A 57,515-nucleotide genomic window follows, 5' to 3' on the forward strand; every position below is an offset into this window, starting at 1 on the left:
CACACCGCACTCGACGGCCAGCCACCGATCAGCCGTGTCAACAACGCTGCAGGTCAATACACCTAGGCCTTGCGCGCCCGGGTCGTCGTCTTCTTGGCCGCCGTCTTCTTGGCCGGAGCCGCCTTCTTCGCTGCGACCGCCTTCTTGGCCGGAGCCTTCTTCGCCGCGGCCCGCACCGGAGACGCCCCCGCGTCGGAGACCCGGTCCGCGCCCAGGATGTCCCGCAGGAACTTGCCGGTGTGGCTCGCCCCCACCGAGGCCACCGCCTCCGGCGTGCCCTCGGCCACCACCAGACCGCCGCCGTAGCCGCCCTCCGGGCCCATGTCGATGACCCAGTCCGCGGTCTTGATGACGTCGAGGTTGTGCTCGATGACGATCACCGAGTTCCCCTTGTCCACCAGCCCGGACAGCACCTTGATCAGCTTCGAGATGTCCTCGAAGTGCAGACCCGTCGTCGGCTCGTCCAGCACGTAGACCGTCCGGCCCGTGGAACGCTTCTGGAGCTCGGAGGCCAGCTTCACGCGCTGCGCCTCACCGCCCGACAGGGTCGGCGCCGACTGGCCGAGGCGGACGTAGCCCAGCCCGACCTCGTTGAGCGTCTTGAGGTGACGCGCGATGGTCGGCACCGCCTCGAAGAAGCCCAGCGCCTCCTCGATCGGCATGTTCAGGACTTCCGCGATGGACTTGCCCTTGTAGTGGACCTCCAGCGTCTCCCGGTTGTACCGGTCGCCGTGGCAGACCTCGCAGGGGACGTAGACGTCCGGGAGGAAGTTCATCTCGATCTTGATCGTGCCGTCGCCGGCGCAGTTCTCGCACCGGCCGCCCTTCACGTTGAAGGAGAAGCGGCCCGGCAGGTAGCCGCGCACCTTCGCCTCCATGGTCTCCGCGAAGAGCTTGCGCACGTGGTCGAAGACACCCGTGTACGTCGCCGGGTTGGACCGCGGGGTCCGGCCGATCGGCGACTGGTCGACGTGCACGACCTTGTCGACGAGCTCGTCGCCCTCCACCCGGGTGTGCCGTCCGGGCACCGAGCGGGCGCCGTTCAGCTCGCGGGCCAGGTGCGTGTAGAGGATGTCGTTGACCAGCGTCGACTTGCCCGAGCCCGACACGCCGGTCACGGCCGTCAGGACGCCCAGCGGGAAGGACACGTCGATGTCCTGCAGGTTGTTCTCCTTGGCGCCGTGGACGGTCAGCCTGCGCTCGCCGTTCACGGGTCGGCGTACGTCCGGGATCTCGATGGACTTCTTGCCCGAGAGGTACTGCCCGGTCATCGACTCGGTGTTCTTCAGCAGGTCCTTGAGCGAACCGCTGTGCACCACCTTGCCGCCGTGCTCGCCCGCGCCCGGACCGATGTCCACGACCCAGTCGGCCACCTTGATGGTGTCCTCGTCGTGCTCGACCACGATGAGCGTGTTGCCCATGTCCCGCAGCCGCACCAGGGTCTCGATCAGCCGGTGGTTGTCCCGCTGGTGGAGACCGATGGAGGGCTCGTCCAGCACGTAGAGCACGCCGACCAGGCCGGAGCCGATCTGGGTGGCGAGCCGGATGCGCTGGGCCTCGCCGCCCGACAGGGTGCCGGCGGCCCGGTTGAGCGAGAGGTAGTCGAGACCGACGTCCACGAGGAAGCGGAGCCGCTCGTTGACCTCCTTCAGGACCCGCTCGGCGATCTTCTTGTCGCGGGCGTCGAGGCGCATCCGCCCCAGGAAGTCCGCGCACTCGCTGATCGACATGGCGGCGACCTCGGCGATGGACTTCTCCATCACCGTCACGGCGAGCACGATCGGCTTGAGGCGGGTGCCCTCGCAGGTCGGGCACGGCACCTCGCGCATGTAGCCCTCGAAGCGCTCACGGCTGGCGTCGCTCTCCGACTCCGCGTGCCGCCGCTTGACGAACGGCACGGCGCCCTCGAAGGCCGTGGTGTACGCGCGCTCCCGCCCGTACCGGTTGCGGTAGCGGACCTCGATCTGCGTCTTGTGCCCGTACAGCAGGGCCTTCTTCGCGCGCACCGGCAGCCCGGCCCACGCGATGTCGGTCCGGAAGCCGAGCTCCTCGGCGAGCGCGCCGATCAACCGCTGGAAGTAGTCCTTGGTGTGGCCGAGCGACCACGGCGAGACCGCGCCCTCGTCCAGGGACTTGTCCTCGTCCGGAACGATCAGCTCCGGGTCCACCTCCATGCGCGTGCCGATACCGGTGCACTCGGGGCAGGCGCCGAAGGGCGAGTTGAAGGAGAAGGAGCGCGGCTCCAGCTCCTCGAAGGACAGGTCGTCGTACGGGCAGTAGAGGTGCTCGGAGTACATCCGCTCACGCTCGGGGTCGTCCTCGGCGAGGTCGACGAAGTCCAGGATCACCATGCCGCCGGACAGGCCGAGGGCGGTCTCCACGGAGTCCGTGAGCCGGCGCTTGGCGCTCTCCTTGACGGTGAGGCGGTCGATGACCACCTCGATGGTGTGCTTCTCCTGCTTCTTCAGCGTGGGCGGCTCGGAGAGCTGGATGGTCTCCCCGTCCACCCGCGCCCGGCTGTAGCCCTTGGTCTGGAGGTCGGAGAAGAGGTCGACGAACTCGCCCTTGCGCTCGCGCACCAGCGGCGAGAGCACCTGGAAGCGGCTGCCCTCGGGGAGCGCGAGCACCTTGTCGACGATCGCCTGCGGGGACTGGCGCGAGATGGGCCGGCGGCACTCGGGGCAGTGCGGCTTGCCGATCCGGGCGAAGAGCAGGCGCAGGTAGTCGTAGACCTCGGTGATGGTGCCCACGGTGGAGCGGGGGTTGCGCGAGGTCGACTTCTGGTCGATCGAGACGGCCGGGGAGAGGCCCTCGATGAAGTCGACGTCGGGCTTGTCCATCTGCCCGAGGAACTGGCGGGCGTACGACGAGAGCGACTCGACGTAGCGGCGCTGACCCTCGGCGAAGATCGTGTCGAAGGCCAGGGAGGACTTGCCCGACCCGGAGAGTCCGGTGAAGACGATGAGTGAGTCGCGGGGCAGGTCGAGCGAGACGTTCTTCAGGTTGTGCTCGCGAGCGCCACGAACGATGAGACGGTCGGTCACGCCGGTCCGCACCTTTCTTGAGAGAGCGGGGGCACGGGCCCCCGTCCCAGGGTATGGGGGGCGCCTCTGCGATGGACTTGGTCCTTGGACTTCCGAGCGTATAGCACGCACATTCGATTTACGGCACTCCGCAGACCGCTTCACCCAATCGTGTGGCCGTGCGTGGTGAGCCACTAGGCTCGCCGTCATGACTGATCATGTGCACGACCTGCGATCTGTACGTGAAGCCACGGACCGGCTGCTGACCGCAGTCGCGAAACTGGACAACGCAGCCCTCGCCGAGGAGTCACACCTCCCGGGCTGGACCCGCGGCCACATCCTGGCCCACCTCGCCCGCAACGCGGACGCCCTCGTCAACGTCTTCGAGGGGCGCCCGATGTACGAGAGTGCCGCCGCCCGCGACACGGACATCGAGCGCGACGCCGGCCGGCCCTTGGAAGAACACCTGACGGACCTCCGTGATTCCGCGGCCCGCTTCATGGCCACCACCGAGCCCGACCAGGACTGGTCCCGCACGGTCGAGCTGCGCAACGGCATCACCGACCTCGCCGCCAACGTGCCCTTCCGCCGCTGGGTCGAGGCCGACCTGCACCACGTCGACCTGAACATCGGCTACGAGCTCTCCGACCTCCCGGAGGAGTTCACCGACCGCGAGATCGCCTTCCTCGCCGACCGCTGGTCCGGGCGCCCCGAGGTGCCGCCGGTGGCACTGGTCGCGAGCGACGGGCGGAGCTGGCGCACCGGTTCCGCCGGGGATCCCGCCGTGACCGTCTCCGGCACCGCCGCGGGGCTGCTGGCCTGGCTGGCCGGCCGCGGGGACAAGGGAGCCTCCCTGACCACCTCGGGCGGCCCCCTCCCCGAGCTCCCTCCGCTCTAGGATCAAGACATGACGTACACCGGAGAGGTCAAGGTCGGCGGTCCGGCCGACGTGCACGAACTCGCGGACCTGATGATTTCCAAGGTCGCGGTGGGCCCGATGAACAACAACGCCTACCTGCTGCGCTGCCGCGCCACCGACGAGCAGCTGCTCATCGACGCGGCCGCCGAGGCCGACACCCTGCTCAGCCTGATCGGCGACGACGGCATCGCGTCCGTGGTCACCACCCACCGGCACGGCGACCACTGGGGCGCACTCGCCGAGGTGGTCGAGGCGACCGGCGCGCGCACCCTCGCGGGCGCGCTCGACGCGGAGGGCATCCCCGTCGGCACGGACGTCCAGGTCCGCGACGGGGACACGATCACGGTCGGGCGGGTCTCACTGACCGCCCGCCACCTGGTCGGACACACCCCCGGCTCGATCGCGCTGGTCTACGACGACCCGCACGGCCACCCGCACGTGTTCACCGGCGACTGCCTCTTCCCGGGCGGCGTCGGCAACACCCACGACGACCCGAAGGCCTTCGCCAGCCTGATCGACGACGTCCAGCACAAGCTCTTCGAGCAGCTGCCGGACGAGACCTGGGTCTACCCGGGGCACGGCAACGACACCACCCTCGGCGCCGAGCGTCCGCACCTGGCCGAATGGCGCGAGCGCGGCTGGTAGGCACCGCAACGCGTCAACTTCCGGGCGCGACGCACTCCTTCCGGTCGGCTCCGGCCGAACTGCCGCCCCGAGGGGCGGGAAAGGGGTATGTGGTGCGGCATGCCACAGGACCCTTCCCCGCCCCTCGCCTCCCCCGCCCCCGAGGCCTGTCCCACCCCCTCCCCGACGCCCCGGCCCCCTGAGGGCGACGGCCGCACCGGGCCCGGGATGCTGCGGCTGGCCACGGCCTCGCTCGCCGGGACCGCGATCGAGTTCTACGACTTCTTCGTGTACGGCACGGCCGCCGCCCTCGTGCTCGGCCCGCTCTTCTTCCCCCCCTTCTCCCCGCTCGCCGGAACCCTCGCCGCGTTCGGCACCTTCGGCGTCGGCTTCCTCGCCCGCCCGCTCGGTTCGGCGGTCTTCGGCCACATCGGCGACCGCTACGGCCGGCGCCCGGTGCTGCTCGCCTCCCTGCTGCTCACCGGTCTCGCCACGGTGGCCGTGGGCTGCGTGCCCTCGTACGGCTCGATCGGCATGGCCGCGCCGGTCCTCCTGCTCCTGCTGCGCTTCCTGCAGGGCCTCGGGCTCGGCGGCGAGTGGGGCGGCGCCGTGCTGCTGACCGCCGAGCACGCACCCGAGCGGCGGCGCGGACTGTGGTCGAGTTTCCCGCAGATGGGCCCGGCGGTCGGCTTCCTGCTCGCCAACGGCCTGATGCTCGGGCTGTCCGCCTCGCTGACCGATGCCCAGTTCTCCTCCTGGGGGTGGCGGGTCCCCTTCTGGGCGGCCGGGGTGCTGGCCCTGGCCGGGCTGTGGCTGCGCCACTCGGTGGAGGAGACCCCGCAGTTCCGGGCGCTCGCCGCGTCGGACCGGCGGGCCGAGGCCCCGCTGGCCGAGGTGTTCCGGGGCCACTGGAGGCTGCTCCTGCTGACCGGCGGGGCGCTCGCCGTGGGGTACGCCGTCTTCTACGCGGTCACCACCTGGTCCCTCGCGTACGCCACCGAGCACCTCGCGGTGAACCGCACGACGATGCTGGCCTGCATCATGGTCGCGGTCGCGATCAAGGGCCTGGTGACCCCGCTGATCGCGATGCTCGGTGACCGCTACGGACGGCGGCCGCTGTGCCTGGCCGGGTGCGCGCTCTGCGCCGTGTGGATGTTCCCGCTGGTGGCGCTGTTGCGGACGGCCGATCCGCTGCTGATGACGGTCGGCTTCACCGGCGCGCTGCTGGGCATGGTGACGATGTTCTCGGTGGTGGCCGCGTACCTGCCGGAGCTGTACGCGCCGCGCATCCGCTGCACGGGCGCGGCCGTCGGCTACAACCTGGGCGGTGTGCTGGGCGGGGCGCTGACCCCGATCGTGGCGACGGCGCTGGCGGACGGCTCGGGTCCGCCGTGGGGCGTCGGGCTGTACCTGACCGGGATCGCCCTGGTCAGCCTGGTCTGTTTCGCGTTGCTGCCGGAGACCGGTCCGGCGGCAGTCCGCAAGCGGACGGCCGCGGGCCGGGGCACGGAAACGGGGGCGGCCGAAGTGGCCGCCCCCGGGTAGCTCCGCGGATCCGTCAGACGTCGGCGCTCTCGGTGCGGGCGGCGGCCTCGGCCGCCTCCTGCTTCTTCGAGGCGATCAGGCTGGTGATCGTGGTGATGACCAGGACACCGCAGATGACGCCCAGGGAGACCGGGATCGAGATGACCGGGACGTGCACCCCGGACTCGTGCAGGGCGTGCAGCACGAGCTTGATGCCGATGAAACCGAGGATGATCGACAGGCCGTAGCTGAGGTGGACCAGCTTCTTCAGCAGGCCGCCGATGAGGAAGTACAGCTGGCGCAGACCCATCAGCGCGAAGGCGTTGGCCGTGAAGACGATGTACGGGTCCTGGGTCAGGCCGAAGATCGCGGGGATGGAGTCCAGGGCGAACAGGACGTCGGTGGTACCGATGGCCAGCATGACGATCATCAGCGGGGTCAGCACGCGCTTGCCGTTGCTGACGATGAAGAGCTTGGTGCCGTGGTACCGGTCGGCGACGCCGAACTTCTTCTCGACGGACTTCAGGAGGCGGTTCTCCTCGAAGTCGTCCTCGTCCTCGTCCTTGCGGGCCTCCTGGATCAGCTTCCACGCGGTGTAGATCAGGAAGGCGCCGAAGATGTAGAAGACCCAGGAGAAGCTGGCGATGATCGCGGCGCCTGCGGCGATGAAGACCGCGCGCAGGACCAGGGCGATCAGTACGCCGATGAGCAGCACGCGCTGCTGGAGGTGGGAGGGCACCGCGAACTTCGCCATGATCAGGACGAAGACGAAGAGGTTGTCGACGCTCAGGGACTTCTCGGTGATGAAGCCCGCGAAGAACTCCTGGGAGGCCTGGGGGGTGCCGAAGAACCACAGGCCGAGCCCGAAGAGGGCGGCGAGGACGATCCAGACGACCGTCCAGGTGCCGGCTTCCTTGATCGAAACGTCGTGCGGTTTGCGGCCGATGAAGAAGTCGGCGGCGATGAGGAGGGACAGACCGAGAATGGTCGCGCCCCACAGGGCCCAGGAAACTTCCATGGTGAACATGCCTCCGGCGGATGGCTCAGCACTTCGTCAGCGTCATCGCTGCCGGAGGTCTCTTCCACCCGGACGACCTGGAGGCCGTGGGCCGACGCCCCGGGACCATTGCGCTCATGAAACCGCAGGTGGTCCGTATTGACGGGTACGCCGTAGCAGGAAAGCAGGAATACTCCCCTCCGCACTCACGAGCATACCCATCAAGGGCCGAAAAGGTAAAGGGAATGCCAAAGGATGGTCACGGGCGGGTAGTGCGTCGGGCCTCCACCACCCGGTCCAGCGCCTGGTCGAGGACCCGGCTGCCCTGCGGGGGCAGGTCCGGTTCGAAGGTCCACGCGTGGTGCACCCAAGGGTCGGCGAGATGGTTGTCCGGCACCGGCGACAGCCGCATCAGGGAGCGCCACAGCGGGTCGAGCAGCGGCCCGTAGGCCGAGGCCTCGTCGCGGTCGGCGATCATCAGCAGATGCACGCCGACCGCCGCACCCTCGTCGGCGAGGTAGCGCAGCTGCGTGACGGCGCGGTCGTCGAAGCCGTGCGGAAAGTCGTGCACGATCAGCAGCTGGTCGGCCGTGTCCACGTCCGGCGGCAGGTCCTCGGGGGCGCCGGCCCGCAGCGCCATCTGCACGAGGTCCACCCGCCGGGTCAGCCGCGCCAGGGTCTGGGTGACCCCGGTGGCCCCGGCGGCGGGCGGTGCCGCCAGCACCCCGGCGCGGACCAGCGGCTCCAGGGAGGCGGACCCGGCTCCGGCCGCGTCGATGACGTGCACGGAGAACCGGTCGGCGGGGTGGACCGCGAGCAGCCGGACCGCGAGGGCCACGGCCATGTCCATGGCGGCCCGGCGCAGTCGGTCGGTGTCCATGGTCATCGCGGCCTCGGAGCCGGTGCGGCCGTTGTCGATCCAGAGTCCGCGCTCCAGCGGGACCCGGGTCAGCATGGGGATGCGCAGGTCGGGCCGCTCGGGCAGGTGCAGGTCGCCCAGGCGCAGGGCCAGCGGGCTCTCCTCGGGCGTGCGGTGACCGTGCCAGACGGGGTTGTCCCAGCGGGCGTACGCGGCCGGCAGCGCGGGCTCGACGACCTCCGACTCGGCGATCAGCTGGGTGAGGTCCCGGTCGAGGACGGCCTGGGCCTGGGCGACGAGCTCCTCGCGGCGGGCCCGGGCGGTGTCGCGGGCGGCGTTCCCCGAGCCGCCCAGCCGGTGGCGCGGGTCGGACAGGGCCTCGTCGAGTTCGCGGTCCATCCGGGAGTCGGCGAACTCGACGGCGCTGCGGTAGGCGGCGACCGTCCGGGCCAGGTCCTCGAACATGCCCCAGACCTGGTTGTAGAGCCGCTCCTCCATGGACCAGCCGCTGGCGTCCCCCGCGACGGGCCGCGGGGCCTGGCCCGGTTCCTGCGGCGCGGCGGCCCGCGGCGCGGGCTCGGGCGGCTCGGTGCTGGTGCGGCGGCGCCGCGGGTGGGCGTAGCTGATGGTGGGCGGGGAGGCCGGGGTGTCGCCACCGGGCGCGGGCCCGGACGTACCGGCGTACGGGTGCCCGACGACCGGGTCCGGCGGCTCGGGGGCGGGCGCGGGTGCCTGGGCCGGGGTCTGCGGGGCGCGCAGGTCGCCGACGAGGGTCGGCATGGTCGCCAGGGTGATGTCGGCCTCGGCGGTGCGGGCGGCCGTGCGCAGCGCGGCGGCGGCCAGCTCCGCGGCATGCGGTGCGGGCAGTCCGCCGTCGGTGAGCAGGGCGCCGAGGCCCTCGGCGTAGCCCTGGCCCACGGCGCGGACCTTCCAGGCGCCCTGGCGCCGGTACAGCTCCAGGGCGACCACGGCCGTCTCGGCGTCGAGCCCGGTCAGGGTGTACCCGGCGAGTTCGGCGCCGTCCGGGTCGGCCACGGCCACGTAGGAGGCCGGTACCGCGCCGAAGCGCACCGGACCGCCGGGCGGCAGGACGAGCAGGACGCCGAGCCGGTGTACGTCCGCGGCGACCTCGTCGAGGTCGACGGCGAAGGTGTGCCGTTCGGCGAGCTCACCCGGCGACCGCACTCCGGGCTGGGACCTGGCGCCCGGGTGGGCCAGTATCCCGTCGCCGGAGAACCGGCCCTGTTCGTCGGCGAGCGAGGCCAGGGCCAGCACGGGCGTGCCCGCCGAAACCCTGATCTCCACCCGGCTCTGGGACACGGGGTGGTTCTGCCCCCGGACCAGTTCGGCCGTCATCGTGCAGCCCTCCCCCGTGCCTTCTTCTCTTCTCCGGTACTACAGGTGCGGCAGGATCGCCGGCATGAGGTCCTGGAAGGTCCGGCCGTTGGCCGGGTTCCCGAGGGCCGTCATCTGCCAGCCGGCACCCGCGCGGGACACCTTGGCCATGATCTGCGCGGTGTACTGACCGCCGCCGTCGAGGGTGTAGCGGGCCAGCTCCTGGCCGTTGGTCTCGTCGACGATGCGGCAGAACGCGTTCTGCACTTCCTGGAACGTCTGGCCGGTGAAGGAGTTCACCGTGAAGACGATCTGGTCGATGTGCACCGGCACGCGCTGGAGGTCGACGAGGATCGCCTCGTCGTCCCCGCCCTGGCCGACGCCGCCGACGAGGTTGTCACCGGTGTGGCGCACCGAGCCGTCGTCGCTCTGCAGGTGGCGGAAGAACACCACGTCCACGGGCTGCTTGTCGGCGAAGAGCACCGCCGAGGCGTCGAGGTCGATCTCCCGGGTGCGCGAGCCGAACAGCCCGCGGCGCTTCGCCGCCTGCCAGCCGAGGCCCATGCGGACCGCGGTCAGCGTGCCTCCGTCCGCCTTCTGCAGACTGATGGCCTGACCCTTGGTCATGTTGACCGTCACGTACTGTCCCCTCTCCCTGGCCCGCCCCATGACGAGCGTGCAGCGTGTACCTGCGGCTGAGACCCAACCCTACTGACAGGCTTCCGGTCAGGCGAGGCCCGCTTCCTTCATCTGCCGCAACTCCTTCTTCAGCTCGCTCACCTCGTCCCGGATCCGGGCCGCGACCTCGAACTGGAGCTCGGCGGCAGCCCCGCGCATGCGCTCGGTCATCTGCTCGATGAGCGCGGCCAGTTCGGCTGCGGGCCGGTCGGTCAGCACGTCGGCACCCTTGCCCCCGGCCGTCCCCTTCGAACCCTTTCCGCCCGTCTTGGCCGCGGCCGCCCGGCCGCCGAGCGCCGGCACCGGGGCCTTGGCGCCCTTGCCCTCCTTCTCCTGCCGGTACCCGGTGCCGAGGAGCTCCTCGGTGTCGAGTTCCTCGCGGGCGATGGTGGCCACGATGTCGTTGATCTTCTTGCGCAGCGGCTGCGGGTCGATGCCGTTCGCCGTGTTGTAGGCGATCTGCTTCTCGCGGCGCCGGTTCGTCTCGTCGATGGCCTTCTCCATCGCCGGGGTCATCTTGTCCGCGTACATGTGGACCTGGCCCGACACATTGCGCGCCGCGCGGCCGATGGTCTGGATCAGGGAGGTCCCGGAGCGCAGGAACCCCTCCTTGTCGGCGTCGAGGATGGCCACCAGGGACACCTCGGGCAGGTCGAGACCCTCACGGAGCAGGTTGATGCCGACCAGGACGTCGTACTCGCCGGCCCGCAGCTCGCGCAGCAGCTCGATGCGGCGCAGGGTGTCCACGTCGCTGTGCAGGTAGCGGACCTGGATGCCGAGCTCCAGGAAGTAGTCCGTGAGGTCCTCGGACATCTTCTTGGTGAGGGTGGTGACGAGGATCCGCTCGTCCTTCTCCACGCGCTGCCGGATCTCGTGCACCAGGTCGTCGATCTGCCCCTCGGTGGGCTTGACCACGACCTCGGGGTCGATGAGGCCGGTGGGGCGGATGATCTGCTCGACGAAGCCGTCGCCGCGCGAGAGCTCGTACTTTCCGGGAGTCGCCGACAGGTACACGGTCTGCCCGATGCGCTCCTGGAACTCCTCCCACTTCAGCGGCCGGTTATCGAGGGCGGACGGCAGCCGGAAGCCGTGGTCGACGAGGGTCCGCTTGCGAGAGGCGTCCCCCTCGTACATGGCGCCGATCTGCGGCACGGTGACGTGCGACTCGTCGATGACCAGGAGGAAGTCCTCCGGGAAGTAGTCGATGAGCGTGTTGGGCGCGGAGCCGCGCTCGCGGTCGTCCATGTGCAGCGAGTAGTTCTCGATGCCGGAGCAGGACCCGATCTGGCGCATCATCTCCAGGTCGTAGGTGGTGCGCATGCGCAGCCGCTGCGCCTCCAGCATCTTGCCCTGCTTCTCCAGCTCTGCGAGGCGCTCGGTCAGCTCCGCCTCGATGCCGCGGACCGCCTTCTCCATGCGCTCGGGCCCGGCGACGTAGTGGCTGGCGGGGAAGACGTAGAGCTCGCGGTCCTCGCTGATGACCTCGCCGGTCAGCGGGTGCAGGGTGGACAGGGCCTCGATCTCGTCGCCGAACATTTCGATGCGGACGGCCAGTTCCTCGTAGACCGGGAAGATCTCGATGGTGTCCCCGCGCACCCGGAAGGTGCCGCGGGTGAAGGCGACGTCGTTGCGCGTGTACTGGATGTCGACGAAGCGGCGCAGCAGCTGGTCCCGGTCGATCTCCTCCCCCACCTTGAGGGCGACCATCCGGTCGACGTACTCCTGTGGGGTACCGAGGCCGTAGATGCAGGACACGGACGCGACGACGATGACGTCCCGCCGGGTGAGCAGGGAGTTGGTCGCGGAGTGCCGCAGCCGCTCCACCTCCTCGTTGATCGAGGAGTCCTTCTCGATGTACGTGTCCGACTGCGGTACGTAGGCCTCGGGCTGGTAGTAGTCGTAGTACGAGACGAAGTACTCGACGGCGTTGTTCGGCAGGAGCTCACGGAACTCGTTCGCCAGCTGGGCCGCGAGCGTCTTGTTCGGCGCCATGACCAAGGTGGGGCGCTGGAGCTTCTCGATCATCCAGGCCGTGGTCGCCGACTTGCCGGTGCCGGTCGCACCCAGCAGGACGACATCCTTCTCACCTGCACGGATGCGCTTCTCCAGCTCGGCGATGGCCGCCGGCTGGTCGCCGCTGGGCTGGTAGGGGCTGACGACCTCGAAAGGCGCCACCGTGCGTTCGATCTTCGATACGGGCCGCATGGGTCAACCGTACGACCCCCCACTGACACTCACGTAGCGCCGCGGGTCGGCGGCACGCTCCGGGCGGCGCCGCCGACGCCGCCGGCCGCCCGGGCCGCGTCATTCGTTCTGGTCCGTTTGTCGTAGTTCGGTGGCGGCTCGGTGATCTTCAACCCCATGATCGCGGTGAAGTGCATCGCCACAACGTCTGCCGCTCCGCACCCGTCTGACGCAGGAACAGGGCTCACGACCCGAGGAGAACGCACATGTACGTCCGACCCGCCGCCGCGGCCGCGGCCGCATTCCTGGGCTTCACTCTCACCCTGCTGGGCGGGACGGCCTCGTACGCCGCCACCGGCCCCGGATCCGGCGCGACCACCGGCACCGGCACCGGGACCGTCCGGGCGGCCCTGGGAGGCCCGGTCGTGTACGCCCACCGGGGAGCCTCCGCGTACGCCCCTGAGAACACCCTCGACGCGATCGACCTGGCCATGCAGATGGGCTTCCCGTGGGTGGAGAACGACGTGCAGCGCACCAAGGACGGGGTGCTGGTGGTGATCCACGACGACACCCTGGCCCGGACCACCGACGTCGAGCAGCGGTTCCCGGGCCGGGCGCCCTGGAAGGTCAAGGACTTCACGTGGGCCGAGATCTCCCGGCTGGACGCGGGCAGCTGGTTCGGTGACGAGTACGCGGGCGCGTCCGTGCCGAGCCTGCGGCAGTACCTCGACCGGGTGCAGCGCAACCAGCAGCGGCTGCTGCTGGAGATCAAGAAGCCGGAGCTGTACCCGGGGATCGAGGAGCAGACCCTGAAGGTGCTGGACGAGGCCGGCTGGCTCGACGAGCGGCACGTCACGAAGCGCCTGGTGGTGCAGAGCTTCAGCGCCGACAGCGTGCGCATCGTCCACGGGCTGCGCCCCGACCTGGTGACCGCCTTCCTCGGCACCCCCACCGTCGCGGACCTGCCCCGGTACGCGGAGTTCACCGACCGGATCAACCCGTGGCACACCACGATCTCGGCCGACTGGGTCGCGGCGGTGCACGCCCTGCTCGGTGCCCACGGCAAGGCCATGGAGGTGGACACCTGGATCGTGGACGACGCGGCGACCGCCCGGAAGGTGCAGGCCATGGGGGTGGACGGGATCATCACCAACGCCCCCGACGTGGTCCAGGAGGCGGTCGGCGGGTTCTGACGCCGGGCCGGAGCGCATCGACGGCGTTGCAGGCAGTCGCCGGCGCCGACCGCGTTGTCGGTGGCCGGCCGTACCGTGGACCTGTGGACAGCACCGAGCGGCCCCGCGGGCCGCACCTCGAATGGACCGTCGTCGCCGGCGACGGTGTCCTCGGCGGGCCCCTGCTCCTGGCCGCGACCCCCGAGGGTCTGGTCCGGGTCGAGTTCCATGCCGAGCCGGACCGGGTCGACAAGATGATCGGCCCGCTCGTCTCCCGGCTCGGCGCCGACGCCCGGCGTCCCTCACCGGGCGAGGAGGAGCTGCTGGCCGAGCCGATACGCCAGCTCACCGCGTACTTCGCCGGTTCGCTGCGGCGCTTCGAGCTGCCGCTGGACTGGCGCCTCAGCTCCGGCTTCAACCGGCAGGTGCTCCAGGAGCTGGACCGCTCCGTGGCCTACGGATCGGTCGTCGGCTACGGGGAGCTGGCCGCCCGCGTGGGACAGCCCGGCGCCGCCCAGGCCGTGGGCAACGCCATGGGGTCGAACCCGCTGCCGCTGGTGGTGGCCTGCCACCGGGTCGTGGAGAACGACGGGGGCATCGGGGGATTCGGCGGCGGGGTGGAGACCAAGCGCCAGCTGCTGGCGCTGGAGGGGGTGCTTCCGCAGCCGCTGTTCTGAGCGGGGCCCTGACCTGCGGATCCGGCGTGCGGGGCGACCCGCGCTGCGGCCCGGTTCCGGCACGGTTCCGCCGGGCGGTAAGGGCTGGCACACTGCGGCGGTGACTACTCCCGCCGCCGCACCCGGCCTCCCCGCCTCCTCCGCGCCCCGTGTCGCGCACCCGCGATACCGGTGTATGCCGTGACCGCCTCGCCCGGCACCGACCGGCCCGTGCGGCCGCTGGGCCCGCCCGAGCTGGCCCGCCTGCAGCGGCGCACCTCGCGGGTCCTCATGGCCGGCCAGGTGCTCGGCGGCCTCGGCGTGCCCATCAGCATCGCCCTGGCCCCCGTACTGGCCACCGAGGTCAGCGGCACCGAGGCACTGTCCGGCGTCGCCTCCACCGCCGCGGTGATCGGCACCGCCGTGGTCTCACTGCCGCTCGCCGCCCTGATGAACGCGCGCGGCCGCCGCCCCGGTCTGGTCCTGGCCTACGCGATCGGCGCCGCCGGAGCCGGCCTGGTCGTCCTCGCCGCCACCATCGGGAACTTCCCCCTGCTGCTGCTCGGCATGGCCGCCTTCGGCGCCGCCTCCTCGGCCAACCTGCAGGCCCGGTTCGCCGCCGCAGACCTGGCCGCCCCGGACCATCGCGCCCGGGCCATCTCGGTCGTGGTGTGGGCGTCGACCATCGGCGCGGTGCTCGGCCCCAACCTGTCCGCGCCGGCCAGCCGCAGTTTCGCCGGCACCGCGATACCCGAGACGGCCGGCCCGTTCGTCTGGGCCGCCGTCGTCTTCCTGCTCACCGGCACCCTGATCGGCGTGCTCCTGCGCCCCGACCCGCTGCTGACGGCCCGTGCGCTGGCCGCCCCCGAGGAGCAGACCCGCGAAGGGCGCTCGCTGCGGGCGGGACTCGCCGCGGTGAAGGCCTCCCCGCGGGCCCGGCTCGCCCTCCTCACCGTCGCCGTGTCCCACACCACCATGGTCTCGATCATGGTGATGACGCCGATGGACCTGAGCCACCACGGCGCCGGCCTGGAGCTCATCGGGCTGGTGATCAGCGGTCACATCGCCGGCATGTTCGCCTTCTCGCCCGTGATGGGCTGGCTCGCCGACCGGCTCGGCCGGCTCTCCGTGATCGGACTGGCCGCCGGCCTGCTGTCCGTCGCCGCACTGCTCGCCGGAACGGCCGGCCCCAGCCACGGCCGGAGCGCGCTCGGCCTCTTCCTGCTCGGCCTCGGCTGGTCCGCCGGAATGGTGTCCGGGTCGGCCCTGCTGACGGACTCGGTGCCGCAGCCCGCCCGGGCCGCCGTACAGGGGCTGAGCGACCTCACCATGAACACGGCCGCGGGCCTGGGCGGAGCGGCCGCGGGGCTGATCATGTCCCAGGCGGGCTACGGCTGGCTGAACGCCGTCGGCGCCGCCCTGCTGCTGCCGATGGCGGCGCTCGCGCTGTTCACGGCCCGCCGCCACCCGGTGCCCGCCCGAGGCGCCGCCAAGGGGGCCGTCAGTAGCTGATGTGGTAGGCCTTGCGCAGCGTCTCGTGCACGGTCCAGGTCGTCCGGTCGCCCTCCCTGAGCACACAGGCGGAACCGGGGCCGACCTCCAGGGTCGCGCCGCCCTCGACCTCGACGGTGGCGCGGCCGCTGACCACCACGAAGAGCTCGTTGGCCTCGACGTCGGTGACCACGCCGGGGGTGATCTGCCAGATCCCGCGCACCTGCTTGCCGTCGGCCGACTCCCACAGCACCTTGCCCGTCACGGCGGGGTCCCCGGAGACGATCTGCTCGGGGTCGAGGTCATCGGCCTCCAGCTCGACGTCCGCGACGGAGACGGAGAAGGAAGCGGGGGCTGCGGCGGAGTGATCGCTGGTGCTCATGGCGCGCCAGCCTAGTGCGGCCCACCGCGCGGAGCGGTGACCACAGCGTCCAGGAACGGCCCGCCGGACGAGTCATCCTGTCCAGCTCCCGGCCGGCCACCCGACTGTCCGCCCGTCACGGCGCGGCCGGCCGCCTGGCGGCGAGCAGCGGCTGGTGGAAGCCGGTGTCCGCGGGTGCCCGCCAGAGCGCTTCGGCGAACCCCGCCCGCCGGGCGTACCCGGCCGTCTCCTCCTCCGGAAGCGCCCAGTACGTGGCGCTCGACGTCCGCGTGGTCCAGGTGGAGCCGGTGGGCAGCAGCTGGAAGAGCTCCACGTCGTACCGCTCCCCGTCGGCGTGCCAGTGCCACAGCTGGAAGGTCACCGTCCGCCCTTCGGGACCCGTGTGGACGTGCGGGGGCTCGCTCTGCGGGCGGGCGCGGCGCAGTTCCGCGTACGGGCGCGTGGAGACCAGCAGCAGCCCGCCGGGGCGCAGCACGCGCAGGGTTTCGGCCAGAGCCGTGGCCACGTCGTCGCCGGTCAGCAGGTGCGGCAGCGCGTTGTCGGCGCAGACCACGGCGTCGAAGGAGGCGTCCGTGAAGGGCAGGGCGCGCATGTCTGCGACGGCGAGGGGCAGGGCGAGGCCGCGCCGCGCCGCCTCGCGGGCGGCGCGGGTGACCGAGGCGGGGCTGAGGTCGGTCCCGGTGACCCGGTGGCCCAGCGCGGCGAGGCCCAGGGACTGGGTTCCGATGCCGCAGGCGTTGTCGAGCACCCTGTGCGGTCCCGGGCCCAGTGCGGCGGTGAGCAGGGCGTCGAGGGCGCGGCCCTGGCGGGCGGTGCTCGCGTCCCAGTCCGCGTAGATGAGGTCGTAGCGGTCGGCCAGCTCGTCTAGAAGCCGCGCGTGTCCATGGGGGCACGCTACTCGGACAGGTTGGGACGGGTGTGGCGGGAGAGCGTTTGGGGGCGTCAATCCCGTGCCATGGATGGGGACATGTCACAGCACAGAGCAGATGCGCCCCTGCCCGGTGGACCGGTCCTGTCGGCGGAGGTACGCGAGGCACTCGCCCGGGGCAAGCCCGTGGTGGCCCTGGAGTCGACGATCATCGCGCACGGTCTGCCCCGCCCCCGCAACCTGGCGGTGGGCCTCGAACTGGAGGCCCTGGTCCGCGCGGAGGGGGCGGTTCCGGCGACGGTCGCGGTCCTCGACGGGGTGCCGTACGCGGGTCTGGACAAGGAGCAGCTGGAGCGGATCGCGGCCGGCGACGGCGTGCGCAAGCTCGGTCACCGGGACCTGGCCCCCGCCCTGGCGGCGGGAGCCACGGGGGCGACGACGGTGTCCGCGACCGCCTTCCTCGCCGCCCGGGCGGGCCTTCGGGTCTTCGCCACGGGCGGACTGGGCGGAGTGCACCGGGAGTGGGCCCGGACGCAGGACGAGTCGGCGGACCTGTCGCTGCTGGCGCGGACGCGGATCACCGTGGTGTGCGCCGGGGTGAAGTCGATCCTGGACGTGCCGGGCACGCTGCAGCGGCTGGAGACGCTGGGGGTGGGGGTGCTCGGCTACGGGACGGACCGCTTCCCCGGGTTCTACCTGGCCGACTCCGGCGAGCCGGTGGACTGGACCGTGCACCGGCCGGAGGAGGTCGCCGCGGTGATGGCTGCTCAGGACGCTCTGGACGGACCGGAGTCGGCGCTGCTGGTCGCCAATCCGGTGGCGCGTGCGGAGCAGCTGGATCCGGAACTGCACGACCGGGTCCTCGCGGAGGGGCTCGCCGAGTGCCGCGAGCGCGGGATCACGGGGCAGGCGGTGACACCGTTCCTGCTGGGGTTCCTGGTGCGGGCGACGGACGGGGCCTCGCTGGAGGCGAACCTGGCGGCGGTCCGCGGCAACGTACGGCTGGGAGCCCGGATCGCGGGGGCCTGGGCGGCGCGGGCATGACCGGGCCGGGGGCGTTGCTCGTCGTCGGGGACGTGGTGACGGACGTGGTGGCCATACATCCGGAACCACTGGCGCCGGCCACCGACACGACGGCCCGCATCCGGACCCTGCCGGGCGGAGCCGGGGCCAACGCGGCCTGCTGGGCGGCCCGTACGGGGACCGCGGAGGTACGTCTCCTGGCGCGGGTGGGCGCCGAATCGGCGCGCTGGCACGAGCGGGCGCTGGTGGACGCGGGGGTGCGGCCGCGCCTGGTGATCGACGCGCAGGAGCCGACCGGAACGGTGGTCGCCCTGGTCGGCAAGGACGCGGAGCGGACGTTCCTGACCGACAGCGGGGCCTCGCTGCGGCTGTGCCCGGCCGACTGGGCCCCGTCCCTGCTGGACGGGGCGGCCCATCTCCACCTGTCCGGCTATCTCTTCTTCGCCGACAGCAGCCGGGAGCTGGCCATGGTCGCGCTACGGGCGGCCCGCACCCGGGGCGTACCGGTGAGCGTGGACCCGGCCTCGGCCGGATTCCTGGCCGCCCTCGGGCCGCAGCGCTTCCTGGACGCCGTGGCGGGGGCGGGCGTACTGCTGCCGAACGAGGACGAGGCCCGGCTGCTGGCCGGGCTGCCCGAGCCGACGGGCGTGGCGCGGGCGGCGGCGGCGCTCAGCCGGCGGGTGCCGCTGGTGGTGGTGACCCGGGGCGCGGCCGGGGCGCTGATCGCCGAACACGGCCGGATCACCGCCGAGGTCGAGGCGGAGCCGGCCGAAGCGGTGGACTCCACGGGCGCCGGTGACGCGTTCACCGGGGGCTTCCTCGCGGCCCGACTGGAGGGCGCGGACCCGGCGGAGGCGGCCCGCGCCGGCTGCCGGGCGGCGGCGCTGGCGGTGACCCGGCCGGGCGGTCGGCCGTAGCAACGCACCCGGACCCGCCGGTGAGGGAAGCGCGGCTCGGGCGGCATCCCGACCCGGCGCCATCGCCGACCGAGGCGCGAGCCCGCGCGGCGCCCGACCCGGCCCCGCCCGGGTCAGCCGGAGCCGACGCCCGTCCAGGCGGGATGGCGGGGGTCGTCGGCCCGGACCACCGCGTCGGCGGCCGACGCCGGGTCGGTGTCGGCCTCGTAGCGCGCGAAGGCGGGGAGCGTCCAGCGCGCCGACTCCTCGGTGCGGCGGGCCAGGGCTCCCGCGGAGAGCCGGATGTGGACGCTCAGGTCGAAGGGGAACCAGTGGCCCAGCAGCAGCGGGCCGTGCACGAGCAGCACGCCGCCGGGCGGGAGTTCGACGTAGGGGCTGCGCGTCGCCCGGTCGGTCACCGGGTCCCACAGATCCGGCAGCACCCGCCCGGTGCCACCGGGGTCGGTCGGGCCGAACACCTCCCGCCAGAGCGCGGCCGTGTCGTACCAGCCGCCGAGGTAGGAGTCCACGTCCTCGCGGCCGAACTCGAAGCGGAGGGAGGCCGGCCGCAGGAAGCCGTCGGCCGCCACCACCAGGGACGGGCGCCCGCGCAGGCGCAGCGCGTCGGCGAGCCGACCGGCGAGCACGCCGGTCTCGGCGGCGGGGGCTCCGTCAATGCCCACCCGCTGCCAGCTGCCCTGTTCAGGGGCGTTGTCGGGGTCGTCGAGGTGACCGGCGAGCTGCTCGGCCATCCGCTGCCATGTGATCGCTTCCCACTGCACGGGCCCATTGTCAGTGGTGGGCCTTAGCTTTTTTCACGAGGGATCACCGGCCGGAAAGGAAGCCGGTGGCCCTGCCTTCGGGGAGAGGTTTGTCATGGCTCGGGAGACGACGTATCTGGAGCTGTCGCAGGACGACGGCGGGGCGCACAAGTTCTACGAGGTGACCGTGGACGGCACGGCCGTGTCCGTGCGGTACGGGCGCATCGGCGCGGACGGCCAGTTGCAGAGCTCCTCGTTCCCGACCGTGGAGAAGGCCCGGGCGGCCGCCGCGAAGAAGATCGGCGAGAAGGTGCGCAAGGGGTACGCCCCCGCCGTGCAGGGGCAGCGCGCCGCCCGGTCGGTGACCCGCCGTCAGGTGACCTCGGCCCCGTCGACGGCGCGTGCGGTGGCTCCGGTGCTGTGGCGTTTCCGTACGGGCTCGTCGGCCTTCGGCATCCACGTGGACGAGGACCGCTGCTGGGTGGGCAACCAGGCGGGCGACGTCTACACGCTGAGCCACGGCGGTGAGGTGCTGGCCCGGTACTCCCTGCCGGACGGGGTGAAGTGCCTGGTCGCGGACGAGTTCTGGATATACGCGGGCTGTGACGACGGCACGGTGTACGACCTGTCGTCGAAGGTTCCCTTCGGGGCCTACGCGATCGCGGCGGACGTGGACATCTACTGGCTCGACATCCACGAGGGCGTGCTGAACGTCTCCGACGCGAACGGCGGCCTGACCGTCATCGACCACGAGGACGAGCACCAGTGGTCGCGGAAGTCCGCCGGCAACGGCGCCTGGATGGTCCGGGCGGACGAGCGGGCGGTCTTCCACGGGCACAGCGGCGGCGTGACGGCCTACGCGGCCGACGGCACCGGGCAGTTGTGGCACACCAAGACCCCCGGCGGGGTGCTGTTCGGCTGGCAGGAGGACCACGCGGTGTACGCGGGCACGGTCCGCAACACCGTGCAGCGCCTGTCGAAGGCGACGGGGGCCGTGGAGGCCTCCTACGCGTGCGACGCGGCGGTGTATTCGTGCGCGACCTCGCCCGACGGACGGCACGTCTTCGCCGGCGACTCCTCCTCCTCGGTCTACTGCTTCGACGCCGACGGCCGGCGGCTGTGGAAGCTGGGGACGGGCGGCGGGTCGGCGCTGTCCATGCAGTACCTGGACGGTCGGCTGTACCTGGTCACCACGGACGGGTCGCTGGTCTGCGTGGATGCGACCGAGCAGGCGATCGCGGCGGCCCAGGAGGGCTCGGTGCCCGCGCCGATGGACGTGAAGTCGGCGGCGGCGCTGCCGGTGTTCACCCCGGCCGCGTCGGCCTCGGCGGTGGCGACGGTGTCCATGGCGGCGGCCCCCGCGGGCGGCGTGGTGGTCGAGTGCGTCCAGCAGGGCGGCCGGATGCGGGTCCAGGTGGTCTCCGGCGGCTTCGAACCCTCGTGGAACGTGCAGTTCCCGCGCGGGATACGCGAGGCGGGCGCCCGGTACGTGGTGGACGGGCTGCACGCTGCCTCGGGCGGCTTCTACCGGGTCCGCGGGGAGATACGCCGCCTGGTGTGAGCCGGGGGGCGGTCGGCCCGGCCGGTTCAGGGGGCGTGCTGCCCGCAGACCGCCGGGGTGACACCGGGCGGGGCCGGGGTGGCGATCGCGAAGGGGGTCCCCACCGGGCGCGCGGGGGTCACGTGGAGCACGACCGGCTCGGTGCCGAGGTTGTGGCCCAGGTGTATGTGGTGGATGCCGGCCGGTTCCACGAAGGTGCTCCCGGGCGGGTGCACCACGACGGTGCGGTCGTGCAGGACCCGGGTCAGGGTGCCCGCCAGGACCACCGCGTCCAGCCGGACCCGGTGGAAGTGCCATCCGGTACAGCCGCCCGGTGGTATGACTATCTTTCTGCCAGTCGGGAGCGTGGCGAGGCACGTCCCACCCGGCCGCTCCGCCATCGCCTGCCGCCCACCCATGTGCCCTCCTCGGCCGGACCTTCCCCGGTCCACCGCTCCACGGTAAAAGGGCCACGCAGCGCCCAGGAACAGTCGGCGAAACATCAACATGCCTTCTCCACCAGGTGATATGAGGGTCATACAGCGGTATCACACCATCATGAGCCTGGTGGTTTTTGAGTCGTTGAAGCAGATCCACTGCGCCGACTGCCGGCAGGGACCGCTCCGGCACCTCGTCCGCGAGTCCGGCGTCCCCCGCTGCCTGGACTGTACGGATCTCGGCCATCTCGTCTATCTGCCGCGCGGGGACACGGCACTCACCCGCCGTTCCCGCGAGGGAAGTTCGCTCTGTGCCGTCGTGGTCCGCTTCAACAAACGCCGCCACCGGTACGAACGGCTGGGGCTCCTCGTCGAGGAGGCCGCCCTGGCCCGCGCGGAGCGCGCCTGCCTCGCGGACTCCGAGGCCCGGGCGCGCCGCCGGGAGCGCGACCGGCGGCGGCGGGCGGCCGAGGACACCCGGTTCACGGCGGCGTTCGCCGCAGAGATCGTGCGACTGTTCCCCGGATGCCCGGCCGACCGTGCGGTGGCGATCGCCACCCACGCCTCGGTGCGCGGCAGCGGCCGGGTGGGCCGGACCGCGGCCGGCCGCGCCCTGGACGAGCTGGCGGTCTCCGTCGCGGTGCGCGCGGCGGTGCGGCACACGGACACCGAGTACGACGCCCTGCTGATGGCGGGGGTCCCCCGGTTCACGGCCCGCGCCCGGCTGGCCGCCCGGATCGACGCCATCCTGGACGGCTGGCGCACGCCGCCCCGGATCGAGACCCCCGTGGGCGGATGAGTCGTCGCCAGGACACCCGGGGGCCGCGGAGCTACGGTGAAAGGAGAGGCGATGGGTGGGTGAGCCGGCGCCGGGACGAGATCTGCCACGGGGGGGACGACCATCTACCCAGAAGGAGGCCTCGGTGACTGCGCATGTCAGTCTTTTCGCGGCGTCGACCCTTCTGATCTCGACGTGCGGGACCACGGGGGCAATGGCGGACGAACCTTCTCCGGGAAACCGGGAGCAGGCCAAGGCTGCTGTTGTCCAAGTCATGAACAACTCCGGCGCCGGTAGCGGATTTGTCTACGATGCCGGCAGCGGTCTGGTTGCCACCACGGCGAGGGTCGTCGCAGGGAACAGCGGCCTGGAAGTGATCGCAGAGGGCAAGCTTCCGATCTCCGCCCAACTGCTGGGAAGCGACCTCTGCCAAGATCTGGCCGTGCTCAAGGTCGAACCTCCACCGACGGGCATGAAGAGCCTGCAGTTCGGAAACAGCGATCTGCTGTTCAACGGCGACGTCGTCATTTCCCTCGGCTACCCGGACGCGGGCGACCCCCAGGCGAAGACGGTTGCCGTGTCCGGGGCGGCGTACGAACCCGTCGGCGACGTCGCTCACCTGTCGGGCCCCGACTACCCCTCCCTGATCCACCATTCCGTCCAGATGAAGAGCGGAACCCTCGGAGGGCCGGTACTGAACAAGGACGGCGAAGTGGTCGGCATCAACACGGGGGTAGAGGTGGAGGACAAATCGACGGGGGAAACGCGCATCGCGGCGGAGGCCATCAGCAGCAACCATGCCCGGTCCGAACTTCCCGCTCTGGCTGCCGGATCGATGAAGAACGATCCCGGATGGTGGCTCGGCGCCGTGTCGGATCAAGATCTCGCGCTGCGGTCCGCGACCACCGGGATCGACAAGAGCTCGCTGGAGAAGACTCAGAAGCACCTTCAGGGCGAGGGAACTGACGGCCTCTTCGTTCTCGACGTCCGCAACGACTCTGCGGCCCAGAAGGCAAAGGTCCAGCAGGGCGCCGTGATCACCGCAGTGAACGGGGAGGCCGTGTCCTCGTTCCCGGAGTTGTGCGACGTCCTCGAACCCGCGGAACCCGGCGCCAAGCTGAGCGTCGAAGGGATCCATTCAGGAGCCGGCAGGGACAGCGGCCACCGGTTCGGTGAACCGTGGACCGCCGACGTGGTGCTGGCGGGCGCGGGCCGGTAGAGCAACGGGGCACGGCCGGTCCGTCCGTTCCGGCCACCCCGGCCCACACTCTGCCCCTCGTCCGTCGGGACGAGCCCGTGTGGGCCGCGACTCCGGTGCCGCCTGCGGCCTACGGCCTCAGTTGAGGCGGAAGCGGCGGTACAGGAGGACCCCGCCCAGGAGGAGCGCACCACCGCTCGGCAGCAGGTAGCCGACGCCGTCGGACCCGGTGTGGGCGAGGGCCTCGTGCTGCGGGGCCTCGGGCGGGGTGACCCGCGTGACCGGCGCGGTCGGATCAGCCGGGACGACCGGGGTCACCGGCTGTTCCACGACGGGCGGCTGGACGGGCTTGCCGCCGGTGGGCTCCTCGCCGTTGACGGAGGTATTGCCGAGCGACGGGTTGCCGATACCGACCACGTTCACCGAGTTGCCGCTGATGTTCAGCGGGAGGTCGATCGGGAGCTGGAGCCCGTTGCCGGACAGCACTCCCGGCGAATCCTTTCCGCGTCCCTCGGCGCTCGCCCCTCCACCGTTCCCACTGCCCGGTTTCACCGCATCCGCGGCCCTCGTCCCGGAATGCCCGCCACCACCCTTGGGCGCCTCGTTGCTACAGCGGTTCCCGGCGGACGGGTTGAGCAGACCCACCACGCTCACCGTGTTCCCGCACGCGTTCACCGGCACGTTCACGGGCAGTTGGACGAGATTTCCGGACAGCAGCCCCGGCGAGCGCTCGGCCCGGCCACTCGCGTCCGCGTCGGCATGGGCGAACCCGCCCACACCCGCGACCGCCAGTCCGCCTCCCGCAACCACCGCCGCGATCAAGCCATTCCGACGACTGTGACGCATCAGTTTTCCTGCCTTCCGGAGAACTTCGCGGGTAATGTCCCCGCACCGGAAACAACGCTCTGACCCCATTCGGGTTATAGAGACGGTAGGCATTTCACTCAATCGTGTACTGGGTACTGGGTACTTCATGACTGATCGCCCGCTGCTCCTCCTCGACGTGGACGGCCCCCTCAACCCGTTCCGCTCCCCCCTCGCCGGCCTGCGCGGATACCGGAGCCACCGGATGTGGCCGGACGTCTGGCTCTCCTACCGCGACCCGGAGTCGCGCCGCGCCCGGCGCGGGGCGCGGGTCCGCCTCCACCCCTCCCACGGCGCCCGGCTGCTGGCCCTGCCCTTCGAGCTCACCTGGGCCACCGCCTGGACCCACCAGGCCAACACGATGATCTCCCCGCACATCGGGCTGCCCGGCGACCTGTCGGTCGTCGAGTGGCCCGAACTGTTCGCCAAGGACCCCGACGGTCTCTCGTGGAAGACGCGCCACCTCCGCGACTGGGCAGCCGGTCGCCCCTTCGCCTGGGTCGACGACATGATCACCGCCCGCGACCGCGCCTGGGTCGCCGAGCACCATCCGGCACCGGCCCTCCTGCTGCACGTCCACCCGCGCCACGGGCTGCGCGACCGCGATTTCACCGCCCTGACCCGCTGGGCCGAGGGCATCAGCCCAGCAGCGCGCTGACCGGGTCCCTGGACGGGCGGCCTATCGGCCACCAGTCCTGGTCGCCGAGGCGGTCCGCGTAGCAGTACCAGAGGCCCTCACGGCCGAGACGGAGCTGGCGGGCGTGGATCGTCAGGCGGTTGCGGTCGGGGCGGAAGGAGCCCTGGCCCGCGGCGAGCAGCGCCGGCCGGGCCCGGTCGAAGGGGCCGGCCGGCGGGTCCCAGGGCTCTTCGAGGGCGGCGAGGGCGGCCCGGCCGCCCTGGCGCCATGCCGCCGCTGCCCGGGCGAGGTCGGTGGTGCTGCGGCCGGTGGCCCGGGCCAGGTCCCGGTAGAGGGTGCGGGCGGCGCCCGTCAGCCCCGCCGTGGGGTGAGCGGAGGCGAGCCGGACGGCGTCCTGCCAAAGGGTGAGCCCGGCGATCGGATCCTCGCCGGTGGTCAGCAGCGCGAGGGCGCGGGCGGCCGCGTCGGAGGCGAGCTGGTCGAGCGCCAGCGGGTCCGGGGCCGCCGGGTCGGCCGGGTAGGCCGGCGGCAGGCCCACGGCGGCGGGCGCGGGCAGGGGCGCGGGCAGCAGCGGCAGACCGGTGCGGGCCAACGCCGCCCCGGCCGGGACGCCGGGGAAACCGGGCGCAGCATCGGGCTGTTCACGCGCGGCGTGGGCGGCATTGCGGCGGGTGAGCTCGTCGAGCAGTTCCCGCTCGCCGCGGCCGCGCAGGAGCAGCAGGACGAAGGGGTCCTCGTCCAGGAGTCGGGCCGCCCGGTAGCAGAGGGCCGCCGCGTGCTTGCACGGCGGACGCCCGAAGTCCGGGCAGGAGCAGTGCGGGACGAGCTCTCCCACGCCGGGCAGCACGGCCCCCGCGAGCGACTGCGGTACCTCCCGCTCCAGCAGGGCGGCGAGCGCCGCGGGGTCGGCCGCGACCGTCTCCAGCAGGTCGTTCCACTCCGGGTCCGCGAAGGCTGGCAGGGTCAGCTCGGTACGGTACGGGCGGGGCCGGCTGCCCCGGACGTACGCCACGATCCGGCCGGGGGTGACGGTGACCGCGTCGACGTGCCCCTCCTCGGCATACGTACGCCCCCGGGCCAGGCGGGCTCCGTCGCGGGAGACCTCCTCCAGCGCCGACACCCAGGCCCGGCCCCACCAGCTGACCGCCTCGGCCCCGGCGGGCACGGTCTCGAAGGTGCGGCGGCGGTCGTCCCGCGCGGTGATCATCCGGGCCTCCGCAGGGACACGAGGTCGGCCAGCTCGCGGTCGGTCAGCTCGGTCAGCGCCGACTCCCCGGAGCCCAGGACGGCGTCGGCCAGGGCCCGCTTCGCCTCCAGCATCTCGGCGATGCGGTCCTCGACGGTGCCCTCGGCGATGATCCGGTGGACCTGAACGGGCTGGGTCTGGCCGATGCGGTAGGCGCGGTCGGTGGCCTGTTCCTCCACGGCCGGGTTCCACCAACGGTCGAAGTGGATGACGTGTCCGGCCCGGGTGAGGTTCAGCCCGGTGCCCGCCGCCTTCAGGGACAGCAGGAACACGGGGACCTCGCCTGCCTGGAAGCGGTCGACCAGCTCCTCCCGGCGCGGCACCGGCGTCCCGCCGTGCAGCAGCTGCGAAGCGATCCCGCGGGCCTGCAGGTGCCGTTCGATCAGGCGGGCCATCGTCACGTACTGGGTGAAGACCAGCACCGAGCCGCCCTCGGCCAGGATCGTGTCCAGCAACTCGTCCAGCAGGGCGAGTTTGCCCGAGCGGTGCGGGATGCGGGGCTGCTCCTCCTTCAGGTACTGGGCGGGGTGGTTGCAGATCTGCTTGAGCGAGGCCAGCAGCTTCATGATCATGCCGCGCCGTTCCATGCCCTCGCTCGACTCGATCACGGCCATCGCCTCGTCCACCGCGGCCCGGTAGAGCGAGGCCTGCTCCCGGGTGAGGGAGACCGGGTGGTCGGTCTCGGTCTTGGGCGGCAGCTCGGGCGCGATCCCCGGATCGGACTTCTTGCGGCGCAGCAGGAACGGCCGGACGAGCGCGGACAGCCGGGCGACCGCCGCCTCATTGCCGCCGTCCTCCTCCTGCTGGTGCTCCACGGGGCGGGCATGGCGGGCCCGGAACGCGGTCAGCGGTCCCAGCAGCCCCGGCGTGGTCCAGTCGAGCAGCGCCCAGAGCTCGGAGAGGTTGTTCTCCACCGGGGTACCGGTCAGCGCCACCCGGGCCGGCGCCGGCACCGTGCGCAGCGCCTTCGCGGTCGCCGAATGCGGGTTCTTGACGTGCTGCGCCTCATCGGCGACGACCATGCCCCAGCTCTGTTCGGCGAGCAGCGCGGCGCTGGCGCGCATCGTCCCGTAGGTGGTGAGCACGAACCCGCCGGCGCAGGACGTCAGGTCCTCGATGCTGCGGCTGCCGCCGTGGAAGCGGCGTACGGGCGTGCCGGGGGCGAACTTCTCGATCTCCCGCTGCCAGTTGCCGAGGAGGGACGCGGGGCACACGACGAGCGTCGGCTCCGGCCGGTCCCGGTGCAGGTGCAGGGCGATCAGCGTGACGGTCTTGCCGAGGCCCATGTCGTCTGCGAGGCAGCCGCCGAGACCGAGCGAGGTCATCAGGTCCAGCCAGGCCAGGCCGCGCGCCTGGTAGTCGCGCAGGGTGGCCTTGAGGGCGGCGGGCTGCGGCAGCGGCGGCTGCTCCCCCGTCAGCCGGTCCCGCAGCGCGGCCAGCGCCCCCACCGGCACCGCCTCGACGGGCGCGCCGTCGACCTCGGCCGTCCCCGTCAGTACGGTGGCCAGCGCGTCGACCGGATCCAGCACGCCCAGCTCCCGCTTGCGCGCCTTGCGCACCAGCTCCGGATCGACCCGCACCCACTGGTCCCGCAGCCGGACGACGGGCCGGTGCGCCTGGGCGAGCGCGTCCATCTCCCCGGGGGTGAGCCGGTCGCCGCCCAGCGCCAGCTCCCAGGAGAAGGCGAAGAGGTGCTCGGCGTCGAAGAAGGCGGTCCCGTCGGTCGCGGACCCGGGCGCGGTGGATCGTACGACGGCGGTCGCCGACAGGGTACGGGCCAGCTCGCGCGGCCAGTGGACCAGGACCCCGGCGGCCGCCAGGCGGCTCGCGGCCACCCCGAGCAGGTCCTCCAGCTCCGGGTCGGACAGGGCGAGCGCATCGGGCACGGGCTGGTCCAGCAGGCGCAGCAGCGGCGGCCAGACCCGGGCGGCCCTGCGCAGCGCGAGCACGGCGTCGATCCGGGCGCGCGGGCCGAAGCCGGCCGAAGCCGTGCCCGCCCACAGCTGCCCGGCATCGGCGACCAGGGTCGGATCGGCGAGGCTGTGGATCTGGACGACGGCGGCCCCGGCACGGCGGGTGTCGGCTTCCTCGGCCGCGTCGAAGAGGCGGAAGGAGGACAGGTCGAGCCGGAGCGAGATCCCGACGCCGGTATCGGCGCCGACCGCGACCTGAGCGGCCCAGTCCTGTATCCCGGGGACCCGCTGCGGCTCCCGCGCGGCGAACGGCCGCCCGGCGGCCACGGCGGCGGCCGGAGTGCGGGGCAGGCTGTCTGCGACGGCGTCGAGGAACGCCCGGACCAGCGCCTCCGGTTCGGGCAGCTGGAGCGGGCGGCGGCCGGCCAGGGGGGTCGCGTACCCCTCGTGCGGCAGCGCGGCGGCGACCGCGCGGAGATGGTCGATGTCGGCGGCGTCGAGCGGTCCGGCCCGCCAGGCGTCGACGCCCTCGGGGGTGATCCCGGGGAGGAGCCGGCCGCGGGCGGCGAGGGCGAGCGCCTGCCGGGCGGCGGTGCCCCAGGCACGGGTGGCGGGATGCGCGGCGGGGCTGCGGGGTGCCTGCGCGAGCAGGGGCAGGGCGGCGGCGACGGTGAAGGTCACCGCGGGCACGGTCCGGCTGCGCACCCCGTCGCCGTGCGGGCGTACGACGGTGAGCGGCCGGGGCTCGCCCGCCTCGGGCAGGGCGTCCCCGTCGGGCGCCCAGAAGGCGACCCGCCCCTCCCTGGGGACGGCGGCGGGCAGGAAGACGGCGGCGTGCCACAGCAGCGCGGCGGCCTGCGGCTGCGTGCTCATCGCTGTCCCCCTCCCCGTCCGGTGCCCGTCGGAGCCCGATCGGTGTGTTCCGGTACCGCCGAGCCCGTTCGGTGTGTTCCTGTACCGACGAGTTTAGGCGTGGCCACCGACAACGCCTTCTGACCTGCGGTTCAGCGGGCCCAGCGGCCCTGCTCCAGTGCAAACCCGTACACCGGCCGACCGGTCGCGGCGCTCGTGCGCAGCGGCCGCCCGTCGTCGTCGATGCGCAGGGTGCCCGACCCGGACGGGCCGGTCCACCGGAGGTCGAGGGACCAGTCGCAGTCGCATCCCGTGGTGGCCGCCTCCACCCTCAGGACGACGGGCTCGGAGGCCGAGACGCGCAAGGGGAGGACGGGGGCGGGCAGCGGGCTGCCGCCGTCGTTCCCGGCGACGGGCCGGGCGAGGGGGCGCGGCGCGTCCAGGTTGACGGCGAACACGGCAGGGGTGAGCCCGCCGCCGCAGCCCTGCGACATCTGGTAGACGTTCCAGGCCGGCGGCTTGCGGCGGGCCGCCACCCGTACTTCCAGGTCCTCCAGCACCACGGCGCCCGGCCCCGTGCCGTGCAGGGTGACCTCCACGATCTGCGACCCGGCGTGCACGGCACGCTGCGCCGACGCCCAGGCGGGCGCGTCCGCCTCCACGGGCGGCGGGGCCACGACGCCGGGACCGCGCTCGCTGAGGTAGGCGTGGTCGCATCCCGCGGTCCACACGTGCGGGCGGACCGCCGCCTTGAGGGGCGCGACCGGGGCCCGGCCCGGGGCCGATGCCGGCGGTGACGCGGGCGGCGCGGCGGTGGCCGGGCCGGACCCCGGAGCCGATGACCCGGCCGGCCCGGTCGGCCCGGTCGGCCCCGCCGACCCGGTCGGTGGCGTCGGCTCCGGTGCACCGGGCGCCGCCGGTACCGACGCGGCCGGCGGGGTCGCACCCGTACCCGTACTCCCGCCCGCGCGCGGCGCGCGGGACTCGGGACCGGCGGCCGCCAGCAGCGCCACGGCCACCGCCCCGGCCGTCACCCCCGCGGCCACGACCACGGCCGCCCGCCGCCGGTACCGGGCCCGCCGGGCCACCGGCTCCGGCGCCCCTACGACAACGGGCTCTGGCTCGGGCTCGGGCTCTGGCTCGGGCTCGGGCTCGGACTCGGACTCGGCCCGAAGCACAGGCTCCGGTGCCGGCACCGGCACCGGCACCACCCCCGCCCGCCGTCGCGCATCCGCCAGCAGCCACGCCCGGTGCAGGTCCACCGCCTCCCCCCGCGATGCCCCGCAGGCCCGGGCGAAGCGGTCGACCACGGCGAACTCCGCCGGCAGCGCCTCCCCGTTGCAGTACCGGTGCAGCGTCGACGTACTCGTGTGCAGTCGGCGCGCCAAGGCTCCGTAACTGAGCCCGGCACGCTCCTTCAGCTCCCGCATCAGCCGCGCGAAATTCTCGGCCTCGCTCACGCTCTCCCCCGTTCCGCGTCCCGCGACAGCGTTCCATGCATGAGGTGTTCCCCCAGGTGACAGCACGTACGGCCGTTCCAGCGTCCCGGATTCGCCCCAATCCGTCGCCCGCCACGCCGTCCGGGGAACAGGCTCGTCAGGCACACACCACCGCACTCGACGCTCACGGGGAGTACCGAACATGTTCCGACGTACCGACACCGCCGCGACGCTCGCCACTGCGCTCGTCGCGGCGGCCGCCGCCCTCGTCCTGACCGCCTCTACCTCGGCCGCGGCCGCCACTGCCCCCGGCTTCCTGGCCGGAACCGATCTCCCGCCGCACCCCACCTCGCCCTGGTACGCGGGTGCTGTCACCAAGGGGCTGCCCGAGACCCCGCCGTTCTGCCTGGACGGCGTGCTGCCGGCCGCGGGGAGCTGGCACCGCGTCTTCGGTACCGAGTACGACACCGGTGCCGTGCAGGTCTCCGTACGGTCCACCTCGCCCGCCGCGGCGGCCAAGCTGGCCGGAACCCTGGAGCGCAAGGTGGCGGCCTGCGCCGCCGACTGGCTGCGGACGACCCCGGGCGGCACCGCTTCCTGGCAGGACTACGGCACGCTCCCCGTCGAGGAGGGCGCGCACGTCTACGGGGTCCACACCTCGATCCCCGAGTCCGAGCCCGGCGTGCACCTGTTCGGGATCGGGCGCGACGGCTCCACGGTGACCGTCGTGCAGTGGGGTCAGATGGGCGACCTGTCCCACGCTCCGGTCGCCGCCTTCAAGAAGACGACCACCAAGGCCGTGAACAAGCTGAACCCGTAGCGGGACCCGTAGCAGGACCCGGAGCAGGACCCGGAGCGGGATCGATGGCTCGACCCGCGGGCCGGCCCGCGGCCCGGCCCGCCGCCGCAGGCCGGAGTGGGACCATGGACGGGAGAGGCGATGTCCATGCGTTCGGGAAACGAACCGGTGACCGCCCGCAGTCCGCTGCGGCTGCGGTTCTGGCTGGGTGTCTGGGGGCTGGTCTGGGCCGCCGCCGGCACGGCCGTGTTCTCGCTGGTGGGCCGCCCGGGATGGGCGGCCGCCTGCGGGGTGCTGGCGGTGGTCGTGGCCGTGGACCTGTTCATGATCGTGCGCCATATGCGCCAGGGCCCGCACTACCAGCCGGGCCCGGACGTCCCTCCGTACGAGCCGCCCGGGAGCCGCTGAGCAGGTGAACCGGTCATCGAGTGAACCGGTCATCGGGTGAGCGGGTAAGCGGCTGCTTCAGGCGGAGTCGCCCGCGGCCGGGTCCTCGAAGCGGGCCGCAGCCAGGTACTCGGGCTGCGGGTCGAGGGCCGCCGCGAGGCGGAAGTGCTTGCGCGCCTGCTCCGGCCGGCCCGAGCGCTGGAAGGTCCGGGCCAGCGCGAAGTGGGCGAAGGCATTGTCCGGCTCCCGCTCCAGCACCAGCTCGAACTCCAGCTCCGCCGGACGCAGTTGCGCGGCGGCGAAGAAGGCCCGGGCGCGCAGCAGCCGGGCCGCAGTGTTCTCCGGGTGCGCGGCTATGACCGAGTCGAGCAGCTTGACCGCACCGCGCGGGTCCCGGGCGGCGAGCAGGTGCTCGGCGGCCCGGTAGTCGATGACGTGGGTTTCCGGGCTGGACGGGGTGGGGCGAGTGGTCTCGGACACGATCGAAATCCTTCCCTCTACGGGCGCGTTCAACGCCCCCGCCCCACCCGCTATTCCATGCACACGTCAGATCGCCCCGCCGGACGCCCGCTCCACGAGTTCTTCCCACACCTTGCGCACCTGCGGTTCCAGCGCCTCCAGCGGCCCGTCGTTGTCGATCACGAGGGTCGCCACCGCGAGCCGCTGCTCCCGCGTGGCCTGAGCGGCCATCCGGGCCCGCGCCTCCTCCTCGGCCATGCCGCGCCGCGCAGTCAGCCGCGTCAGCTGGGTCTGCGGGGCCGCGTCGACGACGACGACGAGGTCGTAGAGCGGCGCCAGGCCGTTCTCCGCGAGCAGCGGTACGTCGTGCACCACGATCGCGCCGGCCCCGGCGGCGGCCTCCAGCTCGGCCGACCGGGCCCCCACCAGGGGGTGCACGATCGAGTTCAGCGTCCGGAGCTTCGCCGGGTCCGCGAACACGATGGATCCCAGCTTCGGCCGGTCCAGCGTGCCCTCCGCGGTCAGCACCGACTCCCCGAAGGCCGCCACGACGGCCGCGAGTCCCGGCGTACCGGGTTCCACGACCTCTCGTGCGATCCGATCGGCGTCGACGACGATCGCCCCGTACCCCGCCAGCAGTCGCGAGACCTCGCTCTTGCCGGCACCGATTCCGCCCGTCAGGCCTACTTTCAGCATGCCCCGCAGCATAGGGGGCCCCGCTCGTACGTCAGTTCTCGCCCTCGCGCTCCGCGAGGAAGCGCTCGAACTCGCGGCCGAGCTCGTCCGCCGACGGCAGCTCCGCCGGCTCGGCGATCATGTTGCCGCGGGTCTCGGCACCGGCGGCCGCGTCGTACTGGTGCTCCAGCCCCTGCACCAGGCTGACCAGCTCCTCGTCGCCCTCGCGGATCTGCCGGTCGATCTCCGTCTGCGTGCGGTGCGCCTCGGTGCGCAGCGCGTGCGCCACGGCCGGCAGCACCAGCCCGGTCGCCGCCGTGATCGCCTCCAGTACCGCCAGCGCGGCGTCCGGGTACGGGGAACGCGCCACGTAGTGCGGTACGTGGGCGGCGACGCCCAGGACGTCGTGCCCGGCCTGTGCCAGGCGGAACTCCACCAGGGACTCCGCGCTGCCCGGCACCTGCGCCTCGTCGAAGGGGCTGCGGTGGCCCGGCATGAGGTCGGTCCGGTTGCCGTGCGGGGTGATGCCCACGGGGCGGGTGTGCGGGACGCCCATCGGGATGCCGTGGAAGTTGACGGAGAGCCGGACGCCGAGGCGCTCGACGATCTGCCGGACGGCGACGGAGAAGCGCTCCCACTCCACGTCGGGCTCCGGGCCGGACAGCAGCAGGAAGGGGGCTCCGGTGGCGTCCTGGACGAGCCGGACCTCCAGCCGCGGCTCCTCGAACTCGGTCCAGTGGTCGCGCTGGAAGGTCAGCAGCGGGCGCCGGGCCCGGTAGTCCACCAGCCGGTCCGCGTCGAACCGGGCGACCACCTGGTGGGGCAGGGTGTCCAGCAGCCGCTCGACGATCTGCTCGCCGGCCTCACCCGCGTCGATGTACCCCTCGAAGTGGTACAGCATGACCAGCCCGGCCGAGTCCTGGGCGACTGCCAGGTCGGCCACCGCCAGGCCCTTGGCATCCCATTCGTACAAACCCTGTGGATCAAGCACCGTCACCACTCCTCCTCGCCTCGTTCTCAGCCAAGAACGTTCAAGGCGGCGCCGCCATTCCCCAGTTGGCCGCATTCACAGGAACGCAATGGATCAACGTGGATCAACGTGGACCGACGTGGACCGACGAGGGCCGACGGGGATCGACGCAGCGGGTCGAGGTGCGGGACACCGGGCGCGGAACGCGGTGAGGCCCGCCCCCCGAAGGGGACGGGCCTCACCGTTCACTGCAGTTCAGCTCGGCTCACACCGGAGTGTGATGCGCGCTGCGATCAGCTCTGGCCGCCGGCCAGCTTCTCGCGGAGCGCGGCCAGGGCCTCGTCCGACGCCAGGGCGCCGGAGGTCTCGTCCGACTCCGAGGAGTACGAACCACCCGAGATGCCCGCACCGGCGTTGCCACCGGCGGCCGGGGCGGCAGCGCCCTCGGCAGCAGCGGCCTCGTCGGCCTCGCGGCTCTTGATGACCTGAGCCTGGTGCTGCTCGAAGCGCTGCTGCGCCTCGGCGTACTGGGTCTCCCAGGCCTCGCGCTGCTTGTCGAAGCCCTCGAGCCAGTCGTTGGTCTCGGGGTCGAAGCCCTCGGGGTAGATGTAGTTGCCCTGGTCGTCGTAGGACGCGGCCATGCCGTACAGGGTCGGGTCGAACTCGACCGACGCCGGGTCGGCACCGAAGGACTCGTTGGCCTGCTTCAGCGACAGCGAGATCCGGCGACGCTCAAGGTCGATGTCGATGACCTTGACGAAGATCTCGTCGTTGACCTGGACGACCTGCTCCGGGATCTCCACGTGGCGCTCGGCCAGCTCGGAGATGTGGACCAGACCCTCGATGCCCTCGTCCACGCGGACGAACGCACCGAACGGAACCAGCTTGGTGACCTTACCCGGGACGACCTGACCGATCTGGTGGGTCCGGGCGAACTGCTGCCACGGGTCCTCCTGCGTCGCCTTCAGCGACAGGGAGACACGCTCGCGGTCCATGTCGACGTCGAGGACCTCGACGGTGACTTCCTGACCGACCTCGACAACCTCGGACGGGTGGTCGATGTGCTTCCAGGACAGCTCGGAGACGTGGACGAGACCGTCGACGCCACCCAGGTCCACGAAGGCACCGAAGTTGACGATCGAGGAAACGACGCCGGAGCGGACCTGACCCTTCTGCAGGGTGGTGAGGAACGTCTGGCGAACCTCGGACTGGGTCTGCTCGAGCCAGGCGCGGCGGGACAGGACCACGTTGTTGCGGTTCTTGTCCAGCTCGATGATCTTCGCCTCGAGCTCCTTGCCCACGTAGGGCTGGAGGTCGCGGACGCGACGCATCTCGACGAGAGAGGCCGGCAGGAAGCCGCGGAGGCCGATGTCCAGGATGAGACCACCCTTGACGACCTCGATGACGGTACCGGTGACGATGCCGTCTTCTTCCTTGATCTTCTCGATGGTGCCCCAGGCACGCTCGTACTGAGCGCGCTTCTTCGAGAGGATCAGGCGGCCTTCCTTGTCCTCCTTCTGGAGAACCAGGGCCTCGATCTCGTCGCCGACCTTGACGACCTCGTTCGGGTCGACGTCGTGCTTGATCGAGAGCTCGCGGCTGGGGATCACGCCTTCGGTCTTGTAACCGATGTCGAGGAGAACCTCGTCCCGGTCAACCTTGACGATGACGCCGTCGACGATGTCGCCATCGTTGAAGTACTTGATCGTCTCGTCGATCGCCGCGAGGAACGCGTCCGCGTCGCCGATGTCGTTGACCGCAACCTGCGGAGTGGTGGCGGTGGTCTCGGTGCTGCTCGTCATGTGGGAAAGGGCTCCGGTTACGGACAGAAAGTCGTAGGTACTGCTACGCCGGGAGCCCTTATCGGCATCCACCGAAGACCGGACAGCCAAGGAGGCCCCCAATCCGCAGAAGAGCGGCGGGGCCTCGAGAACCGAGGGGACATCAACAGATGCAAGCGCAGCCTGCTAGGTCTGAGGAGCACAGGCTCGCAGCGCAACTTGTAGCATACGGGGGCAGCCGGACAGGGTCAATGCGCGAAGGCGCACACCCCGGGCAGATCGCCTCAAGACCGGCACAATTTATGGGCGGGAAGCACTTCCTGACGCTTCCTGCCACATTCGGAACACATTCGCAGACTACGACGACGGGCCCCATGAACCAAGAGGACTACGCCTCCGAAGACGCGTACGCAGCCGATCCGGGCTCCGGGGAGGACGCGGAGGCCACGCGGCGTCACGCGGGGGAAGCGGAGAGCAGCCGGGCCAGCCGGAGCTGGTGGGACCGCAACGCCGACGAGTACCAGAGCGACCACGGCGCGTTCCTCGGCGACGACCGCTTCGTCTGGGGGCCCGAGGGGCTGGACGAGGCGGAGGCGGCCCTCCTCGGCCCCGCCGCGTCCCTCAAGGGCAAGGACATCCTGGAGATCGGCGCCGGCGCCGCCCAGTGCGCCCGCTGGCTGGCCGCCCAGGGCGCCCGCGCCGTGGCCCTCGACCTCTCCCACCGCCAGCTCCAGCACGCCCTGCGCATCGGCGACAGCGACGCGCCGGGGGCCCTGCTCGTCGAGGCCGACGCCGGACGCCTCCCCTTCCGAGCCGGCTCCTTCGACCTGGCCTGCTCCTCCTACGGCGCCGTCCCCTTCGTCGCCGACCCCGTGGGCGTCGTGCGCGAGGTGCACCGCGTCCTGCGCCCCGGCGGCCGCTGGGTCTTCTCCGTCACCCACCCGATCCGGTGGGCCTTCCCCGACGAGCCCGGCCCCGAGGGGCTGTCCGTCGCCGCCTCCTACTTCGACCGCACCCCCTACGTGGAGCAGGACGAGCGGGGCCGCGCCCTCTATGTGGAGCACCACCGCACGATCGGCGACCGGGTCCGCGACGTGGTGGCGGGCGGTTTCCGCCTGCTCGACCTGGTCGAGCCCGAGTGGCCCGAATGGAACAGCCAGGAGTGGGGCGGCTGGTCCCCGCTGCGCGGCAACCTGATCCCGGGCACCGCGATCTTCGTCTGCGAGCGCGACTGACGTGATCCGGACCGCCGCCCTCGACGCCCTGCCCGTACGGGAGGCCGTGCCCGCGCTCGTCTCGGCGCTGGACGGCCACGGCACGGCGGTGCTCTGCGCCCCGCCCGGCACCGGCAAGACCACGCTGGTCCCGCTGGTGCTGGCCGGGCTGGTGGGCGGCGGACCGCGGCGCCGGGTGGTCGTCGCGGAGCCCCGGCGGATCGCGGCCCGGGCCGCCGCGCGGCGGATGGCCTGGCTGCTGGGCGAGCAGGTCGGCGGCGCGGTGGGCTTCACCGTGCGCGGCGAACGGGTGGCCGGCCCGAACACGGTGGTGGAGGTCGTGACCACCGGGGTGCTGCTCCAGCGCCTCCAGCGCGACCAGGAACTGACCGGCGTCGACGTGGTGATCCTGGACGAGTGCCACGAGCGGCACCTGGACGCCGACACGGTCGCCGCCTTCCTCCTCGACGTACGGGAGACCCTGCGCCCGGAGCTGCGGCTGGTGGCGGCCTCGGCGACCACGGACTCCGCCGGCTGGGCGCGCGTACTCGGCCGCGGCAGCCCCGGCGGCGCGCCGGTGGTGGAAGCCGCGGGGGTCTCGTACCCGGTGGAGACGGTCTGGGCGCCGCCGGCCCGGCCGGTGCGGCCCCCGCACGGGATGCGGGTGGATCCGGCGCAGCTGACGCACGTGGCCTCGGTGGTGCGGCGGGCGCTGACGGAGCGCACCGGCGACGTGCTGTGCTTCCTGCCCGGCGTCGGCGAGATCGCCCGGGTCGCCGGCCAGCTGGCCGGGGTGGACGCCGAGGTGCTCCAGATCCACGGCCGGGCCCCGGCCGCGGTCCAGGACGCGGTGCTCTCCGTCGCCGACCACCGCAGGGTGATCCTGTCCACCGCCGTGGCGGAGTCGAGCCTGACCGTCCCCGGGGTGCGCGTGGTGGTGGACTCCGGGCTGGCCCGCGAGCCCCGCATGGACCATGCCCGGGGGCTGGGTGCGCTCGCGACCGTACGGGCGTCCCGCGCGGCCGGACGCCAGCGCGCGGGCCGGGCCGGGCGCGAGGCGCCGGGCGCGGTGTACCGCTGCTGGGCCGAGGCGGAGGACGGCCGCCTGGCCGCGTTCCCCTCGCCGGAGATCCGCATCGCCGACCTGGCGCAGTTCGCCCTGCAGGCCGCCTGCTGGGGCGACCCGGACGCGACCGGGCTGGCCCTGCCGGACGCGCCGCCGGCCGGGGCCATGGCCGCGGCGCGGGAGGTGCTGGTGGCCGTCGGCGCGGTGACCCCGGCCGGTGGGGTCACCGCGCGCGGGCAGCGGATGGCCCGGCTCGGGCTGCACCCGCGGCTGGCCCGCGCCCTGCTGGACGGCTCCGCCGCGCTCGGCGGCCGCCGGGCGGCGGAGGTGGTGGCTCTGATCGGCGAGGAGCCGCCGCGGGAGTACGGGGACGACCTGGCCGGCGCCTGGCGGCGGGCCCGCGCGGGCGGTGACGCGTACGCCGCTCGCTGGCGGACGGAGGTCGGCCGCCTGGAGCGTGCGGCGGGCGCCACGGCCGAAGCCCGGCCCCGCACCCCGCTCGGGAGCGGCGCCGTACCCGACGATGCCGCCGCAGGCCTGGTCGCGGCCCTGGCCTTCCCCGAGCGGGTGGCGAAAGCCAGGGGTGAGGGGATCTTCCTCATGGCCGGCGGCACCGCGGCCGAGCTCGGTGACGGCTCGCCGCTGCGCAGCGCGCCCTGGCTGGCCGTCGCGGTCGCCGACCGGGCCCCGCATTCGGCCTCCGCGCGGGTCCGGCTGGCCGCGGTCATCGACGAGGACACCGCCCGGACCGCCGCCGCACACCTGCTCTCCGACGGCGAAGAGGTCCACTGGGAGGACGGCGACCTCGTCGCCCGCGCCGCCGAGCGCCTCGGGGCGATCGAGCTGGCCGTACGTCCGCTGCGCGCCCCCGACCCGGCGCTCGTGCGGGCCGCCCTCCTCGACGGGCTGCGCGCCGAGGGGCTCGGCCTGCTGCGCTGGTCCCCCGACGCACTGGCGCTCCGGGCCCGCCTCGGGTTCCTGCACCGGACGCTCGGCGGTGCGTGGCCCGACGTGGCCGACGACCGGGCCCTGCTGGAGCGCGCCGACGACTGGCTGGAGCCCGAGCTGTCCCGGGCCCGGCGGCGCACCGACCTCGCCCGGATCGACGCCGGTCAGGCCCTGAACCGGCTGCTGCCGTGGGCCACCGGGGAGGCGGCCCGGCTGGACGAGCTGGCTCCGGAGCGCCTGGAGGTGCCCAGTGGCTCCCGGATCCGGCTGGACTACTCCGCCGAGCACGGCCAGCCGGTCCTCGCGGTGAAGCTGCAGGAGCTGTTCGGGCTGGCGCAGACCCCGCGGGTGGCGGGCGTACCGGTGCTGGTGCACCTGCTGTCGCCCGCGGGCCGGCCCGCCGCCGTGACCGCCGACCTCGCCTCTTTCTGGCAGGGCGGTTACCGGGCCGTCCGCGCGGAGCTGCGCGGACGCTACCCCAAGCACCCCTGGCCGGAGGACCCGGCCACGGCCGAGCCCACCCGGCACACCAACGCCCGCCTCAGGCGCTGACCTCCGCCGGCGCCTGCGGCTCCGGCACGTGCTCGGCCCGGCCGCGGCGGCTGCGGGCCTCCAGCCACAGCGCCGCCCCGAGCAGGACGAGCCCGCCGGCGGCCAGGCCGATGGGGGCGTAGGTGTGCAGCGCGAGGACCTTCGTACGGTTCGCCTTGACGAGGTCGACCGTGTAGTCGGAGTAGTCCTCGCGCATCGTGACGTGCCCGGCGAAGGCGGTGAGCTTGCCGTCGGGGCCGCCCGCGGCGATGCCGCCGCGCATCTCCTGCTGGATGTCCTGCTCGGCGTTGACGGGCGCTCCGGTCACCGGGTCGACCCAGAACTTCGCCTTGACCGTGTACCAGAGGGTGGTTCCGGTGGCCGCCTCGATCGTCGACGGGTCGATGCCCTCGATCGGCATCTTCTTGGGCATGGCGACCTTGGTCCACGGGACGGTCTGCTCGAAGTAGTAGACGTCCATGCCCTTGAACGTGCGCGGTCCGACGTAGTGGATGGGCGAGGAGGTGCGGGTCTGCGCGTCGAAGTAGAGGTAGTCGCGCGGCTCGGTGAAGAAGGGCCACTTGAACTCGATGCCCTCGCGTTTGACGGGGTCCCCGTCGACCATCTCCCCGGTGGCGTGGACCGGGTCCTGGGTGTGCGCGTCGAAGATGTAGCGCTCGGGTATCCGGGAGACCATCTTGCCGTCCGGGCCGATGATGTAGGACAGCGTGTCCCAGACGACGACGTCCTTGCCGGCGCTCGCCTCGATCTCCTCGGACGCCTCGACGTTGCCCTTGAGGGTCTGGACGATGGTGACCTTGTCGACCTTCTTCGGCTGCATGCCGCCGGTGTAGTCGAGGAGCGTCGCGTCCTTCGCCTCCAGGACCATCTCCTGGTACTGGTTCGGCGGGATCTTGGCGAGGCGGGGGTACGCGTACCAGCGCAGCAGCGGCGCGAGGGCTGCGCAGAACACGGCAAGGGCCAGCAGGACAAGGCTCGCTCTGCGTCGCACGACCGGGCCCTCCTCTACTTTCCGGGCGCGGCGGGCGCGGTGGTGAGCAGGGGCTTGGGTGAGGTCTCGCCCTCGGGCACCCCGAAGGCCGTGATGGCGAACACGAGGGTCAGCGCGGCCGCGAGGCCGATGACGGCGGCGACGAATGCGCGCATGCCGGGGCTCCGGAATCTGATGAGGCGTCAGAGAGGGGGCACCGTAGCAATGCGGAGGCGAGATGAGAACCGTTCGAGCCGCAGATCACCACTGGGCCGCCCGGGGGACCTCGACCCCCGCCGGCGCACCCGCCCCCGCGTTGCGCACGGCGGGGCACCCAACCCATGGAACACTGATTATCAACGGAACGTAATCAAACGATTACGCACGATGATCGGAGAAACGATGCAGAGACGTCGACTCAAGGCCGCGGCCCTGGTTGTGCCGGTCGTGGCCGCGCTCAGTCTCGGCAACACCGCGGACGCGACCTCGCTGGCGGCCATTCCGTGCGACGTCACCGCACTCAACAACGCAATCGTCGCCGCGAACAACAACACCGGACCGCACACCATCCGGCTCGCACCCAGATGCGTCTACAACGTCCTCACTCCCGCGTCGACCGGCGGTCTCGGCCCCAACGCCCTGCCCCTGATCACGGGCACCGTCACGCTGCTGGGGAACAAGACCACCATCCGACGGGATCCTGACGCGACCGAGGGCTTCCGCATCGCGGAGGTCGACGGCCCCGACGGGCGCCTGACCATTGAGGGTGTCACCGCGACCGGGGGCGGCTATCTCGAATACGCCGGCACCTACCTGCCCAGATCCGGAGGGACGCTCATCCTCAAGCACAGCACCGTGACCAACAGCACGGCGAACCAGGGGGGCGCCATCGCCGTGGACCTCAGCAGCACCCTTGAGATGTACGACAGCGTCGTGCGGGACAGTGCCGGCCAGCGGGGTGGCGCCATCTACAACGGGCCGGGAAGCACCACCTTGCTGCAGAGGACCAAAGTGGTGCGGAACCAGGCCACGGAGCTGGGGGGCGGCCTCTTCACCGCCGGGGTCTCCATGACCATCAAGAACTCGCGCATCGAGGGCAACCGCGCCTTCCAGCAGGGCGGCGGAATCTACAACGACCGCTCTCCGCTGGACATCTCCTCGACGACCATCGCGGACAACCGTGCGGGCCAGACGGGTGGCGGCATCACCAATGACGGCGCCACCACGCTGACGAACACACAGGTGCGGCGCAACATCGCGCTCAACGGCGGCGGCGTCTGGCAAGGAACCTCCGCCGGTACCGCCCTGACCCTCGTCAGGAGTCGGATCTTCGAGAACACGCCCAACAACTGCCGGCCCGTCGGGGCGATTCCCGGCTGCACGAACTGATCCCGACCCGATCCGCGGGCCCGGCCTGATCCACAAGACACGGCCTAGACGCGTTGCCCCGGGGTCGGCCGGGGCACCGCCGGAGTGGAGGACGGCGACACGGTGGGCTTCGGCGTGCGTGACGAGCTTGGCGTCGGGCTGGACGTCGGGGTCGGCGTGGGTGTCGGCGTAGGCGTGGGTGTCGGCGTAGGCGTCGGGGTCGGCGTAGGCGTCGGGCTGGGCGTGGGCGAAGGCTTCGGGTCCGGCGTCGGAGTGGGCGTCGGCGAAGGCGTCGGCGTCGGCATCGGGGTGGGGGTGGGCTTCGGGTCCGGCGTCGGAGTGGGCGTCGGCGAAGGCGTCGGGGTGGGCTTCGGGTCCGGCGTCGGGGTGGGCGTCGGCGTCGTGCTCGGCTTCGGCGGGGTGGGCTTCGGGCCCGCGCCCGTACCCGCCCGGTCCGGGATCTCGTGCGCGCCCTTCAGGTAGTACGCGAACCAGGAACGGACCGTCCGCAGGTACTCCGTGGACCGGTTGTACGACAGCACGGCCCGGTCCAGGTCCGCGTCCGCCCTCAGGTCCCGGGTCCCCGCACACAGGTACCGGGCGGCCGCGAGGGCCGCGTCGTGCACGTTGTTCGGGTTGCGCCGGCCGTCGCCGTCCGCGTCCTGCCCCCACGCCGCCCATGTGGAGGGGATGAACTGCATCGGCCCGACCGCCCGGTCGTAGCGGGAGTCCCCGTCGTAGGCCCCGCCGTCCGTGTCCGAAATGTTCGCGAAGCCGTTGCCGTCGAGCACCGGCCCCAGGATCGGCCGCAGTGTCGTCCCGCCCGCGTCGACCTGACCGCCGCGCGCCTGCCCGGACTCCACCTTGCCGATCGCCGCGAGGAGTTGCCAGCGCAGTCCGCATCCGGGGTCGCTCTGCCCGACCTTCCGTTCCGCGCCCGAATACGCCGCGAGCACGCTCGCCGGTATCCCCTGCGCCCCTTCCGCGGGCCCGGTCACGGCCGACGCCGGCGCGGCCTGCGAGCCCGTAGGCGCCTGCGGCGCCGCCGGCGGACCCTCTTCCGGCAGCAGCACGGCCGGCGGCTGCGGGCTCAGCAGCGGCGGGAGTTCGGTGAGGTAGGTGGAGTCGCCACCCGCCGTGTCCGCGGCCGGCGACGGCTGTGCGCCGTTCTCCCCGGCGGCGGAGAGCCGGTCGCCGCTCCCGCCCGCCGGGCCCTGGGACGCGGTCACCGCGGCGATCACCAGAGCGGACACCAGGGCTGCTGTCGTACCCCTGCGCAGCCTGCGTCCGATTATTCGAGCCGACATGAGCCGGACCCCTCCCCCTCGACGTCCGCGTGACCCTACGTCAACTCACTGCACACAGCACGCAAGGTCGCCCGGAATTCACCACATCCCTACGTCCCCGGGCAGGTCACGCATACTGTCTGGACCCTTCGGGAGCAATGGCCCGAAGTAAGGAACGTCCACGGGAACACCGAGGAGAGGCGCCATGCCGTTCACTCTCAGCCACGCGGCCGCCGTACTTCCGGCCATCCGCCGGACCGGGCGTGCGCGGGGCCCCCTCGTCGCCTCGGCGCTCGTCCTCGGGTCGTTCGCGCCCGACACCTTCTACTTCACGGACGCGGTCGTCGAGGGCGCCATGGCGTACGGGAGCTTCACGCACTCGCTGCCCGGGATCTTCACCCTGGACGCCGTACTGACGGCCGTCCTGGTGGCCTTCTGGCTGCTGCTGCGCGAGCCGCTGATCGCGCTCCTGCCACGCAACTGGCGCGGCAGGGTGCACGCCTTCGTACGGGGCGAGGAGTGGCGCGAGCGTCCCCGGCCGGCCGCGCTCCTCGGCTGGTTCTACGTCTCGGCGGTCGTCGGCTCCCTCACGCACGTGCTGTGGGACAGCTTCACGCACATGGACCGCTGGGGGACGAACGCGCTGCCCTGGCTCGGCGAGCCGATCGCCTTCGGCTTCCCGCCCTACACCTTCCTCCAGTACGGCACTTCGGCCGCGTCGGCGTGCCTGCTGCTGTGGTTCACGACGACCGCCCTGCGCCGGCTCCCCGCCTCCGCCGTCCCGGCATCGGTGCCCGTGCTCTCCCGCGCGGAGGTCCTGGGTGCGCTCGCCCTGCTGGTGGTGTGCGTGGGCGTCGCCGTCACCGTGCGCATCATCCGCTTCTTCACCTTCTTCGACCGGATCCGTACGCCGCTCGACATCATCCCGACCATCTGCTTCGGCACGGGCGGCGGCCTGGCCGTGGCCCTGCTGGTCTACGGGATCCTCGTCCGGCTGAGGCACCGCCACGACCGGACCGGGCGCCCCGCGGACGAGGAAACGCGAACGCCCGTCCCCACCGCCTGAGCGACGGGGACGGGCGTTCGGCCTGCCGTACGGGCATCAGTGCGCGGCGGACTCCCAGTCCGGGCCGACGCCCACCGACACGTCCAGCGCGGCCCGCAGCTCGACGGCGGCGCCCATCTCGCGGCGCACCAGCTCCTCGACCTGCTCGCGCTCACCCGGGGCGATCTCCAGCACGATTTCGTCGTGGACCTGGAGCAGCATCCGCGAGCGCAGGCCGGCCCCGGTGATGGCCTTGTCCACACGCAGCATCGCGACCTTGACGATGTCGGCGGCGGTGCCCTGGATCGGGGCGTTGAGCGCCATCCGCTCGGCGGCCTCGCGGCGCTGGCGGTTGTCGCTGTTGAGGTCGGGCAGGTACCGGCGGCGGCCGAAGATCGTCGCCGTGTACCCGGTGGCGCGGGCCTCGTCGACGACCCGGCCGAGGTAGTCGCGGACCCCGCCGAACCGCTCGAAGAAGGTCTCCATCAGGCCGCGCGCCTCGGCGGGCTCGATGTTCAGCTGCTGGGCGAGACCGAACGCGGAGAGCCCGTAGGCGAGTCCGTACGACATGGCCTTGATCTTGCGGCGCATCTCGGCGTCGACGGCGGACCGCTCCACCCCGAACACCTGGGAGGCGACGGTGGTGTGCAGGTCCTCGCCGGTCGCGAAGGCCTCGATCAGGCCCTCGTCCTCGGAGAGGTGGGCCATGACGCGCAGCTCGATCTGGCTGTAGTCGGCCGTCATCAGGGACTCGAAGCCCTCGCCGACGACGAAGCCGCGGCGGATGGCGCGGCCCTCGTCGGTGCGCACCGGAACGTTCTGCAAGTTGGGGTCGGTGGAGGACAGCCGGCCGGTCGCGGCGACGGTCTGGCTGAAGCTGGTGTGCACCCGGCCGTCGGCGGCAATGGTCTTCACCAGGCCCTCGACGGTGACGCGCAGCTTGGCCTGCTCCCGGTGCCGGAGCATGATCACCGGGAGTTCGTGGTCGGTCTGCGTGGCCAGCCAGGCCAGGGCGTCCGCGTCCGTGGTGTAACCGGTCTTGGTCTTCTTCGTCTTCGGCAGGTCCAGCTCGCCGAAGAAGACCTCCTGGAGCTGTTTGGGCGAGCCGAGGTTGAACTCGTGGCCGACGGTGGCGTGCGCCTCCTTGACGGCCTGCTGCACGGCTCCCGCGAACTGCTGCTCCATGGCCTCCAGGTGGTCGCGGTCGGCGGCGATGCCGGACCGCTCCATCCGGGCGAGGAGCTCGGAGGTCGGCAGCTCCATGTCGTGGAGCAGCTCCGCGGCGCCCACCTCGGCGAGCTTGTCCGTGAAGGCGTCGCCCAGGTCCAGGACGGCGCGCGCCTGCGCCATCAGGGCCTCGGCCTCGGCGGTCTCGTCGGCGCCGAAGGCCAGCTGGCCGTCGGCCGCGGCGGGCGCCAGCTCACGGTGCAGGTACTCCATGGACAGGGCGTCCAGGGCGAAGGACCGACGGCCGGGCTTGACCAGGTATGCGGCGAGCGCGGTGTCCATGGCGACCCCGGCGAGGGTCCAGCCGTGCTCGGGGAAGACCCGCATCAGGCCCTTGGCGTTGTGCACGACCTTGGGCTTCGCCGGGTCGGCGGCCCAGGCCGCGAAGGCCTGCTCGTCCGCCTCGTCCAGCTCGGCGGGCGTGAACCAGGCGGCGGCGCCGCCGGCCGCGGCCAGCGCGATCTCGGTGACATTGCCCTGGCCCAGTGCCCAGCTGTCGACGGTGGCGATGCCCAGCGGCCCGCCCGCGTGGCTCTCCAGCCACGGCGCCAGCTCACCGCTGCCCAGCACGGACGCGTCCAGCTCCACGGCGGCCACCGGGGCCGGTGCCTCCTCCACGGCCGCGCCCGGGTCCACGGTGAGCAGCCGCTCGCGGAGCGAGGCGTTGCGGATCTCCAGCACGTCCAGCACACCGAGCAGGGCGGTCCGGTCGTAGGGGGCGCGGACCAGGTCGGCGGGGCCCTTGGGCAGCTCCACGTCCTTGACCATCTCGGTCAGCACCCGGTTGAGCTTGACGGCGTCCAGGTGGTCCCGGAAGTTCTGCCCGGCCTTGCCCTTGACCTCCTCGGCGCGCTCGACGAGCTCCGCGAACGACCCGAACTGGGTGATCCACTTGGCCGCGGTCTTCTCGCCGACGCCCGGGATGCCCGGCAGGTTGTCGGACGGGTCGCCGCGCAGCGCCGCGAAGTCCGGGTACTGCTGCGGGGTGAGCCCGTACTTCTCCTCCACCTTCTCCGGGGTGAACCGGGTGAGCTCGGAGACGCCCTTGGTCGGGTAGAGCACGGTGGTGCGCTCGGAGACGAGCTGGAAGGAGTCCCGGTCACCGGTGACGATCAGCACGTCGAATCCGGCCGCCTCGGCCTGCGTCGCGAGCGTCGCGATCACGTCGTCGGCCTCGAAGCCGTCGACGGCGAACCGCGGCACGTGCATCGCGTCGAGCAGCTCGCCGATCAGCTCGACCTGCCCCTTGAACTCGTCGGGGGTCTTGGAGCGGTTCGCCTTGTACTCGGGGAACTCCGTCGAACGCCACGTCTTGCGGGAGACGTCGAACGCCACCGCGAAATGCGTGGGGGCCTCGTCGCGCAGCGTGTTCGCCAGCATCGACGCGAAACCGTAGATTGCGTTGGTCGGCTGCCCCGTCGCGGTCGTGAAGTTCTCCGCGGGCAGCGCGAAGAACGCCCGGTAGGCCAGGGAGTGCCCGTCCATGAGCATCAGGCGGGGACGGTCCGCTGCGGGCGGCTGGTCGGTCTTCTTCGCTGATGAATCTGCCACGCCCCCGATCCTAGGCGCCCCCACCGACAATTCCGGCCCCTCGCCTCCCCCGGCGCATCCGCCCCACCGGACGCCCCCGGCGCACCCGCCCGGAGCCGGTGAGCCCCGGACCGCCCTCCCCTCGTTCCGTGGTCCGTGCAAGGATCGGACGACGCGGCCGCACGTGCTGCATACGTACGCACGCTCGAAGGGGAGCGCGATGGCGACCAAGCCGCCCACAGGCGATCCGATACAGGACGCACCGCAGGTCACACCGCCCAAGCACGCGGCCGCCGGCCTGCCGGCGATCGGGCACACCCTGCGGATCGCGCAGCAGCAGATGGGCGTGGCCCGTACCGCCCGCACGCTCCTCAAGGTCAACCAGAAGGACGGCTTCGACTGCCCCGGCTGCGCCTGGCCCGAGGGCGACAAGCGGCACACCGCCGAATTCTGCGAGAACGGCGCCAAGGCCGTCGCGGAGGAGGCCACGCTGCGCCGGGTCACCCCCGAGTTCTTCGCCGCGCACCCGCTGGCCGACCTGGCCACGCGCTCCGGCTACTGGCTGGGCCAGCAGGGACGCATCACCGAGCCCATGCTCCTGGAGCGCGGGGCGGCGCCCGGGGGCGACGACCGGTACGAGCCGGTCAGCTGGGAGAAGGCCTTCGAGGTCATCGCCGAGGAGCTGACCGCCCTCGACTCCCCCGACGAGGCCCTCTTCTACACCTCGGGCCGCACCAGCAACGAGGCCGCGTTCCTCTTCCAGCTCTTCGCCCGCGAGTTCGGCACCAACAACCTGCCCGACTGCTCCAACATGTGCCACGAGTCCTCGGGCTCCGCGCTGACCGAGACCATCGGCATCGGCAAGGGCAGCGTCTCCCTCGAAGACCTCCACCGGGCCGACCTGATCATCGTCGCGGGACAGAACCCGGGCACCAACCATCCGCGCATGCTCTCCGCCCTGGAGAAGGCCAAGACCGCAGGCGCCCGGATCATCTCGGTGAACCCGCTGCCCGAGGCCGGCACGGAACGGTTCAAGAACCCGCAGACCCCGATCGGCATGTTCCGGGGCACCGCCCTCACCGATCTCTTCCTGCAGATCCGCATCGGCGGCGACCAGGCCCTCTTCCGCCTCCTGAACAAGCTCGTCATCGAGACGGACGGCGCCACCGACGAGGCCTTCATCCGCGAGCACACCCACGGCTACGAGGACCTCGTGGCCGCCGCGAAGGAAGCCGACTGGGAAGAGACCCTCACCGCGACGGGCCTGACCCGCCCCGAGATCGAGCAGGCCCTGGCCATGGTCCTGGCCTCGGAGCGCACCATCGTCTGCTGGGCCATGGGCCTCACCCAGCACAAGCACGCCGTCGCCACCATCCGCGAGGTCGTCAACCTCCTGCTGCTGCGCGGCAACATCGGCCGCCCCGGCGCCGGCGTCTGCCCCGTCCGCGGCCACTCCAACGTGCAGGGCGACCGCACCATGGGGATCTTCGAACGCCCCGCACCCGCCTTCCTCGACGCCCTCGACCGCGAGTTCGGCATCACCTCGCCCCGCGGGCACGGCTACGACGTGGTCCGCTCCATCCAGGCGCTGCGCGACGGCAGGGCCAAGGTCCTCTTCGCGATGGGCGGCAACTTCGTCGGCGCCACCCCCGACACCGAGGTCACCGAGGCGGCGATCCGGAAGGCCGCCCTGACGGTGCACGTCTCCACCAAGCTCAACCGCTCCCACGCGGTCACCGGCCGGCGGGCCCTGATCCTGCCCACCCTCGGCCGTACCGACAAGGACGTCCAGCAGAGCGGCAAGCAGTTCGTGACCGTCGAGGACTCCATGGGCATGGTCCACGCCTCCCGCGGCAACCTCGCCCCGGCCTCCCCGCACCTGCTGTCCGAGCCCGCGATCGTGGCCCGGATGGCCCGCGCCGTCCTCGGCACGGCCTCCGCCACCCCGTGGGAGGAGTTCGAGCGCGACTACGCCTCGATCCGCGAGCGGATCTCCCGCGTGATCCCCGGCTTCGAGGACTTCAACGCCAGGGTGGCCCGCCCCGGCGGCTTCCAGCTCCCGCACGCCCCGCGCGACGAGCGCCGCTTCCCGACGAAGACCGGCAAGGCCAATTTCACGGCCGCGCCCGTGGAGTACCCGAGGGTTCCGGCGGGACGGCTGCTCCTGCAGACCCTGCGCAGCCACGACCAGTACAACACCACGATCTACGGCCTCGACGACCGCTACCGCGGCATCACCGGCGGCCGCCGCGTCGTCATGGTGAATCCCGCCGACGCGGCCGAGCTGGGCCTGGCCGACGGCTCGTACACGGACCTGGTGAGCGAGTGGACGGACGGAGTGGAGCGGCGCGCGCCCGGCTTCCGGGTCGTGCACTACCCGACGGCCCGCGGCTGCGCCGCCGCGTACTACCCGGAGACCAACGTGCTGGTCCCGCTGGACTCGACCGCGGACGTCAGCAATACCCCGGCCAGCAAGTCCGTCGTCGTGCGCTTCGAACCGGCCTGATAGAACGACCTCAGGACAAGAAGGTTAACGAGCGTTGACGAACGGAGCCTGACCATGGGCGAGCAGCACGCAGTGAAGTTCCCGCAGGAGGTGCTCGACGAGTACGCGGCCCTGGGCATCGACCTGCCCGCGCTGTTCTCGGCGGGAGACCTCGGCGAGCGGATGGACATCCGCATCCTGGAGGCCTCGGCCGACCGCGTCGTCGCCACCATGCCCGTCAAGGGCAACACCCAGCCGTACGGGCTGCTGCACGGCGGGGCCTCGGCCGTGCTGGCGGAGACCCTCGGCTCGATCGGCGCCATGATGCACGGCGGCATCAGCAAGATCGCCGTCGGCGTGGACCTGAACTGCACCCATCACCGGGGCGCCCGCAGCGGCATCGTCACGGGCGTCGCCACCCCGGTGCACCGCGGCCGCTCGACCACCACCTTCGAGATCGTCATCACCGACGAGCAGGACAAGCGGATCTGCACCGCCCGCCTGACCTGCCTGCTGCGCGACGCCGACCAGGCCGCCGCCGCACAGTCCTGACCAGGCCGGCGCGACCCACCCGGCGGCGCCCGACCGACCTGACCGGCGCCACCCGACCGACCCGGCCGACCCGGCCGGCTCGCCCGGCTCGCCCGGCCCCGGCCCCGACCCCGGCCGGCCACGCAGCACCCGCAGGCCCGGATCCGCCCCGCACGGCGGCGGATCCGGGCCTGCGCCTGTTTCACGCCGCCTCAAGGACGTCCCGGCCCGCCCCGGACCGTTCCGGACCGGCCCGAACCCGCCAACCGCCCGGAATCCGCCAGTCCGCACGCTGCGCGGCGGCAGCTGTTGTGTCACCAATGGTGACCGCCTACCTTCCCCTCATGGGGACCATGCCACGCACGGCCCGGTACGCCGCCCACATCCTCCTCGCGGCGCTCGCCCTGTCCGGATGCCGATCCTCCGCACCACCCTCCGCGGCGGGCTCCGGGACGCCCTCCGGCAGCCCGTCCGGCGAGCCCTCCGCCGCCCCGTCCACGCCCGTACAGGTCTGCACGAGCCTCGTGTCGTACTGGGCGAAGGAGACCCTCCTGGGCACCAAATGGTCCGGTCTCGACTGGGAGCAGAAGGGCCTGTCGAACGGCCAGTACGCGATTCAGGAGGACGCGGTCGCCGCGGGCCGCGCCGAGGAGCGAACTGCCGGACAGGGCAAGGCACTTGAGCTGATCGACCGGTTCGTCGCCCGGCGCTGCGCCGAGCAGGACGGCGCGACCGCCAGTTCGGAGAACTGGCGTCCCCCGACGTGACCGGCATCACCGCATTCCCGAGTGCGGTGTCCGCCTTCCGGGCAGATCCCCCCGCAGGGCCGAACCGCAGGTGAGAGGCCATGCCTCCACTCGAACAAGATCCGTTCGAGTTCGAAAGTGCCCTCTTGACCGTCACTGTGCGTAATGCCCACTAGGGGCGTAATCCGCCTTTTCCCTTAAGAAAGACCACCCGGAGGATTCTTTTGGGCACGCGCAGCCACAATCGGCCGAAAATGATCTAAGACAGGTGCATGGAGGCCTCAAGCCCCTTAGAAGAACAGGTAATTCTCAGGATGCGGACACCCGCCAAAGTAAGAAAACGTCCGTTTTGTCCACACTCCCGCCACACATTCTTGGCCTTGGCATAACAAGAGCGTCACATCCTCCTTTCCCTGCTCCCCGTGTTCACCACCTCGGGCCTAGAGTCACGGCCAGTCACCGCGCCGCAGGGCGCAATCAGCACGGCCGTGGACCTCCCAGTGCGGCCCGGCGACCTAACGGCACCTCTCACGAGAGAGCCGCGCCAGGGAAAGGAAGAATCGTGCGACACCGTTCTTTGCTCGTCCTCACCACCGTGATCACCACGGGAGCACTGACCCTCACCGCTTGCGGATCGCGCGACGGCGGAGACTCCAAGGACAACGGCGGCGGCAAGAAGACCACCGTCGTCATCGGTGTGGACGCCCCGCTCACGGGCTCGCTCTCCGCGCTCGGCCAGGGCATCAAGAACTCCGTCGACCTCGCGGCCAAGACGGCCAACAAGAACAACGAGGTCCCGGGCATCGAGTTCAAGGTCGAGGCCCTCGACGACCAGGCCGTCCCCGCCTCCGGCCAGGCCAACGCCACCAAGCTCGTCGGCAACAAGGACGTCCTCGGCGTCGTCGGCCCGCTGAACTCCGGCGTCGCCCAGCAGATGCAGGGCGTCTTCAACTCCGCCAACCTGGCGCAGGTCTCCCCCGCCAACACCAACCCCGCGCTCAGCCAGGGCGACAACTGGGGCAAGGGCGAGTTCAAGCGCGGCTTCAAGACCTACTTCCGCACCGCCGCCACCGACGTGGTCCAGGGCAAGTTCGCCGCCCAGTACCTCTTCAAGGACGCCGGCAAGAAGAAGGTCTTCATCGTCGACGACAAGCAGACCTACGGCGCCGGCCTCGCCGCGATCTTCGCCGAAGAGTTCAAGAAGCTCGGCGGCGAGGTCGTCGGCACCGACCACGTCACCGTGAAGGAGACCGACTTCTCCTCCACCGCCGACAAGGTCAAGACCTCCGGCGCCGACTCCGTCTACTTCGGCGGCCAGTACCCCGAGGGCGGCCTGCTCGCCGACCAGATCAAGAAGACCGGCGCCAACGTCCCCCTCATGGGCGGCGACGGCATCCAGGACCCGGCCTTCATCAGCGCCTCCGGTGAGGCCAACGAGGGCGACCTCGCCACCTCCATCGGCTACCCGGTCGAGAAGCTGGACACCGCCAAGAAGTTCATCGAGGACTACAAGGCCGAGGGTTACAAGGACCCGTACGCCGCCTACGGTGGCTACTCCTACGACGCCGGCTGGGCCGTCATCCAGGCCGTCAAGGCCGCCGTCGCCGCCAACGGCGGCAAGCTGCCCACCGACGCCCGCGCCAAGGTCGTCGAGGCGCTCGGCAAGGTCTCCTTCGAGGGCGTGACCGGCAAGGTCGCCTTCGACGAGTACGGCGACACCACCAACAAGCAGCTCACGGTCTACAAGGTCGAGGGCGGCAAGTGGGTCGACGTCAAGAGCGACACCTTCAACCAGTAAGCCCGTAGTCCCCAGCACCACCCGCACCACCTGAACCAATCGCCGCGCGAGGGCGCAAACAGCGCCCTCGCGCGGAGTCTTATCCGACACGCTCATCGGAGGCCCTGCGGTGCACGAACTGCCGCAACAGCTGGCCAACGGCCTGGCCCTCGGTGCTCTCTATGGCCTCATCGCCATCGGGTACACCATGGTCTACGGCATCGTCCAGCTCATCAACTTCGCCCACGGCGAGATCTTCATGATCGGCGGCTTCGGCGCGCTCACCGCCTACGCCATCCTCCCGACCGGCACCTCCCTGCTGATCGCGATACCCGTCATGATCGTCGGCGGCGCCATCTGCTCCGTCGCCGTGGCATGCGCAGCCGAACGCTTCGCCTACCGCCCCCTGCGCAGCGCCCCCCGGCTCGCACCCCTCATCACCGCAATCGGCCTCTCGATCGCGCTCCAGCAGCTCGTCTGGCAGTTCTACCCGGACGCCAAGAAGGCCGTCAGCTTCCCCGAATTCAAGGGCGCAGCCTTCAAGATCACCGACAGCCTGGCGATCCAGCGCGCGGACCTCTTCGTCCTCATCCTCGCCCCGCTCTGCATGCTCGCCCTCGGCGTCTTCGTCCAGAAGAGCCGCAGCGGCCGCGCCATGCAGGCCACCGCGCAGGACCCCGACACCGCGAAGCTGATGGGCATCAACACCGACCGCATCATCGTCATGGCCTTCGCCATCGGTGCCGCGTTCGCCGCCGTCGCCGCCGTCGCCTACGGCCTCGACAAGGGCCAGATCAACTTCGAGATGGGCTTCATCCTCGGCCTCAAGGCCTTCACCGCAGCCGTCCTCGGCGGCATCGGCAACATCTACGGAGCCATGGTCGGCGGCGTCGTCCTCGGACTCGCCGAAGCCCTCTCGATCGCCTACATCGAAGACATCCCCGGCATGTCGCAGCTCGGCGGTGGCGCCTGGTCCAACGTCTGGGCCTTCGTACTCCTCATCGTCGTCCTCCTCGTGCGGCCACAAGGCCTGCTCGGTGAGCGCGTCGCGGATCGGGCGTGAGAACCATGACCACCACCACCAGCACCCCGCAGACCGCCACGGCCAAGCAGGGCCCCGCGCCCACCACGCTGCTCTACGCGGTCATCGGCGGCAGCCTCCTCACCATCGTCAGCGCCTTCCTCGCGTGGACGTGGACCGCCGAATTCCCCGGCGACCTGACCTACTACGGAAGCCCCGCAGGCCTCCAGTACGTCACCCTCGCCGGAGCCGCCCTCACCCTCGCCTTCGCGCTCTCCGCGCTCGGCGTCAAGGGCTTCGGCTGGCTCACCCCCGCCGGCTCCCGCAAGGCCATCTGGTTCCTGGCCCTCGGCAACCTCGCCGCCACCCTGTTCACGGTCCTGGCCATCACCGTCGTCCTCGGCGGAGTGATCAACCTCGAACCCGGCGCGTACGTCGCCCTCGTCGGCTCGGTCATCCCCGTCCTCGCCGCGAACAAGCTCCCGGACGACACCCGCAAGGCGGCCCCCGCCAAGCAGCTGCCCTCCTGGGCCGAGATCCTCATCGTCACCGGCGTCTTCGCCCTCGGCCTCTTCGTCATCACCTTCGGCATCGACACCGATGACAAGGAACCGCAGCTCTTCGTCGCCTACCTGATCACCGTCGGCGTCGCGGCCCTCGCACTGAACAAGGCAGGCCTCTTCGCCCGCCTCGCAGGCATCACCGCCAAGCACCGCCAGGTCACCCTCATCGGAACCGCGGCCGCAGCGATCGCCTTCCCGTTCATCCAGCAGAGCGGCGACACCTACACGCTCATCGCGGTCAACATCCTGATCTTCGCGACCGTCGCCCTCGGCCTCAACGTCGTCGTCGGCCTCGCCGGCCTCCTCGACCTCGGCTACGTCGCCTTCCTCGGCGTCGGCGCCTACGCCGCAGCCCTGGTCTCCGGAAGCACCGCATCCGCCTTCGGCATCCACCTCCCCTTCTGGGCAGCGGTCATCGTCGGCGCCCTCGCCTCGCTCATCTTCGGCGTGGTCATCGGAGCCCCGACCCTGCGCCTGCGCGGCGACTACCTCGCCATCGTCACCCTCGGCTTCGGAGAAATCTTCCGCATCGCCATGGGCAACCTCGACGGCACCTCCGGCCCGGACATCACCAACGGCCCCAACGGCATCCCCAACATCCCCCACCTCGAAATCCTCGGGTGGAACTTCGGGGAATCCCACGTGGTCGGCGGCATCACCCTCGGCGCCTACGCCAACTACTACTTCCTGATGCTGCTCGTGATGGCCCTCGTCATCGTGGTCTTCGCCCGAGCCGGCAGCAGCCGCATCGGCCGCGCCTGGGTCGCCATCCGCGAGGACGAGACCGCCGCCGAAGCCATGGGCATCAACGGCTTCAAGGTCAAGCTCATCGCCTTCGCCCTCGGCGCCACCCTCGCCGGCCTCGCCGGCACCGTCCAGGCACACGTCAACAGCACGGTCGTCCCCGAGAACTACGTCTTCGCCGGGCCCGTCCCGCCGAACTCCGCGTTCCTCCTCGCCGCCGTCATCCTCGGCGGCATGGGCACCATCCGCGGCCCCATCCTCGGCGCCGCACTCCTCTTCCTCATCCCGGCGAAGCTGGCCTTCCTCCAGGACTACCAGCTCCTCGCCTTCGGCATCGCCCTCATCCTGCTCATGCGCTTCCGCCCCGAAGGCCTCATCGCCAACAAGCGCGCGCAGCTCGAGTTCCACGACGACACCGCTGACCAGGCCCCCACGGACCTGGCCACCGCCAAGGCGGGGGCGTGAACAACATGACGACCACCACAGACACCACCACGGACACCACCACCAAGACCACGGTTCTCGAAGCCAAGGGCGTCACCATGCGCTTCGGCGGCCTCACCGCCGTCAAGAGCGTCGACCTCCAGGTCAACGCCGGCGAGATCGTCGGACTCATCGGCCCCAACGGCGCCGGCAAGACCACCTTCTTCAACTGCCTCACCGGGCTGTACGTCCCCACCGAGGGATCCGTCAGCTACAAGGGCACGGTCCTGCCTCCCAAGCCCCACAAGGTCACCGAAGCCGGCATCGCCCGCACCTTCCAGAACATCCGGCTCTTCCACAACATGACCGTGCTGGAGAACGTCCTCGTCGGACGCCACACCCGCACCAAGGAAGGCCTCTGGTCCGCACTCCTGCGCGGCCCCGGCTTCAAGAAGGCCGAAGCCGCCAGCGAAGCCCGCGCCATGGAACTCCTCGAGTTCATCGGGCTGGAGAACAAGGCCCAGCACCTGGCCAAGAACCTCCCCTACGGCGAACAGCGCAAGCTGGAAATCGCCCGCGCCCTCGCCAGCGACCCCGGCCTCATCCTCCTGGACGAGCCCACCGCCGGCATGAACCCGCAGGAAACCCGCGCTGCCGAAGAACTCATCTTCGCCATCCGCGACATGGGCATCGCCGTCCTCGTCATCGAGCACGACATGCGCTTCATCTTCAACCTCTGCGACCGCGTCGCCTGCCTCGTCCAGGGCGAGAAGCTCATCGAAGGCACCGCGTCCGAGGTCCAGGGCGACGAGCGCGTCATCGCCGCCTACCTCGGCGAGCCCTTCGAGGGCGACCCGGGCGCCGCGGACGACGCCGTGGTCGAGGCCGCGGAAGCCGCGGCCGCGGCCGAGGCCGCCGCCGAACCGCAGGCCGAAGCCGCCGAGGCAGAGGTCGAGGCGGAGACGGAAGCCGAGCCCGAGACCGCCGCCGAGCCGGAGGCCGAAGCCGACACGGAGTCCACCACGGACACCGACGCCGACTCGGACGCCGACGCCGACGCCGACACGGAGTCCACGGACACCGACGCGGACAGCACCACCAGCACCACCAGCACGGAAGGAGACGCCAAGTGACCGCACTGCTCAAGGTCGAAGACCTCAAGGTCGCCTACGGCAAGATCGAAGCCGTCAAGGGAATCTCCTTCGAAGTCAACGAAGGCGAAATCGTCTGCCTCGTCGGCACCAACGGCGCCGGCAAGACGACCACCCTGCGCACCCTCTCCGGGCTCATCAAGCCCAAGAGCGGCACCATCACCTTCGACGGCCAGCCCCTCGCCGCCGTCCCCGCCCACAAGATCGTCTCCCTGGGCCTCGCCCACTCCCCCGAGGGACGCCACATCTTCCCCCGGCTGACGATCGCCGAAAACCTCCAGCTCGGCGCCTTCCTGCGCACCGACAAGGACGGCATCGAGCAGGACGTCCAGCGCGCCTACGAGATGTTCCCCATCCTGGGCGAACGCCGCAAGCAGGCCGCCGGCACCCTCTCGGGCGGCGAGCAGCAGATGCTCGCCATGGGCCGCGCGCTCATGTCCCGCCCCAAGCTCCTGATGCTGGACGAGCCCTCCATGGGCCTGTCCCCGCTGATGATGCAGAAGATCATGGCGACCATCAAGGAACTCAAGGCCACCGGCATGACCATCCTGCTCGTCGAGCAGAACGCCCAGGCGGCGCTCTCGCTCTCCGACAGCGCGCACGTGATGGAGATCGGCAAGATCGTTCTCTCCGGCACCGGCCGCGACCTCCTCCACAACGAGGACGTCCGCAAGGCCTACCTCGGCGAGGACTGACACAACGTGTGAGGCCCGCCTCCCCTCGGGGGGAGGCGGGCCTCACGCATGTCCGGGAACGGCTGCTACTTGCCGCTCTCCTTCTTCTTCGCCTCGGCGTCCTCGATGACCACCTCGGCGACCTGCTGCATGGACATCCGACGGTCCATGGACGACTTCTGGATCCACCGGAAGGCGGCCGGCTCGGTCAGCCCGTACTGCGTCTGCAGGATGCTCTTCGCACGGTCCACCAGCTTCCGCGTCTCCAGCCGCTGCGAGAGGTCGGCGACCTCCTGCTCCAGCGCACGCAGCTCCGCGAAGCGGGACACCGCCATCTCGATGGCGGGCACCACGTCGCTCTTGCTGAACGGCTTCACGAGGTACGCCATGGCCCCGGCGTCCCGGGCCCGCTCGACGAGGTCGCGCTGCGAGAACGCGGTGAGCATCAGGACGGGCGCGATGGACTCCTCCGCGATCTTCTCGGCCGCGGAGATCCCGTCCAGGACGGGCATCTTCACATCGAGGATCACCAGGTCGGGGCGGTGCTCACGGGCGAGCTCGACGGCCGTCTGGCCGTCGCCGGCCTCGCCGACGACGGAGTAGCCCTCTTCTTCGAGCATCTCTTTGAGATCGAGACGGATGAGCGCCTCGTCCTCGGCGATGACGACGCGGGTCGTCAGCGGCGGAACGTGCGACTGGTCGGCGTCGGGCGTGGGCGTCGACTCGTGCTCGGCGGTCACGGATGCTCCTCTTTGCGGGGCTCTGCTGCTTGGATGAGCCTACCTAGCAGCGAGGCAGCATGGTCACCCGGTACACTCCGACGTGCG

The 57,515-nt window shown here is 71.8% G+C and carries 49 protein-coding genes; 26 read left to right on the plus strand and 23 right to left on the minus strand.

Annotation, left to right across the window (positions count from 1 at the left end):
* Nucleotides 1-62 precede the first annotated feature (62 nt).
* On the minus strand, nt 63-3,044 hold the full coding sequence (uvrA, locus tag IE257_RS00005; RefSeq protein ID WP_189963251.1) for an excinuclease ABC subunit UvrA: 2,982 nt from the start codon (nt 3,042-3,044) through the stop codon (nt 63-65).
* A 187-nt stretch (nt 3,045-3,231) separates the two neighbouring features.
* Here uvrA and IE257_RS00010 point away from each other — a divergent pair, with 187 nt between their 5' ends.
* The 3 genes from IE257_RS00010 (at nt 3,232) to IE257_RS00020 (ending at nt 6,111) form a co-directional block, all read left to right on the plus strand.
* Nucleotides 3,232-3,921: a maleylpyruvate isomerase family mycothiol-dependent enzyme gene (locus tag IE257_RS00010; protein WP_189963253.1), complete on the plus strand. Its 690-nt coding sequence runs from the start codon at nt 3,232-3,234 to the stop codon at nt 3,919-3,921.
* 9 nt (nt 3,922-3,930) lie between these two features.
* Nucleotides 3,931-4,587, plus strand: a complete 657-nt coding sequence (locus tag IE257_RS00015; RefSeq protein WP_189963256.1) for an MBL fold metallo-hydrolase — start codon at nt 3,931-3,933, stop codon at nt 4,585-4,587.
* A 207-nt stretch (nt 4,588-4,794) separates the two neighbouring features.
* On the plus strand, nt 4,795-6,111 hold the full coding sequence (locus IE257_RS00020) for an MFS transporter (protein ID WP_189964635.1): 1,317 nt from the start codon (nt 4,795-4,797) through the stop codon (nt 6,109-6,111).
* Between the two features lie 13 nt (nt 6,112-6,124).
* On the opposite strand, the gene IE257_RS00025 is transcribed toward IE257_RS00020, so the two are convergent.
* From IE257_RS00025 to IE257_RS00045, 5 genes are all read right to left on the minus strand, one after another.
* Complete coding sequence (locus IE257_RS00025; RefSeq protein ID WP_189964637.1) at nt 6,125-7,108, minus strand: TerC family protein; 984 nt, start codon at nt 7,106-7,108, stop codon at nt 6,125-6,127.
* A gap of 238 nt (nt 7,109-7,346) precedes the next feature.
* Nucleotides 7,347-9,302 carry a TerD family protein gene (locus IE257_RS00030; RefSeq protein ID WP_189963258.1) on the minus strand — a complete coding sequence of 652 codons (1,956 nt, stop codon included), beginning with the start codon at nt 9,300-9,302 and terminating at the stop codon, nt 7,347-7,349.
* Nucleotides 9,303-9,341: 39 nt separating this feature from the next.
* The gene (locus IE257_RS00035) at nt 9,342-9,920 is read right to left on the minus strand and encodes a TerD family protein (RefSeq protein WP_030762430.1); all 579 of its coding nucleotides are present in this window, start codon (nt 9,918-9,920) and stop codon (nt 9,342-9,344) included.
* A gap of 87 nt (nt 9,921-10,007) precedes the next feature.
* On the minus strand, nt 10,008-12,164 hold the full coding sequence (gene uvrB / locus IE257_RS00040) for an excinuclease ABC subunit UvrB (protein WP_189963260.1): 2,157 nt from the start codon (nt 12,162-12,164) through the stop codon (nt 10,008-10,010).
* A 29-nt stretch (nt 12,165-12,193) separates the two neighbouring features.
* Complete coding sequence (locus tag IE257_RS00045; RefSeq protein WP_189963262.1) at nt 12,194-12,340, minus strand: hypothetical protein; 147 nt, start codon at nt 12,338-12,340, stop codon at nt 12,194-12,196.
* A 69-nt stretch (nt 12,341-12,409) separates the two neighbouring features.
* Here IE257_RS00045 and IE257_RS00050 point away from each other — a divergent pair, with 69 nt between their 5' ends.
* From IE257_RS00050 to IE257_RS00060, 3 genes are all read left to right on the plus strand, one after another.
* Nucleotides 12,410-13,336, plus strand: coding sequence for a glycerophosphodiester phosphodiesterase (locus tag IE257_RS00050; RefSeq protein ID WP_189963264.1), 927 nt, complete (start codon nt 12,410-12,412; stop codon nt 13,334-13,336).
* Between the two features lie 83 nt (nt 13,337-13,419).
* Nucleotides 13,420-13,992, plus strand: coding sequence for a methylated-DNA--[protein]-cysteine S-methyltransferase (locus tag IE257_RS00055; protein ID WP_189963266.1), 573 nt, complete (start codon nt 13,420-13,422; stop codon nt 13,990-13,992).
* 270 nt (nt 13,993-14,262) lie between these two features.
* Complete coding sequence (locus IE257_RS00060) at nt 14,263-15,483, plus strand: MFS transporter (RefSeq protein WP_189964640.1); 1,221 nt, start codon at nt 14,263-14,265, stop codon at nt 15,481-15,483.
* Here IE257_RS00060 and IE257_RS00065 read toward each other — a convergent pair.
* Together IE257_RS00065 and IE257_RS00070 are read right to left on the minus strand one after the other, a co-directional pair.
* Nucleotides 15,473-15,844, minus strand: coding sequence for a cupin domain-containing protein (locus IE257_RS00065; protein WP_189963269.1), 372 nt, complete (start codon nt 15,842-15,844; stop codon nt 15,473-15,475). The genes IE257_RS00060 and IE257_RS00065 overlap by 11 nt on opposite strands.
* 115 nt (nt 15,845-15,959) lie before the next feature.
* The gene (locus IE257_RS00070) at nt 15,960-16,703 is read right to left on the minus strand and encodes a class I SAM-dependent methyltransferase (protein WP_229920089.1); all 744 of its coding nucleotides are present in this window, start codon (nt 16,701-16,703) and stop codon (nt 15,960-15,962) included.
* Nucleotides 16,704-16,811: 108 nt separating this feature from the next.
* Between IE257_RS00070 and IE257_RS00075 the strand changes: the two genes are divergently transcribed.
* Nucleotides 16,812-17,756 carry a pseudouridine-5'-phosphate glycosidase gene (locus tag IE257_RS00075; protein ID WP_229920024.1) on the plus strand — a complete coding sequence of 315 codons (945 nt, stop codon included), beginning with the start codon at nt 16,812-16,814 and terminating at the stop codon, nt 17,754-17,756.
* Nucleotides 17,753-18,652, plus strand: coding sequence for a carbohydrate kinase family protein (locus tag IE257_RS00080; RefSeq protein ID WP_189963273.1), 900 nt, complete (start codon nt 17,753-17,755; stop codon nt 18,650-18,652). Before IE257_RS00075 ends, IE257_RS00080 begins: the two co-directional genes overlap by 4 nt.
* A gap of 113 nt (nt 18,653-18,765) precedes the next feature.
* Here IE257_RS00080 and IE257_RS00085 read toward each other — a convergent pair whose 3' ends face one another.
* Nucleotides 18,766-19,413 carry a nucleoside/nucleotide kinase family protein gene (locus IE257_RS00085; protein WP_189963275.1) on the minus strand — a complete coding sequence of 216 codons (648 nt, stop codon included), beginning with the start codon at nt 19,411-19,413 and terminating at the stop codon, nt 18,766-18,768.
* Nucleotides 19,414-19,507: 94 nt separating this feature from the next.
* On the opposite strand from IE257_RS00085, the gene IE257_RS00090 reads away from it, so the two are divergent.
* Nucleotides 19,508-20,953, plus strand: coding sequence for a WGR domain-containing protein (locus IE257_RS00090; RefSeq protein WP_189963277.1), 1,446 nt, complete (start codon nt 19,508-19,510; stop codon nt 20,951-20,953).
* 26 nt (nt 20,954-20,979) lie between these two features.
* On the opposite strand, the gene IE257_RS00095 is transcribed toward IE257_RS00090, so the two are convergent.
* Complete coding sequence (locus tag IE257_RS00095; protein ID WP_189963279.1) at nt 20,980-21,351, minus strand: cupin domain-containing protein; 372 nt, start codon at nt 21,349-21,351, stop codon at nt 20,980-20,982.
* Nucleotides 21,352-21,490: 139 nt separating this feature from the next.
* Here IE257_RS00095 and IE257_RS00100 point away from each other — a divergent pair, with 139 nt between their 5' ends.
* Nucleotides 21,491-22,168: a DUF2293 domain-containing protein gene (locus IE257_RS00100; RefSeq protein WP_229920025.1), complete on the plus strand. Its 678-nt coding sequence runs from the start codon at nt 21,491-21,493 to the stop codon at nt 22,166-22,168.
* Nucleotides 22,169-22,292: 124 nt separating this feature from the next.
* Complete coding sequence (locus IE257_RS00105) at nt 22,293-23,366, plus strand: S1C family serine protease (RefSeq protein ID WP_189963282.1); 1,074 nt, start codon at nt 22,293-22,295, stop codon at nt 23,364-23,366.
* A 117-nt stretch (nt 23,367-23,483) separates the two neighbouring features.
* On the opposite strand, the gene IE257_RS00110 is transcribed toward IE257_RS00105, so the two are convergent.
* On the minus strand, nt 23,484-24,320 hold the full coding sequence (locus IE257_RS00110; protein ID WP_308433272.1) for a chaplin: 837 nt from the start codon (nt 24,318-24,320) through the stop codon (nt 23,484-23,486).
* Here IE257_RS00110 and IE257_RS00115 point away from each other — a divergent pair.
* Nucleotides 24,319-24,867 (plus strand): hypothetical protein, encoded by a 549-nt coding sequence (locus IE257_RS00115; RefSeq protein ID WP_189963286.1) that lies wholly within the window; start codon nt 24,319-24,321, stop codon nt 24,865-24,867. The genes IE257_RS00110 and IE257_RS00115 overlap by 2 nt on opposite strands.
* Here IE257_RS00115 and IE257_RS00120 read toward each other — a convergent pair.
* From IE257_RS00120 to IE257_RS00130, 3 genes are all read right to left on the minus strand, one after another.
* Nucleotides 24,848-26,053 (minus strand): SWIM zinc finger family protein, encoded by a 1,206-nt coding sequence (locus IE257_RS00120; protein ID WP_189963289.1) that lies wholly within the window; start codon nt 26,051-26,053, stop codon nt 24,848-24,850. The two genes, IE257_RS00115 and IE257_RS00120, sit on opposite strands and share 20 nt — an antisense overlap.
* Complete coding sequence (locus IE257_RS00125) at nt 26,050-28,878, minus strand: SCO1167/SCO6262 family helicase (protein WP_189963291.1); 2,829 nt, start codon at nt 28,876-28,878, stop codon at nt 26,050-26,052. The genes IE257_RS00120 and IE257_RS00125 overlap by 4 nt, the downstream gene beginning before the upstream one ends.
* 131 nt (nt 28,879-29,009) lie before the next feature.
* On the minus strand, nt 29,010-30,317 hold the full coding sequence (locus IE257_RS00130) for a helix-turn-helix domain-containing protein (protein WP_189963292.1): 1,308 nt from the start codon (nt 30,315-30,317) through the stop codon (nt 29,010-29,012).
* Between the two features lie 181 nt (nt 30,318-30,498).
* Between IE257_RS00130 and IE257_RS00135 the strand changes: the two genes are divergently transcribed.
* Together IE257_RS00135 and IE257_RS00140 are read left to right on the plus strand one after the other, a co-directional pair.
* Nucleotides 30,499-31,116, plus strand: coding sequence for a hypothetical protein (locus tag IE257_RS00135; RefSeq protein WP_189963294.1), 618 nt, complete (start codon nt 30,499-30,501; stop codon nt 31,114-31,116).
* 126 nt (nt 31,117-31,242) lie between these two features.
* Nucleotides 31,243-31,503 (plus strand): DUF6343 family protein, encoded by a 261-nt coding sequence (locus IE257_RS00140; protein ID WP_189963296.1) that lies wholly within the window; start codon nt 31,243-31,245, stop codon nt 31,501-31,503.
* Between the two features lie 57 nt (nt 31,504-31,560).
* Here the strand turns inward: IE257_RS00140 and IE257_RS00145 are convergent, their stop codons facing one another.
* From IE257_RS00145 to rpsA, 4 genes are all read right to left on the minus strand, one after another.
* Nucleotides 31,561-31,962: a tetratricopeptide repeat protein gene (locus IE257_RS00145; RefSeq protein WP_189963298.1), complete on the minus strand. Its 402-nt coding sequence runs from the start codon at nt 31,960-31,962 to the stop codon at nt 31,561-31,563.
* 66 nt (nt 31,963-32,028) lie between these two features.
* Nucleotides 32,029-32,637 (minus strand): dephospho-CoA kinase, encoded by a 609-nt coding sequence (gene coaE / locus IE257_RS00150; protein ID WP_189963301.1) that lies wholly within the window; start codon nt 32,635-32,637, stop codon nt 32,029-32,031.
* Nucleotides 32,638-32,668: 31 nt separating this feature from the next.
* Nucleotides 32,669-33,607 carry a PAC2 family protein gene (locus IE257_RS00155; RefSeq protein ID WP_189963303.1) on the minus strand — a complete coding sequence of 313 codons (939 nt, stop codon included), beginning with the start codon at nt 33,605-33,607 and terminating at the stop codon, nt 32,669-32,671.
* A gap of 272 nt (nt 33,608-33,879) precedes the next feature.
* Nucleotides 33,880-35,388: a 30S ribosomal protein S1 gene (gene rpsA / locus IE257_RS00160; protein ID WP_033222162.1), complete on the minus strand. Its 1,509-nt coding sequence runs from the start codon at nt 35,386-35,388 to the stop codon at nt 33,880-33,882.
* A 353-nt stretch (nt 35,389-35,741) separates the two neighbouring features.
* On the opposite strand from rpsA, the gene IE257_RS00165 reads away from it, so the two are divergent.
* Nucleotides 35,742-36,602: a class I SAM-dependent methyltransferase gene (locus tag IE257_RS00165; protein ID WP_189963305.1), complete on the plus strand. Its 861-nt coding sequence runs from the start codon at nt 35,742-35,744 to the stop codon at nt 36,600-36,602.
* A gap of 1 nt (nt 36,603) precedes the next feature.
* Nucleotides 36,604-39,147 carry an ATP-dependent helicase HrpB gene (gene hrpB, locus IE257_RS00170; RefSeq protein ID WP_189963307.1) on the plus strand — a complete coding sequence of 848 codons (2,544 nt, stop codon included), beginning with the start codon at nt 36,604-36,606 and terminating at the stop codon, nt 39,145-39,147.
* Here hrpB and pgfA read toward each other — a convergent pair.
* Entirely contained in the window at nt 39,137-40,138 is a 1,002-nt protein-coding gene (pgfA, locus tag IE257_RS00175; protein WP_189963309.1) for a cell envelope lipid trafficking protein PgfA, read from the minus strand. The genes hrpB and pgfA overlap by 11 nt on opposite strands.
* Nucleotides 40,139-40,152: 14 nt before the next feature.
* Complete coding sequence (locus tag IE257_RS00180) at nt 40,153-40,293, minus strand: SPW_0924 family protein (RefSeq protein ID WP_189963311.1); 141 nt, start codon at nt 40,291-40,293, stop codon at nt 40,153-40,155.
* Between the two features lie 226 nt (nt 40,294-40,519).
* Between IE257_RS00180 and IE257_RS00185 the strand changes: the two genes are divergently transcribed.
* A complete protein-coding gene (locus IE257_RS00185; RefSeq protein ID WP_229920026.1) occupies nt 40,520-41,506 on the plus strand; it encodes a hypothetical protein in 987 nt (328 codons plus the stop codon).
* A gap of 44 nt (nt 41,507-41,550) precedes the next feature.
* On the opposite strand, the gene IE257_RS00190 is transcribed toward IE257_RS00185, so the two are convergent.
* Entirely contained in the window at nt 41,551-42,792 is a 1,242-nt protein-coding gene (locus IE257_RS00190; protein ID WP_189963314.1) for a lytic transglycosylase domain-containing protein, read from the minus strand.
* Nucleotides 42,793-42,976: 184 nt separating this feature from the next.
* On the opposite strand from IE257_RS00190, the gene IE257_RS00195 reads away from it, so the two are divergent.
* On the plus strand, nt 42,977-43,837 hold the full coding sequence (locus IE257_RS00195) for a DUF4184 family protein (RefSeq protein WP_189963316.1): 861 nt from the start codon (nt 42,977-42,979) through the stop codon (nt 43,835-43,837).
* A gap of 36 nt (nt 43,838-43,873) precedes the next feature.
* On the opposite strand, the gene polA is transcribed toward IE257_RS00195, so the two are convergent.
* On the minus strand, nt 43,874-46,528 hold the full coding sequence (gene polA / locus IE257_RS00200; RefSeq protein WP_372453046.1) for a DNA polymerase I: 2,655 nt from the start codon (nt 46,526-46,528) through the stop codon (nt 43,874-43,876).
* 265 nt (nt 46,529-46,793) lie between these two features.
* Between polA and IE257_RS00205 the strand changes: the two genes are divergently transcribed.
* The 8 genes from IE257_RS00205 to IE257_RS00240 all read left to right on the plus strand — a co-directional run bounded on the left by IE257_RS00205 (nt 46,794) and on the right by IE257_RS00240 (nt 56,709).
* Nucleotides 46,794-49,079: an FdhF/YdeP family oxidoreductase gene (locus IE257_RS00205; protein WP_189963320.1), complete on the plus strand. Its 2,286-nt coding sequence runs from the start codon at nt 46,794-46,796 to the stop codon at nt 49,077-49,079.
* 54 nt (nt 49,080-49,133) lie between these two features.
* The gene (locus IE257_RS00210) at nt 49,134-49,610 is read left to right on the plus strand and encodes a PaaI family thioesterase (RefSeq protein WP_189963322.1); all 477 of its coding nucleotides are present in this window, start codon (nt 49,134-49,136) and stop codon (nt 49,608-49,610) included.
* A gap of 323 nt (nt 49,611-49,933) precedes the next feature.
* On the plus strand, nt 49,934-50,356 hold the full coding sequence (locus IE257_RS00215; RefSeq protein ID WP_229920027.1) for a hypothetical protein: 423 nt from the start codon (nt 49,934-49,936) through the stop codon (nt 50,354-50,356).
* 541 nt (nt 50,357-50,897) lie between these two features.
* Entirely contained in the window at nt 50,898-52,133 is a 1,236-nt protein-coding gene (locus IE257_RS00220) for a branched-chain amino acid ABC transporter substrate-binding protein (protein ID WP_189963325.1), read from the plus strand.
* 109 nt (nt 52,134-52,242) lie between these two features.
* Entirely contained in the window at nt 52,243-53,175 is a 933-nt protein-coding gene (locus IE257_RS00225) for a branched-chain amino acid ABC transporter permease (RefSeq protein ID WP_189963328.1), read from the plus strand.
* Nucleotides 53,176-53,180: 5 nt separating this feature from the next.
* Entirely contained in the window at nt 53,181-54,905 is a 1,725-nt protein-coding gene (locus IE257_RS00230) for a branched-chain amino acid ABC transporter permease (protein ID WP_189964646.1), read from the plus strand.
* Between the two features lie 5 nt (nt 54,906-54,910).
* The gene (locus IE257_RS00235; protein WP_189963330.1) at nt 54,911-55,996 is read left to right on the plus strand and encodes an ABC transporter ATP-binding protein; all 1,086 of its coding nucleotides are present in this window, start codon (nt 54,911-54,913) and stop codon (nt 55,994-55,996) included.
* Entirely contained in the window at nt 55,993-56,709 is a 717-nt protein-coding gene (locus tag IE257_RS00240; RefSeq protein WP_030385469.1) for an ABC transporter ATP-binding protein, read from the plus strand. The genes IE257_RS00235 and IE257_RS00240 overlap by 4 nt, the downstream gene beginning before the upstream one ends.
* Nucleotides 56,710-56,774: 65 nt before the next feature.
* Here the strand turns inward: IE257_RS00240 and IE257_RS00245 are convergent, their stop codons facing one another.
* Nucleotides 56,775-57,428 carry an ANTAR domain-containing response regulator gene (locus IE257_RS00245; protein WP_030008501.1) on the minus strand — a complete coding sequence of 218 codons (654 nt, stop codon included), beginning with the start codon at nt 57,426-57,428 and terminating at the stop codon, nt 56,775-56,777.
* Between the last annotated feature and the right edge of the window lie 87 nt (nt 57,429-57,515).

This window comes from Streptomyces avidinii (assembly GCF_014650695.1).
Classification (GTDB): Bacteria; Actinomycetota; Actinomycetes; order Streptomycetales; family Streptomycetaceae; genus Streptomyces; species Streptomyces avidinii.

Coding starts and splice junctions, on each gene's coding strand:
- IE257_RS00180 (WP_189963311.1), bottom strand. CDS start 40,293: ATGCGCGCATTCGTCGCCGCCGTCATCGGCCTCGCGGCCGCGCTGACC.
- IE257_RS00235 (WP_189963330.1), top strand. CDS start 54,911: ATGACGACCACCACAGACACCACCACGGACACCACCACCAAGACCACG.
- IE257_RS00195 (WP_189963316.1), top strand. CDS start 42,977: ATGCCGTTCACTCTCAGCCACGCGGCCGCCGTACTTCCGGCCATCCGC.
- IE257_RS00230 (WP_189964646.1), top strand. CDS start 53,181: ATGACCACCACCACCAGCACCCCGCAGACCGCCACGGCCAAGCAGGGC.
- IE257_RS00095 (WP_189963279.1), bottom strand. CDS start 21,351: ATGGGTGGGCGGCAGGCGATGGCGGAGCGGCCGGGTGGGACGTGCCTC.
- IE257_RS00050 (WP_189963264.1), top strand. CDS start 12,410: ATGTACGTCCGACCCGCCGCCGCGGCCGCGGCCGCATTCCTGGGCTTC.
- IE257_RS00010 (WP_189963253.1), top strand. CDS start 3,232: ATGACTGATCATGTGCACGACCTGCGATCTGTACGTGAAGCCACGGAC.
- IE257_RS00215 (WP_229920027.1), top strand. CDS start 49,934: ATGGGGACCATGCCACGCACGGCCCGGTACGCCGCCCACATCCTCCTC.
- IE257_RS00015 (WP_189963256.1), top strand. CDS start 3,931: ATGACGTACACCGGAGAGGTCAAGGTCGGCGGTCCGGCCGACGTGCAC.
- IE257_RS00025 (WP_189964637.1), bottom strand. CDS start 7,108: ATGGAAGTTTCCTGGGCCCTGTGGGGCGCGACCATTCTCGGTCTGTCC.
- rpsA (WP_033222162.1), bottom strand. CDS start 35,388: ATGACGAGCAGCACCGAGACCACCGCCACCACTCCGCAGGTTGCGGTC.
- IE257_RS00135 (WP_189963294.1), top strand. CDS start 30,499: ATGTTCCGACGTACCGACACCGCCGCGACGCTCGCCACTGCGCTCGTC.
- IE257_RS00060 (WP_189964640.1), top strand. CDS start 14,263: ATGGCCGGCCAGGTGCTCGGCGGCCTCGGCGTGCCCATCAGCATCGCC.
- IE257_RS00205 (WP_189963320.1), top strand. CDS start 46,794: ATGGCGACCAAGCCGCCCACAGGCGATCCGATACAGGACGCACCGCAG.
- IE257_RS00110 (WP_308433272.1), bottom strand. CDS start 24,320: ATGAAGTACCCAGTACCCAGTACACGATTGAGTGAAATGCCTACCGTC.
- uvrB (WP_189963260.1), bottom strand. CDS start 12,164: ATGCGGCCCGTATCGAAGATCGAACGCACGGTGGCGCCTTTCGAGGTC.
- IE257_RS00190 (WP_189963314.1), bottom strand. CDS start 42,792: ATGTCGGCTCGAATAATCGGACGCAGGCTGCGCAGGGGTACGACAGCA.
- IE257_RS00115 (WP_189963286.1), top strand. CDS start 24,319: ATGACTGATCGCCCGCTGCTCCTCCTCGACGTGGACGGCCCCCTCAAC.
- IE257_RS00090 (WP_189963277.1), top strand. CDS start 19,508: ATGGCTCGGGAGACGACGTATCTGGAGCTGTCGCAGGACGACGGCGGG.
- polA (WP_372453046.1), bottom strand. CDS start 46,528: ATGGACGGGCACTCCCTGGCCTACCGGGCGTTCTTCGCGCTGCCCGCG.
- IE257_RS00120 (WP_189963289.1), bottom strand. CDS start 26,053: ATGATCACCGCGCGGGACGACCGCCGCCGCACCTTCGAGACCGTGCCC.
- IE257_RS00165 (WP_189963305.1), top strand. CDS start 35,742: ATGAACCAAGAGGACTACGCCTCCGAAGACGCGTACGCAGCCGATCCG.
- IE257_RS00030 (WP_189963258.1), bottom strand. CDS start 9,302: ATGACGGCCGAACTGGTCCGGGGGCAGAACCACCCCGTGTCCCAGAGC.
- coaE (WP_189963301.1), bottom strand. CDS start 32,637: ATGCTGAAAGTAGGCCTGACGGGCGGAATCGGTGCCGGCAAGAGCGAG.
- IE257_RS00075 (WP_229920024.1), top strand. CDS start 16,812: ATGTCACAGCACAGAGCAGATGCGCCCCTGCCCGGTGGACCGGTCCTG.
- IE257_RS00100 (WP_229920025.1), top strand. CDS start 21,491: ATGAGCCTGGTGGTTTTTGAGTCGTTGAAGCAGATCCACTGCGCCGAC.
- IE257_RS00185 (WP_229920026.1), top strand. CDS start 40,520: ATGCAGAGACGTCGACTCAAGGCCGCGGCCCTGGTTGTGCCGGTCGTG.
- IE257_RS00065 (WP_189963269.1), bottom strand. CDS start 15,844: ATGAGCACCAGCGATCACTCCGCCGCAGCCCCCGCTTCCTTCTCCGTC.
- IE257_RS00080 (WP_189963273.1), top strand. CDS start 17,753: ATGACCGGGCCGGGGGCGTTGCTCGTCGTCGGGGACGTGGTGACGGAC.
- IE257_RS00020 (WP_189964635.1), top strand. CDS start 4,795: ATGCTGCGGCTGGCCACGGCCTCGCTCGCCGGGACCGCGATCGAGTTC.
- IE257_RS00125 (WP_189963291.1), bottom strand. CDS start 28,878: ATGAGCACGCAGCCGCAGGCCGCCGCGCTGCTGTGGCACGCCGCCGTC.
- IE257_RS00140 (WP_189963296.1), top strand. CDS start 31,243: ATGCGTTCGGGAAACGAACCGGTGACCGCCCGCAGTCCGCTGCGGCTG.
- IE257_RS00210 (WP_189963322.1), top strand. CDS start 49,134: ATGGGCGAGCAGCACGCAGTGAAGTTCCCGCAGGAGGTGCTCGACGAG.
- IE257_RS00045 (WP_189963262.1), bottom strand. CDS start 12,340: ATGCACTTCACCGCGATCATGGGGTTGAAGATCACCGAGCCGCCACCG.